Here is a 55,981-nt window from a genome sequence, read left to right on the forward strand (position 1 = left end):
GGGTCTCGCCGAGCACGCGCCCGGCGTGTTCTCGATCGCGGAACGGTTCCATGACGTTCTCCGTCGTGCCATCCTCGCACGATCCCCTATGCTGTTCTCGTTCTCTTCCCCCTCGAACGGGGGAGCCCGTTCGAGGGGCGGCGGCGAAGCGGCCGACGCTCACCTGGAGTGCACGTGGGACGACACAGCGACCCGGTACCCGAACCGGGAACCCGATCGCGCCGTGACGCGAGACGCGCCGAGCGCCGCAGCGCCGGCACGCCTCGCCGTCGGCGCGCCCTGATCACCGGCGGCGTCGCCGTGCTGCTCATCGCCACGGGCGGCGCGCTGTGGGCGGGCGGGGTGATCGCACCGCCCGCCTCGCCCGCCGCCGCCGAGGGGTGCCCGACCCCGCGCGCGATCGTCATCGTGGCCGATCCGTCGATCGCCGGCGCCGCACGCGAGACGGCGAAGCGCCTCGGTGCCGACGCGGACGCGTGCCTCGCCGCCGAGGTCGTCTCGCAGGACTCCGCCGACACGGCCGCGGCGCTCGCCGCGGGCACCTTCACGGGCGACGCATGGATCCCCGACTCGAGCGTCTGGGTGGCCCGGCTCGGCGCACTCGCCCAAGCGTTCGGACGGCAGGCGCCGGTGCTCGACTCGCAGGGCTCCGTCGCCGTGTCGCCCATCGTGCTCGCGACCCCGAGCGCCGCGGCGGACGCGCTCCCCGTCGAACCGAGTTGGTCGGCGATCCGCGACCGGACGCTCACCGCGCTGCTGCCCGACCCGGAGGCGAGCGCGGCCAGTCTCGCCGCGCTCTCCGCGGTGCAGGCGGTCTCCGCTCCCGAGGAACCCCGGCAGCTCGCCGCGGCGATGCTCGCGCTCGGCCGGGTCATCCCCGCCTCGGCGGACGCGGCGATCTCCTCGGCGGCGGCCGGCTCGGTCGTCGTGATGAGCGAGTCCGAGGTCGCCCGCCACAATCGCGACCGCCCCGCGCAGTTGCTGATCGCGAGCTATCCGGCCGACGGCACCGTGGTGCTCGACTACCCCTTCGTGCGGGTGCCGGCGCCGGTCGGCTCCGGCTCGGCCGACGCCATCGAAGCCGCCCACGCGGACACCGCGACCGGCATCGTCGACTTCGAGGCGGCGCTCAGGGCCGAGGCCGGTCCGCTGCTGCACGCCGGGCTCCGTCGCCCGGACGGCTCCGGCACGATCACGACCTCGGGCGTCAGCGCGGAGCTGCCGTTCCCCGGCACCGTGCTCGAGACCGCGCTCGCCGCGGATTCGCTCGGTGCGGGCCAACTGGAGCTGCTGCGGCAGTGGGGCGTCATGACGCTCCGCTCCCGCATGCTCGCCGTCATCGACGTCTCGGGGTCGATGGCCGACCCGGCGGGCGACGGCTTGCGCCGGATCGACCTGTTCCAGCGGGCCGCCGGCGGTGCCCTCGCCCAGTTCTCCGGCGAGGTGCAGCTCGGCGTCTGGGTCTTCTCGACGGCGCGCGACGGCGAGCGCGACTGGGAGGAGCTCGCCCCCATCGCCCCGCTCGCGGACGAGGGGCACACGGCGCAGGTGATGGGGGTGGTGGCCTCCTTGCCGGAACGACTGGGCGGCGCGACCGGCCTGTACGACACGACGCTGGCCGCGGTCGATCGCGTTCGCGAGGGCTACGACCCGAAGAAGATGAACTCGGTGCTGCTCATCACCGACGGGCGCAACGAGGACGAGGGCGGCCTCGAGCTCGACCAACTGCTCTCGCAGCTCGCCGCACGGCAGGACCCCGAGCGACCGGTCCCCGTCATCATGGTCGGCTTCGGGCCCGACACCGACCTCGAGGCGATGCAGCGCATCGCCGAGGTGACCGGCGGCGCGGCGTACTCGGCGACGAGGCCGGAGGATCTCGGCATCGTGCTCGTCGATGCGCTCTCGCAGCGCGCCTGCCGCCCCGACTGCGGCTGAGCCCGGCCTGGCCGCACCGCCCGCGACCGGACGGTGGAGCGCGCACGGCGACGGCCTCGGCACCCTGCGGTGCCGAGGCCGTCGCGGTTCGTGCGGCGCTCGTGAGCGCGCGACTCAGTGGCCGATCGGCGCGCCCTCGCCCATGTCGGCGGGCTTGCGGACGAAGAAGGTGCCCACGACGGCCGCGACGGAGATGATCGCGCCGACGAGGAACGCGGCGCGGATGCCGGCCGCCTCCGAGGTCTCGAGGGCGGCGCCGGTCGCGGCGACCGCGGCCGACTGCGCCGTCATCACCGTGATGAACAGGGCCGTGCCCGCGGCGCCCGCCACCTGCTGCACCGTGCCCACGATCGCCGAGCCGTGCGAGTAGAACCGCGGCTCGATCGAGCCGAGCGCCGAGGTGAACAGCGGCGTGAACATGAAGGCCAGGGCGGCGGAGAGCACGACGTGCGCGACGAGCATCAGCCACCACGGGGTCTGCTCGCTGACCATCGTGAGCGACCACAGCACGCCGCTGACGACGATGCTGCCCGGCACGAGGAGCGGGGTCGGGCCCACGCGGTCGTAGAGACGCCCGACCGTCGGCCCGAGCAGGCCCATGACGAGTCCGCCGGGCAGGAGCAGCAGCCCGGTGGCGAGCGGCTCGAGGTGCAGCACGTTCTGCAGGTAGATCGGCAGCAGGATGATCGTGCCGAACAGCGCCGCCATCATGACGACCATGAGCGCGATCGACACCGCGAAGTTGCGCGAGTGGAAGGTGCGGAGGTCGAGGAGCGCCCGGTCGCGGCGCTGCAGGCGCAGCTGACGCCAGATGAACGCCCCGAGCGCGACGGCGCCGACGCCGAGCGCGACCCACAGCGGCACGGTGTCGCCGGGCGTCTTGCCGGTGACGACGCCGCCGAGGATGCTCAGGCCGTAGACGAGGCCGCCGAAGCCGAAGGCCGAGAGCACCACGGAGAACACGTCGAGCGGGAGCACCCGGGTCTCGCTGACGTTCTCGACCTTGCGGAAGCCGATCACGAGCATGACGAGGGCGATCGGCAGCACGAACCAGAACATGAACCGCCAGGAGAGGAAGTTCAGCACCAGACCGGAGATGGTCGGCCCGATGGCGGGCGCGACCGACATCACGATCGAGACGCGGCCCATGAAGCGGCCGCGGTCGCTCGGCGCGACGACGGTCATGAGCGTCGTCATGAGCAGCGGCATCATGATCGCGGTGCCGGTGGCCTGCACGATCCGGCCGCCGAGGAGCACCTCGAAGCCGGGCGCCGTCGCGGCGATGAGCGTGCCCGCCGAGAACAACGACATGGCCGTGATGAACATCGAGCGGGTCGGGAAGCGCTGCAGCAGGAAGCCCGTGATCGGAATGACGACGGCCATCGTGAGCATGAACGCCGTGGTCAGCCACTGCGCGGCCGACAGCGAGATGTGCAGGTCGTCGACGAGGTGCGGGATGGCGACGCCCATGATCGTCTCGTTGAGGAAGACGACGAAGGTGGCGCCGAGCAGCAGCCAGATGACCTTGGTGTCGCGGGCGCCGTGCTCGGGCTGGGCGGCGCGGATGGCCGCGTCCTCCGCGGCGGCGGCGGGCGAGTCGGCGAGGGCCGCGTCGGCGGCGGCAGCGGTCGAGGCGGAGTCCGCCCGGCCGGCGGACGGGGCGGGCTGAACGGAGTCGAGGTCGGAAACGGCGCGTTCGGTGAAGGAGGTTCCCATCGAGAAGGGCGGCGCGGACGAGCGCCTGAGAGTGGTGCGTCGGTGCAGAGTGCAACCCGCCCTGGTTCAGGCGCTATTCCCAGATCGACCGATCGATAGGAACGAATACGAAACGCGGGGAATCGCGGCGGATTACGGAGCGGGTGCGGGCCCGTCGGTCGGGCTCGGCTCGGGGAGCCAGCCCTTCAGCAGCTGCTCTTCGGGAGCGAGCTCGTCTTCGATGCGGCGCTCGCGCTCGTCATCGGAAGGGGTGGGAGTTGCATCGCTCATGACTCCAAGATAGCGCGGGCCACCGACATCCGCATCGGTGCTCCGCCCCGGCGCCGGATCGCGAGGCGTCGCTCGTCGCTCAGTCGCGGCGCCCGAGCCGGCGCACCGCGGCGACCGCACGGCTCGCCGCGAGGACCGTCGTCTCGATCTCCTCCGCGGTGGTCGCCGCGCCGAGGGTGAAGCGCACCGCCGTGCCCGCAAGCTCCGCCGGCACCCCCATCGCCGTGAGCACGTGCGAGGGCTCCGTGCGGCCGACCGCGCACGCGGATCCGCTCGAGGAGATCACGCCGTCGCGCTCGAGTTCGAGCAGCACCGCTTCGCCGCTCGCTCCGGGGAAGAGGAACGACGCGGTCGAGGCGAGCCGCTCGGTGGGGTGGCCAGTGAGGCGCGACTCGGGGATCTCGGCGAGGACGCGGGCGACGAGCCGCCGACCGAGTTCGTCCGTGCGAGCGGCGCGCTCCTCGCGCTCCCGTTCGGCGAGTTCGAGCGCCGTCGCGAGGGCCACGGCGCCGGCCACGTTCTCGGTGCCGGAGCGGCGGCCGCGCTCCTGACCGCCGCCGTGCAGCACCGGCTCGAGCGGCACCCGCCCGCGCACGACGAGCGCCCCGACGCCCTTCGGCGCCCCGACCTTGTGCCCCGCGAGGCTGAGCGCGTCCGCGCCGAGGGCGTCGAGATCGAGCGGCAGTCGGCCGGCGGCCTGCACGGCGTCGCTGTGCACGACGGCCCCGCGCTCGCGGGCGAGGGCGGCGAGCGCGGCCAGCGGCTGCACGGTGCCGACCTCGTTGTTCGCGAGCTGGATCGAGACGAGCGTCGTGTCCGGCCGCAGCACCGCGGCGAGCGCCTCCGGATGCACGAGGCCCGAGGCATCCACCGGCACGAGGTCGAGGGTGAAGCCGTGCGCGCGCTCCAAGAACCGGGCGGACTCGAGCACCGCCTCGTGCTCGATGGCCGAGACGACGAGGTGCCGCCCGCGCGGCGCGGCGAGCGCCGGCCCTTTCACCGCGAGGTTGTCGGCCTCGGTGCCGCCGCTCGTGAAGACGACCTCGCCCGGTCGGGCGCCGGTCGCGGCCGCCACCCGCTCCCGCGCCCACTCGAGCGCCGCGGCCGCCTGCTCACCGAGCCCGTGGCTGCTGGAGGGGTTCCCGAAGGCGCCCGTCAGGTACGGCCACATCGCCTCGAGCGCCTCGCGGCGCACCGGCCCTGTGGCGGCATGGTCGAGGTAGATCACGTGGCCGGTCCGCCCTCCGCGCGCACGTCGAGGTCGAGCCCGAGATCGAGGGAGCGGACCGAGTGGGTGAGGGCGCCGACCGAGATCACGTCGACCCCGGTCGCGGCGATCGCGGCGACGGTGTCGAGGGTCACCCCGCCCGAGGCCTCGACGATCGCGCGGCCGGCGATCCGCTCGACGCCCGCCGCGAGCTCGTCGAGCGAGAAGTTGTCGAGCATGATCGTGTCGGCGCCGCCGTCGAGCATGGCGTCGAGCTGGTCGAGGCGGTCCACCTCGACCTCGAAGTGCACGGTGTGGCCGAGCCGCTCGCGCGCCCCGCGCAGCGCCGTGGCGAGGTCGAGCCCGCCCGCCGTGAGGACCGCGAGGTGGTTGTCCTTCGCCATCACGGCATCGGACAGCGAGCGGCGGTGGTTGCGTCCGCCGCCGTCGCGCACCGCCCGTCGTTCGAGGCTGCGCAGCCCGGGCGTGGTCTTCCGGGTGTCGACGATGCGGGCGCGCGTGCCGGCGACCGCGGCGACGTACTCCGCGGTCAGGGTGGCGATCCCGCTCATCCGCTGCAGCAGGTTGAGGCCCACGCGCTCGGCGGTGAGCACTCCGCGCGCGGTGCCGCGCACGGTGGCGAGCGTCTGCCCGGCCTCGAAGCGCTCGCCGTCGTGCACGAGGAACTCGACGTCGATCGCCGGGTCGACGAGCCGGAACGCGGCCCGGAACGCGTCGGATCCGCTGAGCACGCCCGGCTCGCGGGCGACGAGCGCGGCGTCGGCGACGGCGTCCACCGGGATGAGGGTCTCCGAGGTCAGGTCGCCCCAGGGGGCGTCCTCGTCGAGGGCGGCGGAGACGAGCCGGTCGAGCTCGCGGTCGGTGGTCATCAGGCGGCCTCCTCGTACGGGGCGGGCGGGATCTGGGCGGCTGGGTCGTCGGTGCGGCAATGCGCGCCGACGCTCTCGCGCCGGTCGAGCGCCGCGGCGACGGTGCGGCGCGCGAGCTCGAGCAGGTTGCGGTCCTCGGCGCTCGCTCGGTCGCGCACCTCGGACGCGCGCCAGCTCGCGAGGACGGATGCCGCCGCCTCGAGTCCGGCGGCCGAGCGCTCGAGTCCGGCGGCGTCCCACATGAGCGTGCGGAGCGCCTCCCGGTCCACCGCCCGCCCCGCACCTCGACGTGCCCGACTTTTATGAAAGTCGGGCAACTCGGTACTGGGGCTCCGACTTGCCCGACTTTCATGAAAGTCGGGCAAGTCGGAGTCGGAGACGGAGTCGGAGACGGAGTCGGGGGCGGGGGAGGAGGGGGTGGCGACGAGGGCGCGCGCGGCGCGCTCGGCGAACACGGCGGCCTCGAGCAGCGAGTTCGAGGCGAGCCGGTTGGCGCCGTGCACGCCGGTGCGGGCGCACTCGCCCACGGCGAAGAGGTTCGGCAGAGTGGTGCGGGCGTCGAGGTCCACGACGATCCCGCCCATCGCGTAGTGCGCGGCGGGCGTCACCGGGATCGGCTCGCGCGACCAGTCGAAGCCGGCGTCGCGGACGATGCGGTCGAGCCCCGGGAAGCGGCGGGCGAGCGCGTCCTCGCCGAGCGCCGTCGCGTCGAGCAGCGCGGGAGCCCCGCCCTGCTCGGCCATCGTGCGCCACACGGCGCGGGCGACGACATCGCGCGGGGCGAGCTCGGCGAGCGGGTGCGCCTCGGCGAGGAAACGTCGCCCCGAGGCGTCCCGCAGCACCGCGCCCTCGCCGCGCACCGCCTCGGAGATGAGCGGGGTGCCCGGAACCGCGAGCGCGGTGGGATGGAACTGCACGAACTCCAGGTCGGCCACCTCGGCCCCGGCGCGGGCGGCCGCGGCGACCCCGTCGCCCGTCGCGACGGCGGGGTTCGTGGTGTGCAGGTAGAGCTGCCCCGCCCCGCCTGTGGCGAGCACGACGCGATCGGCCCGGCGTTCGACGATGGCCCCGTCGGCGTCGAGCAGGACGGCCCCGACGACGACCCCGCCCTCCACGAGGAGGTCGAGCAGCATCGTGCGCTCGTGCACCGCGACCGCGCGCCGTCGCACGGTCGCGACCAGGGCGGCCTCGATCGCCGCGCCGGTCGCGTCGCCGCCGGCGTGCACGATGCGCGCACGGGAGTGCGCCGCCTCGAGCCCGCGCTCCAGCCCGGACTCGTCGCGGTCGAAGCCCACGCCGAAGCGGATGAGGTCGCGCACCCGGGCCGGCCCCTCCTCGCAGAGCACGCGCACCACCTCGGGGTCGGCGAGCCCGGCGCCCGCGGCGATCGTGTCGGCGTAGTGCCGCTCGGCGGAGTCGTCGGGGAAGAGGGCCGCCGCGATGCCGCCCTGCGCGTACCGGGTGCTGCCCTCGGCGAGCTCGGTCTTCGTCACCAGCTCGACGGCGCAGCCGGCCTCGGCTGCACGCACCGCGGTCCACAGGCCCGCGATGCCGCCGCCGACGACGAGCACGCTCGGCACGGTCAGCTCCGAGCCGCGGCGGGAGGCGCGCTCGGCGCCGCCGACGGCGCCGCGCCGCTCACGGGCGCCCCGCTCGGCAGGGCTCGCAGCATCCGCTCGAGCGCGACCTTCGCGTCGGTGGCGACGGCGTCGGGCACCTGGATGCGGTTCACGACGCGGCCCTCGACGAGCTCCTCGAGCACCCAGGCGAGGTAGCCGGGGTGGATGCGGTACATCGTCGAGCACGGGCAGACCACCGGGTCGAGACAGAAGATGGTGTGCTCGGGGTGCTCGGCGGCGAGCCGCTGCACGAGGTTGATCTCGGTGCCGATCGCGAAGGTGGTGCCCGCCGGGGCGGCCTGGATCGCCTTCACGATGAAGTCCGTCGAGCCCGCCGCATCGGCGGCGTCGACGACGGGCATCGGCGACTCGGGGTGCACGATGACCCGCACGCCGGGGTGCTCGCGACGCGCCTGCTCCACCTGCTCGACGGTGAAGCGGCGGTGCACCGAGCAGAAGCCGTGCCAGAGGATCACGCGGGCGTCGCCGAGCGCCGCCGCGTCGTTGCCGCCCAGCGGCTGCCGCGGGTTCCACATCGGCATCGCGTCGAGCGGCACGCCCATCGCCTTCGCGGTGTTGCGGCCGAGGTGCTGGTCGGGGAAGAAGAGCACCCGCCGGCCGCGCTCGAAGGCCTGCTCGAGCACGGTGCGGGCGTTCGAGGAGGTGCAGACGATGCCGCCGTGGCGTCCGACGAAGCCCTTGAGCGCGGCCGAGGAGTTCATGTAGGTCACCGGCACCACGGGCAGGAGCCCGTCGGCGTCGGGGGTGTCGAGATCGCCGTAGACGGTGGCGAGCTGCTCCCAGCACGCCTCGACGCTCGCCTCGTCGGCCATGTCGGCCATCGAGCAGCCGGCCGCGAGGTTCGGCAGGATGACCGCCTGCTCGGGGCGCGACAGGAGGTCGGCGGTCTCGGCCATGAAGTGCACGCCGCAGAAGACGATCGCCTCGGCATCGGGCCGGGTCAGCGCGGCGTTCGCGAGCTGGAAGGAGTCGCCGACGAAGTCCGCGTGCTGCACCACCTCGTCGCGCTGATAGAAGTGGCCGAGGACGACGACGCGCTCGCCGAGGGTCTGCTTGGCGCGGCGGATGCGCTCGTGCAGCTCCTCGTCGCTCGCGAGCCGGTACGCCTCCGGCAGCGCGCCCTGCCGGGGCGAGCCGGTGGGGATGACGTCGCCCATCGATGCGCCGGGCCCGTAGGAGGCGGGGCCGGCGTCGAAGGTCCAGGGGCCGTCGGCGAGTTCGGGTGCGCAGCTCTCGCCGCCGCTCGCGCCGCTCGCGATGAGGCGGATGCTGCGGTCGACGGATGCCGCGCGGCGGGTGTCGAGGGAGGTGGGGCTCATGACGCGGTCCTCTCGGCGTCTCGGAACGGTTCCCGGATGCCCGGCGCGGGGCCGGCCGGGTCGTAGCGGTACAGCTTCGGCGGGCGGTGCGGAGTGCCGGCGCGGTGCTCGCCGGTCTCCTGCAGGCCGCCCGAGGCGAGCATGGTGCGGCGGAAGTTCGCCGGGTCGAGCGGGCGGCGCAGCACCGCCTCGTACACCTCGCGCAATTCGGCGAGCGTGAAGGTACGGCCGAGCAGCGCGTGCGCGATCTCCGAGTACTCGACCTTCGTGCGCAGTCGCCAGAGCGCGTAGGCGATGATCTCGGCGTGGTCGAAGGCGAGCGCGGGCAGCGTGTCGGCCGGCACCCAGCGCACGTTCGGGCCGATGGTGGCGCGGGCGGCCTCGTCGCTCGGCAGCAGCGCCCAGTAGACGACGGAGACAACGCGCTCGCCGGGGGAGCGGTCGACGCCGCCGAAGGTGTAGAGCTGCTCGAGGTAGCTCGGCGCGAGGCCGGTCGTGGCCCGCAGGGTGCGGGCGGCGGCGGTCTCGAGCTCCTCGTTCGGCGGCAGCCAGCCGCCCGGCAGGGCCCAATGGCCGCGCTGGGGCTCGCGGGTGCGGCGCACGAGCGGGGTCCAGAGCGCGGGCGGGCCGCCGGCGCGGTCGGCGCGGAGCGCGAAGATGACGGTGGAGACGGCGAGGCGCGCGGTGCTCGGCGGAGTCGTGGGCATCGCGGCTCCCTCCGGCGATTCCGTCTTCGAGTCAGGATGACTCGAAGGCCATTGACCGCAGCTTACAGTCAGGATGACTCGAAGGCGAATCCGTGTGCGCCGAGTCCCGCCCCCGGGAGCCGGGGCCTGTGCGGTAGGATCGGGCGCACAACCGCATACCGGGCCATCGACGCGTCGCGGGAGAGCCACCGGCAGTCATCGTCGGGGGCACCGAAGGAGCAAGCCTCCCCGCCAATCTCTCAGGTACACGACACCGCGATGACGAGGCCGCTCTGAAAAGTGCCCGTTTCGGGCCGCCCACGGTGAAAGCGCATATCCCGCGCGAAACTCTCAGGCTCATGACAGAGGGGGAGTTCTCACGCGGCATCCGCCGCGCGTCTCGACGATCGAGGAGAACTCGTGTCCGATTCCGGAACCACCCCCGAAGAGCGCCGCAGCCCGCTCGACGCCGTGCACCGCGCCGCGGGCGCCTCCTTCACGGACTTCGCCGGCTGGCAGATGCCGGTGCGGTACTCCAGCGACCTCGCCGAGCACCACGCGGTGCGCGAGCACGCGGGCCTCTTCGACCTCTCGCACATGGCCGAGATCTCCCTGATCGGGCCGGGCTCCGCCGAGGCGCTCGACCACGCCCTCGCCGGCAATCTCTCGGCGATCGCCGTGGGCCAGGCGAAGTACTCGCTGCTGCTCGCCGAGGACGGCGGCATCATCGACGACCTCGTCGTCTACCGCACGGGGGAGGACCGCTTCCTCGTCGTCGCCAACGCCGCGAACCGCGACGTCGTCGCCGCCGAGCTGATCGCCCGCGCCGAGGGCTTCGAGACCTTCGTCTCCGACGAGAGCGACGACATCGCCCTCATCGCCCTGCAGGGCCCCGACGCGCTCGCCGTGCTCCTCGAGACGCCCGGACTCGGCGTCGAAGGGCCCGGCAACGACCAGGAGGACTTCGACCGGGCCATCACCGAGCTGAAGTACTACCGCTCCTTCCCGGCCACGTTCGAGGGTGAGCCCGTGCTCGTCGCCCGCACCGGTTACACCGGCGAGGACGGCTTCGAGCTCTACCTCGCGCCCGAGCTGGCGCCGAAGCTGTGGGAGGCGCTCGCCGAGACCGGCGGGCCCCGCGTCGTGCCGTGCGGCCTCGCGAGCCGCGACACGCTGCGCCTCGAGGCGGGCATGCCGCTCTACGGGCACGAGCTCGGCCGAGGCATCCTGCCCGCCCAGGCCGGTCTCGGTCGCGTCGTCTCCTTCGCCAAGGAGGCCGAGTTCATCGGCCGGGCGGCGGCCGAGCGCGGCCCGGCCGAGGACGCTGCCGTGCTCGTCGGCCTCACCGCCGACGGCCGGCGAGCCCCCCGCGCCGGCTACGAGGTCTACGACGGCGAGTCCGCCGAGGCCCGACGCGTCGGCGAGATCACGAGCGGGGCGCTCTCGCCCACCCTGGGCCACCCCGTCGCGATGGCCTTCGTGGCGCCCGAGCTCGCCGAGCCCGGCACCGCCCTCTTCGTCGACGTCCGCGGCACCCGCATCCCGGCGACCGTCGTCGCCCTCCCCTTCTACCGACGCGCCTCCTGAGCCGGCCTCCCGCCCGAGCACGGGCGAGCCGGCCGCAGGCGACACGACGAGCCATCCACCGACCCCACCACCGAGGAGCCCCATCATGACCGACGTCACCGCACTGCAGTACACCGAAGAGCACGAGTGGGTGAAGGTCGACGGCGACACCGTCGTCATCGGCATCACCGACTACGCCGCCGAGAAGCTCGGCGACGTCGTCTACGTCGACCTGCCCGCGGCGGGCACCGCCGTCAGCGCGGGCACCGTCGTCGGCGAGATCGAGTCGACCAAGTCGGTCGGCGAGCTCTTCGCCCCGATCGACGGCGAGGTCGTGGAGGCGAACCAGGCCGTCATCGACTCCCCGGAGCTCGTCAACAGCGACCCGTTCGGCGAGGGCTGGCTCATCAAGCTCTCCGCGCCCGAGCTGCCGACGCTCATGACCCACGCCGAGTACCGCGCCTTCGTCGGCGAGTAAGGACCCCAGCGCCCGATGAGCACCACCTCGACGTTCGACCTCGACGCCTTCGGGCGCCGCCACATCGGCACCACCGCCGACGACCAGCAGCGTATGCTCGCCGAGCTCGGCTACGACTCGCTCGACGAGCTGATGTCGGCCGCCGTGCCGGCCTCGATCCGCATGGGCGAGGTGCTGAACTCCGCCATCCCGGCCGCGGCGACCGAGCGCGAGGCGCTCGCCGAGCTCGCGGCGCTCGCCGCGCAGAACACGGTGCGCACCTCGATGATCGGGCTCGGCTACTCGGGCACGATCACGCCGGCCGTGATCCAGCGCAACGTGCTCGAGAACCCGAGCTGGTACACGGCGTACACGCCGTACCAGCCCGAGATCAGCCAAGGCCGGCTCGAGGCGCTCATCAACTTCCAGACGATGGTCGAAGACCTGACCGGGCTCGACATCGCCAACGCCTCCATGCTCGACGAGGGCACCGCGGTCGTCGAGGCCATGCTCCTCGCCCGGCGCGCATCGAAGTCGCCGTCGAACCGCTTCGTCGTCGACGCCGACGCCCTCCCGCAGACCAAGGCGCTGCTCGCCTCGCGATCGACGGTGCTCGGCATCGAGCTCGTCGAAGTCCCGCTGGCCGAAACGAGCGACGTCGCCGCGCTCGGCGAGCACTTCGGCGTCTTCGTGCAGTACCCCGGCGCCTCGGGCCGGGTCTGGGACCCGTCGGCCGTGCTCGCCGCCACGAAGGCGCAGGGCGGCCTTGCCGTCGCCGCCGCAGATCTGCTCGCCCTCGCCGTGCTCACGAGCCCCGGCGAGCTCGGCGCCGACGTCGCCGTCGGCACCTCGCAGCGCTTCGGCGTCCCGATGGGCTTCGGCGGACCGCACGCCGGCTACATGGCCGTCCGCAAGGGCCTCGAGCGCCAGATGCCGGGCCGGCTCGTCGGGGTCTCCGTGGATGCCTCGGGCGCGCCCGCCTACCGGCTCAGCCTGCAGGCGCGCGAGCAGCACATCCGCCGCGAGAAGGCGACGTCGAACATCTGCACCGCCCAGGTGCTGCTCGCCGTGATGGCGTCGATGTACGCGGTCTACCACGGCCCCGCCGGTATCCGGCACATCGCGGTCTCGACCGCGCAGAAGGCGGCCGCGCTCGCCGAGGTGCTGACCGGCTACGGGCTCACGCTCGCGAGCGACGCCTACTTCGACGCGATCGAGGTGCACGTGCCCGGCCTCGCCAAGAACGTCGTCGCCCGCGCCCGCGAGCTCGGCGTGCACCTCTGGGAGACCGACGAGGCGACCGTGCACGTCGCGGTCGACGAGACGACTACGGAGGCGGAGCTCGCGCTCGCAGCCCGGGCCTTCGGCCTCCCCGAGGAGACCGTCGTGCCGGTCGACGTGCGCGCCCTGCCGGCCGGGCTCCCGGCGGGCCTCGCCCGCACGAGCGGCTACCTCACGCACCCGGTCTTCAACACGCACCAGTCCGAGACGCAGATGATGCGCTACCTGAAGACCCTCGCCGACCGCGACTACGCGCTCGACCGCGGCATGATCCCGCTCGGCTCGTGCACGATGAAGCTGAACGCCGCGACCGAGATGCAGGCCGTCACCTGGCCGGCCTTCGCGAACCTGCACCCCTTCGCGCCGGAGGCCGACGTCGTCGGCAGCCTCGGGCTCATCGAGCAGCTCGAGAGCTGGCTCGCCGAGGTCACGGGCTACGACACCGTCTCGCTGCAGCCGAACGCCGGCAGCCAGGGCGAGCTCGCCGGCCTCCTCGCGATCCGCGGCTACCACGACGCGAACGGCGAGCACGAGCGCGACGTCTGCCTCATCCCCTCGAGCGCGCACGGCACGAACGCCGCGTCCGCGGTGCTCGCGGGCATGCGCGTCGTCGTCGTCGCGACCGACGAGCTCGGCAACGTCGACCTCGACGACCTGCGGGCGAAGATCGCCGAGCACGCGGCGTCCATCGCGGCGCTCATGATCACCTACCCCTCGACGCACGGCGTGTACGAGCACGAGGTGAAGGAGATCACCCAGGCGGTGCACGACGCCGGCGGTCAGGTCTACGTCGACGGCGCGAACCTCAACGCGCTGCTCGGCTACGCGCGCTTCGGCGACTTCGGTGGCGACGTCTCGCACCTGAACCTGCACAAGACCTTCTGCATCCCGCACGGCGGCGGCGGCCCCGGCGTCGGGCCCGTCGCGGCCAAGGCGCACCTCGCGCCGTACCTGCCCGGGCACCCGCTCGCCCAGCGCCCCGACCACGCCGGCGGCTTCGTGCACCAAGGCGGCCCGGTGTCGGCGGCGCCGTACGGCAGCCCGTCGATTCTGCCGATCTCGTGGGCGTACGTGCGGATGATGGGCGCGCAGGGGCTGCAGGACGCCACGGCGGCCGCGGTGCTCGCCGCGAACTACGTCGCCGCGCGGCTCCGCGAGCACTTCCCGGTGCTCTACACGGGCGAGCACGGGCTCGTGGCGCACGAGTGCATCCTCGATCTGCGGCCCCTCACGGCCGAGACGGGCGTGACGGTCGACGACGTCGCGAAGCGGCTGATCGACTACGGCTTCCACGCCCCGACGATGTCGTTCCCGGTCGCAGGCACGCTCATGGTCGAGCCGACGGAGTCGGAGGACCTCGCGGAGCTCGAGCGCTTCGTGGAGGCGATGGTGAGCATCAAGGCGGAGGCGGACGCCGTCGGACGGGGCGAGTGGCCCGCCGACGACAACCCGCTGCGGAACGCGCCGCACACGGCCGAGTCCGTCATCGCGGGGGAGTGGGCGCACCCCTACTCCCGCGAGCAGGCGGTCTACCCGGTGCGCTCGCTCGTGCGCAGCAAGTACTGGGCGCCGGTGCGCCGCATCGACCAGGCGTTCGGCGACCGCAACCTGGTCTGCGCGTGCCCGCCGGTGGAGGCGTTCGCCTGACGCGGAGCTGAGCTGCGGGGCGGATGTCCCGGGCGCGACGCGTCCGGGGCATCCGCCCCTGCCATTCGGCGCTGCGCGGGTCTAAACTGAGGAACATTCACACGCGGAGGTGTCGGATGCTCCCCATGGACGCCCTGCTCGGGGTCGGGTTCATCCTCGTCGTCGTGGGCCTCGCGGTCGCGACGAGCGAGCGCTTCGGGCTGGACACCCGCGCCGGCCTCCTCGAGCGCCGCGACCCGGCGACGGCGAACGCGATGCGACGCGCGCAAGCGGTCCTCGAACTGCGGGGCGGGGGCTACGGCGACGAGTGCGTCGGCGCGGTCTGCACGCCGAGCCGACGGAGCTGGATCGACGGGGCCCGCGTGCGCGGCGCCGACACCGATCCCCGGGTCGAGGTCGCGGAGGAGCAACTCCCGCCGATGCCGGCGACGGTCGTCGCCCTCGCATCGGCGACGCACGTCCCCGGGGTCAGGCGGCCGGCGCCGCGAAGAGCCCCGGCCACCACGCGAGCGCCAGCGGATACCCGATGAAGGCCGCCATGTCGAGCACCCAGTGCGCGATCACGAGCGGCATCGTGCGCCCCCAGCGCACGTAGCACCAGCCGAACACGAGGCCCATCGCGACGTTGCCCGCGAACGAGCCGAAGCCCTGGTAGAGGTGGTACGTCCCTCGCAGCAGCGCGCTCGAGACGATCGTCGCCCACGGTCCCACGCCGAGCTCCCGGAGCCGCGTGAAGAGGTAGCCGACGACGATGATCTCCTCGGTGAGCGCCGCCTTCATCGCCGCGAGCACGAGGATCGGCACCGTCCACCAGTGGGTGTCGAGCGGGGCCGGCACCACGGCCACGGTGATCCCCATCGCGCGGCCCACGGCGTAGAGCGCGAGGCCGGGGATGCCGATGGCCGCGACCAGCGCGAGCCCGGAGGCCGCATCGCGCCCCGGTCGTGTGAAGTCGAAGCCGATGCGGCGGAACGGGCTGCGGCCGGGCCGCCACAGCAGATAGAGCGCGAGTGCGACGACGAACAGCCCGAAGAAGACGTCGAGGAACTGGTACGTGAAGTCGAGCCACTCGCGGCTCGAGCGGGACTGATTGATCGCCGCCGACTGCTCGGAGAGCGGCGTCGTGTCGGTCACCCGCGCGACGATCGAGACGATCGAGTAGACGGCGGACGCGCCGAGCGAGAGGCCGAGCACGATGGCGAGCTCGACTCGCATGCGACGGGCGGCTGGCATGCGATCATCTTCGCACGGCGTCACAGAACGCAAGATTCCTGCGCATACGCGTCGGAATGCGGCGCGTCGAGGGTCGCCAGGTTTCGCGTCGGTAACGGTTTGGCCGCGGAGTTTGCTTCGAGTGAGAGGACTCCTTAGCCTCGATTTACCAGCGCTCGGGCGCGGCCAGAAGCCGTGCCTGCATGCGCACATCTCACAGGAGGAACATTGAAGATCAAGAGAATCGGCGTTGCCGCCATTGCTCTTGCTGCGGCCGGGGCGCTCACGCTCACCGGTTGCACGAGCGGTTCGCCGTCGTCGAGCGGTGCTGCCGGCGACTCGTCGGCCATCATCACGACCAACGGTTCCGAGCCCCAGAACCCGCTGATCCCGACCAACACCAACGAGGTCGGCGGCGGCAAGATCCTCGACGCGATCTTCGCCGGTCTGGTGTACTACGACGCCAAGGGCGCCGTGCACAACGACGTCGCGGAGTCCATCGAGTCCGACGACGCCCAGAACTACACCATCAAGATCAAGCCCGACCTGAAGTTCACGAACGGCGACCCGGTGAACGCCGAGTCGTTCGTCAAGGCGTGGAACTACGGCGCGGCGCTCGACAACGCGCAGCTCTCGAGCTACTTCTTCGGCGACATCGAGGGCTTCTCGCTCGACGAGAACCGCCCCGAGCTCTCGGGCCTCAAGGTCGTCGACGACCTGACCTTCACGGTCGCGCTCGTGCAGCCCGAGTCGGACTTCCCGCTCAGCCTCGGCTACTCGGCGTTCTACCCGCTCCCCGAGTCGGCGTGGGAAGACCTCGACGCGTTCGGTGAGAACCCGGTCGGCAACGGTCCGTACATGCTCGACGGCGAGGGCGCCTGGAAGCACAACGAGGAGATCAGCCTCGTCACGAACCCCGACTACGACGGTCCGCGCAAGGCGCAGAACGGCGGGCTCGACATCATCTTCTACGCCTCGCAGGACGCCTCGTACGCCGACCTGCAGGGCGGCAACGTCGACGTCGTCGACCAGATCCCGGAGGCGGCGCTCGCCAGCTACGCCGACGAGTTCCCGGACCGCTCGGTCAACCAGGCCGCGGCGATCTTCCAGTCCTTCACCATCCCCGCGCGCCTGCCGCACTTCTCGGGTGAGGAAGGCCAGCTCCGTCGCGCCGCCATCTCGATGGCGATCAACCGCGAGGAGATCACCGACGTGATCTTCGAGGGCACCCGCACCCCCGCGCACGACTTCACCTCGCCCGTCATCGACGGCTACTCGGAGGACGTGCCCGGCTCGGAGGTCCTCGAGTTCAACCCGGAGAAGGCGAAGGAGCTGTGGGCCCAGGCCGACGCCATCGCCCCGTGGAGCGGCACCTTCCAGATCGCCTACAACGCCGACGGCGGCCACCAGGGCTGGGTCGACGCCGTGTCGAACCAGCTGAAGAACAACCTCGGCATCGACGCGTCGGGCAACCCGTACCCGACCTTCGCCGAGGCGCGCACCGAGATCACCAACCGCACCATCCAGACCGCGTTCCGCAGCGGTTGGCAGGCTGACTACCCGGCGCTGTTCAACTTCCTCGGGCCGCTGTACGGCACCGGTGCCGGTTCGAACGACGGTGACTACTCGAACCCCGAGGTCGACGCCCTCCTGAAGGAAGGCCGTGCGGAGACCGACATCGACGCCGCGAACGAGAAGTTCCAGCAGGTCCAGGAGATCCTGTTCAAGGACCTCCCCGCGGTCCCGCTGTGGTACTCGAACGTCAACGGCGCGTGGAACGACACCGTGGACAACGTGGAGTTCGGCTGGAACTCGGTTCCGCTGTACTACCAGATCACCAAGGCTGCGGAGTAGTTCCCAGCCTGCGACGACTCAGGGTTAGACTCTGAGGCGCCCGTGGGGCGGCGGTCATCAGACCGCCGCCCCACACCCACGTATCCTGCGGTGTCGCGATCGGCGTAGCATCGTAGGGCGACTCCACAACGGTGAGGTTTCTTCCAATAATGTCCACAACCGCAGAAGCCGAGGCCTGATCCATGGCCGGCTACATCCTGCGCCGACTGCTGCAGGCGATCCCTGTCTTGCTCGGCACCACCTTCCTGATCTACTTCATGGTCTTCGCCATGCCGGGCGACCCCGTCGTCGCCCTGTTCGGTGACAAGACCCCGCCCCCACAGGTCCTCGAGGCGGTGCGCGAGCGCTACAACCTCGACAAGCCGTTCATCGTCCAGTACCTGCTGTTCCTCGGCGGCATCTTCCGCGGCGACTTCGGCATCTCCTTCTCGGGCGAGCCCGTCTCCGACATCCTGGCCCGCACCTTCCCGGTGACGCTCCAGCTCGCCGCGATCGCCACGGTGTTCCTCGCCGTCGGCGGCATCCTCATCGGGCTCATCTCGGGCCTGCGCAAGGGCGGCATCTTCGACGCGAGCGCGCTCGTGGTGAGCCTCATCCTCATCTCGCTGCCGATCTTCGTCGTCGCCTTCACCGCGCAGTACATCTTCGGCGTCCAGCTCGGCTGGTTCAGGACGACCGTGGGCTCCGGAGCGCCGATCCAAGACCTGATATTGCCGGCGATGGTGCTGGCGACGGGAAGCTTCGCGCAGATCGTCCGACTGACGAGGGCGTCGGTCATCGAGACGGACGGCCAGGACTTCGTTCGCACCGCCGCGAGCAAGGGCCTGTCCCGGCGACGCATCGTCCCCGTGCATATCCTGCGCAACTCGCTCATCCCGGTCGTGACCTACATCGCCGTGGACTTCGGCGTGCTCATGGTGGGCGCCACCGTGACCGAGGGCATCTTCAACGTGCCCGGCGTCGGTCGCACCCTCTACCAGGCGATCATCCGCGGGGAGGGACCGACCGTCGTCTCCTTCGTGACCGTCATGGTGCTGATCTACCTCATCGTGAACCTCCTGGTGGATCTGCTGTACGCCGTTCTCGACCCGAGGATCCGCTATGTCAAGTAACACCCGATCCACCCAGCAGCATTACGTCGCCCCGGTCGAGGAGACCCCGCTCGTCGCCATCGACGCCGTCAAGGCCGAGGGCAAGCCCTCGAACCTCTGGCGCGACGCCTGGGCCGACGTCCGCCGCCGCCCCATGTTCTGGATCTCCGCGGCGATCATCCTGCTCGTCGTCGTGGTCGCCCTGTTCCCGGGCCTGTTCACCCAGGTGCCGCCGAACAACGACTGCCAGCTCTCGAACAGCAACGCCGGCCCCGCGCCCGGGCACCCGCTCGGCTTCACCAAGCAGGGCTGCGACATCTACTCGCGCATCATCCACGGCACCTCGACCTCGCTGTCGGTCGGCCTCATCGTGACGGTGCTCGTGGCGGTGCTCGGCATCCTGTTCGGCGCCTTCGCCGGCTTCTACGGCGGCTGGGTCGACTCGGTGCTCTCGCGTCTCGGCGACATCTTCTTCTCGATCCCCTACATCCTCGCGGCCGTCGTCGTCATGTCGGTGCTCTCGAAGTACGCGAGCATCTGGACGATCGCGTTGGCGATCGGCATCTTCGCGTGGCCGGCCACGGCGCGTGTGCTGAGAGCCGAGATCCTGAGGGTGAAGAACTCCGACTTCGTCATGGCGGCCACCGCCCTCGGCGTCTCCCGGTTCCGCATCCTGCTCCGGCACGTGCTGCCGAACTCGATCGCCCCGGTCATCGTGATCACCACCATCTCGCTCGCCTCGGCGATCGTCGCGGAGGCGACCCTGTCGTTCCTCGGCGTCGGCCTGCCGTCGAGCATCATGTCGTGGGGCAACGACATCAGCCAGGCGCAGCGCGACCTCCGCACCGCGCCGCAGACGCTGATCCTCCCGTCGATCGCGCTGAGCGTGACCGTGCTGAGCTTCATCATGCTCGGCGAGGTCGTCCGCGACGCGCTCGACCCGAAGGCGAGGGCACGTCGATGACCGAGATCGAGACCCAGAAGACGATCGGAAGCTCCGTGCCCGAACCCCGTACCGACGACGAGCGACCCCTGCTCGAGATCAAGGATCTGAAGGTCGGCTTCAAGACGCAGACCGGCATGGTCACCGCGGTCGACGGCGTCGACATCACCCTCTACCGCGGGCAGAGCCTCGCGATCGTGGGGGAGTCCGGCTCCGGCAAGTCGACGACCGCGCACGCGATCATCAACCTGCTGCCGGGCTCCGGCGAGATCACCGGCGGCCAGATCCTCCTCGACGGGCAGGACCTGACCAAGGCGACGAAGCACGAGATGGAGTCCATCCGCGGCCGCAAGGTCGGCTTCGTCCCGCAGGACCCGATGTCGAACCTGAACCCGGTCTGGTCGATCGGGTTCCAGGTCGAGGAGGCGATCCGCGCGAACGGCATCGCGAGCGAGCGCAAGGCCGTCAAGGCGCGCGCGATCGAGGTGCTGAAGGAGGCCGGCCTCCAGGACGCCGACCGCCGTCTGAAGCAGTTCCCGCACCAGTTCTCGGGCGGTATGCGCCAGCGCGTGCTCATCGGCATGGGCCTTGCGGCGAACCCGCAGCTGCTCATCGCAGACGAGCCCACCTCGGCGCTCGACGTGACGGTGCAGCGGGTCATCCTCGACCACCTCGAGTCGCTCACCCGCGAGCTCGGCACCACGCTGCTGTTCATCACGCACGACCTTGGCCTCGCCGCCGAGCGCGCCGAGCAGCTCGTCGTGATGTACAAGGGCCGCGTGGTGGAGTCGGGCCCGTCGCTGCAGATCCTGCAGAACCCGCAGCACCCGTACACGCAGCGCCTCGTCGCCGCGGCGCCGAGCCTCGCTTCGCGCCGCATCCAGGCCACCGGCAGCATCAAGGCCGCCGAGGACTCGATGGGCGAGGACGCCGCGTCCGCGGCCGGTGAGGCGATCGACCTGATCGCCACGGCGGAGGCCCGGGCGGAGGCGCTCGAGACCGCCGCCGCGCAGCCGCCGGCGATCGTCGTGGAGGACCTGACCAAGGTCTACAAGATCCGCGGCACGGGCGACTTCACGGCCGTCGACAGCGTCTCGTTCCAGATCGCGAAGGGCACCACCACGGCGCTCGTCGGCGAATCGGGTTCGGGCAAGTCGACCGTCGCGAAGATGCTGCTGAAGCTCGAGGACTCGACCTCCGGTCGCATCCTCGTCGGCGGCGCCGATCTCGCGAACGTGCGCGGCAAGGAGCTCTTCGCGCTCCGCAGCCGCATGCAGCCGGTCTTCCAGGACCCGTACGGTTCGCTGAACCCGCTCCGCAACATCGGCAACACGATCGGCGAGCCGCTGATGACGCACAAGGTGGGCACCAAGGCGTCGCGCCGCGAGCGCGTGTTCGAGCTGCTCGACCAGGTCTCGCTGCCGCGGACCCTCGTCGGCCGCTACCCGAACGAGCTCTCCGGCGGTCAGCGCCAACGCATCGCCATCGCGCGTGCGCTCGCGCTGAAGCCCGAGATCGTCGTGCTCGACGAGGCCGTCTCGGCCCTCGACGTGCTCGTGCAGGCCCAGATCCTGCGCCTCCTCGCCGATCTCCAGGCCGAGCTCGGGCTCACCTACCTCTTCATCACGCACGACCTCGCGGTCGTGCGGGTCATCGCGGACAACGTCTGCGTGATGCAGAAGGGGCGCATCGTCGAGGCCGCGACCACCGACGAGGTGTTCGAGAACCCGCAGCAGCAGTACACCAAGGACCTGCTCGCCGCGATCCCGGGGGCGAACATCCCGCTCGGCGTCTGATCCGATCCGTTCGAGGGCCCGGCCGGTGTCAACCGGCCGGGCCCTTCGGCGTCCCGGCGTGGAGTCTGGGAACCGCGTGCCGAGGCGTTCTCCAGCGTGCGATACGATGTCAGGCGGCCGAGTCCGGCCGATCATCCACCGACAGGAGCTTTCCTTCATGGCGCTCGCCCACCGCACCGATCTGCGCAACGTCGCGATCGTCGCCCACGTCGACCACGGCAAGACGACGCTCGTCGACGCCATGCTCAAGCAGACGAACTCCTTCGCGGAGCACGCGCACGTCGACGATCGCGCCATGGACTCGAACGAGCTCGAGCGCGAGAAGGGCATCACGATCCTCGCCAAGAACACGGCGGTGGAGTACAACGGCGTGCACGCGACGGACGGCCCGGTCACGATCAACGTCATCGACACCCCCGGCCACGCCGACTTCGGCGGCGAGGTCGAGCGCGGGCTGTCGATGGTCGACGGCGTCGTGCTGCTCGTCGACTCCTCCGAGGGGCCGCTGCCGCAGACCCGCTTCGTGCTCCGCAAGGCGCTCGAGGCCCGCCTGCCGGTCATCCTCCTCGTGAACAAGACCGACCGCCCCGACGCCCGCATCGCCGAGGTCGAGGAGGAGAGCCACGATCTGCTGCTCGGCCTCGCCAGCGACCTCTCCGACGACGTGCCCGACCTCGACGTCGACGCGCTGCTCGACGTGCCCGTCGTGTACGCCTCCGGCAAGGCCGGCCGCGCCTCGCGCAACCGTCCTGCGAACGGCGAACTGCCCGACAACGGCGACCTCGAGCCGCTCTTCGAGGCGATCCTCGAGCACGTCCCGGCGCCGAGCTACGACGACGAGGCTCCGCTGCAGGCCTGGGTCACCAACCTCGACTCCTCGCCGTTCCTCGGCCGTCTCGCGCTGCTGCGCGTCTTCAACGGCCGCATCAAGAAGGGGCAGACGGTCGCCTGGGTACGCCACGACGGCAGCCACTCGAACGTGCGCATCACCGAGCTGCTGAAGACGAAGGCGCTCGAGCGCTTCCCCGCTGAGGACGCCGGTCCCGGCGACATCATCGCCGTCGCGGGCATCGAGGACATCACCATCGGCGAGACGCTCGCCGACCCGGAGGACGTGCGCCCGCTGCCCGCGATCCACGTCGACGACCCCGCGATCTCGATGACGATCGGCACCAACACCTCGCCGATCGTCGGCAAGGTGAAGGGGCACAAGCTCACGGCCCGCATGGTCAAGGACCGGCTCGACCGCGAGCTCATCGGCAACGTCTCGCTCAAGGTGGTCGACATCGGCCGTCCGGACGCCTGGGAGGTGCAGGGCCGCGGCGAGCTCGCCCTGGCGATCCTCGTCGAGCAGATGCGCCGCGAGGGCTTCGAGCTCACGGTCGGCAAGCCGCAGGTGGTCACCAAGCAGATCGACGGCAAGGTGCACGAGCCCTTCGAGCACCTCACGATCGACGCCCCCGAGGAGTACCTCGGCGCGATCACGCAGCTCCTGGCCGCTCGCAAGGGCCGCATGGACAACATGTCGAACCATGGCACCGGCTGGGTCCGCATGGAGTTCATCGTCCCGAGCCGCGGCCTCATCGGCTTCCGCACCGAGTTCCTCACGATCACCCGCGGCACGGGCATCGCGAACGCGATCTCGCACGGCTACGAGCCGTGGGCCGGCACCATCACGACGCGCAACAACGGCTCCATCGTCGCCGACCGCGCCGGGGTCGTCACCCCGTTCGCGATCATCGCGCTGCAGGAGCGCATGTCGTTCTTCGTGAACCCGACCGAGGAGGTCTACGAGGGCATGGTCATCGGCGAGAACTCGCGCGCCGACGACATGGACGTGAACATCACGAAGGAGAAGAAGCTGACGAACATGCGTTCATCGACGGCCGACACCTTCGAATCGATGACGCCGTCGCGCCAGCTCACCCTGGAGGAGTGCCTGGAGTTCGCCCGCGAGGACGAATGCGTCGAGGTCACGCCCGAGAAGGTGCGCATCCGCAAGGTCGAGCTCGACGCGACCGCTCGTGCGCGCGCCGCCTCGCGTCTCAAGAAGCAGGCCTGATCCGGGATTCCAGGGGCGCAGCACCGGATGCCGCGGGCTTCGGCCCGCGGCATCCGTCGTCTCCGGGCGGGGCGCTTCGACGGGCTCAGCGGAGCAGGGAGTCGGGATGCCTCGCTGGGACTTCTCCACAGGGTCCATGCATTCGGATGAAGCTTTCAGGGAACCCCGCGTACGGTAGCCGAGGCCCCCTGATAAAGATTCGATAACGAACGCACGAACCCGATACGAAACGCATGACGACTCCCCCTGCATCCCGCGGCCGCCGCGCGGCCGCTCGGCCGGCTCGACGCCGCCGCACCAGCCCCCCGCCCGCCAAGCGCCTCCTCGCGACGCTCGGCATGACCTTCGCCGGCGGCATGATGGTCGCGACCAGCCTGCCGGCGCTCGCGGTCACCGCGACCTCCACCGAGCCGACCGCCTCGGTCTACGCGCCCGTCGTCGACGTGCTCGCGCCGAAGGTCCAGGAGCTCGAGGTCGGCGACGGCGTCATCGCCGCCGACGTGGCCGTCGACGAGTTCACCGCCGTGGCGGCGCCGCCGCCCATCGCCTCCTCGGTCGCCGGCTTCGGCACCGTCGAGATCCAGCGCACCGACGCCATCGTCTGGCCGGTCACCAACCCCGGTCGGATCAGCGACGGCTTCGGCCCGCGATCCGCCCCGTGCGCGGGCTGCTCGACGTTCCACAAGGGCGTCGACTTCATCCCCGGGGTCGGCACGCCCGTCATGTCGATCGCCGACGGCGTGGTCGTCACGGCGACGGAGAACGGCGGCGGCCTCGGCGTGAACGTCGAGGTGCAGCACAACATCGACGGCGAACTGCTGACGAGCTCCTACTCGCACATGCAGTTCGGTTCGCTCGAGGTGGCGACCGGCGACCGCGTGACCGCCGGCCAGCAGCTCGGCAAGATCGGCTCCACCGGCCAGTCGACCGGCCCGCACCTGCACCTCGAGATGTACGGGTCAGACGGTGCGCGCTTCGACGGCATGGCCTGGCTGAGCGCTCGGCTCGGCTGAGCCCTCGGCGGGACGGGGCGCTGTTCAGCGCCCGGTGAAGTCCGGCTCGCGCTTCTCGAGGAAGGCGGCGACGCCCTCCCGCATGTCGTCCGTGCGGAACGCGTCGCGGAAGCCCTCGATCTCGAGCAGCGTCGCGGTCGCGGTCGGCGTGCCCGCCGCGCCCACGAGCACCCGCTTGGCGAGGCCCACCGCCGTGCTCGAGTTCCGGCCGATGAGCTGCACGGTCTCGCGCGCGCCGGCGAGCAGCGCCTCGCGGTCGTCGAAGCGTCGCGTCACGAGCCCGACCCGCGCAGCCTCCTCGACGTCGAGCTGCCGTCCGGTGTAGATGAGCTCCTTCGCGAGGGCGGGACCGACGGCGCGGGGGAGCCGCACGGTGCCGCCGAAGCCCGGGATGAGCCCGAGGTGCACCTCCGGCTGGCCGAAGCGCGAGGCCTCGGTCGCATAGATGAAGTCGCAGGCGAGCGCCAGCTCGAGCCCGCCGCCGAGGGCGTAGCCGTCGACGCAGGCGATCACGGGCAGCGGCAGCGCCTCGATGGCCGCGGCCACGGCGTGCCCGTGCTCGGCGGTCTGCGCGCCCTCATCAGGCGTGAGCCCGGCCATCGCCGAGATGTCGGCACCCGCCACGAACGCCCGGCCGCCGGCGCCGACGAGGAGCACGCCGGCGAGGTCGCCGGGGTCGGCGGCCAGCTCGGCGATCACCTCGGCGAGCGCATCGAGGACCTCGGGGGAGAGCGCGTTGAGCGCCTTCGGTCGATCGATGGTGACGATCGCGGTCCGTCCGTCCCGTTCGAGCCGCACCACCGGTGCGGTGCCGCCCTCGCCCGTCGCTGCGCCGTCGTCGCTCGTCATGCCGCCTCCCACTCGCCCCGGCCGGGGCCTCCCGCCACACGCTACGCCATGTCCGAGGCGCAGGGTCGGCGGTAGACTCGGCGCATGTCCGCCGCGTATCCTCGTCTCCGTCTCGGCCTGCTCGCCGCCACCGCCCTCGTCGCGGCGACCGCGCTCACCGGCTGTTTCGCGAATCCGGTCGAAGACCTCGTGAACCAGGGTATCGAGGGCGCGGTCGAGGAGGCCACGGGCGGCGACGTCTCGCTCGGCGGCGAGCTGCCGGCGGACTTCCCGGCCGAGGTGCCGCTGCCCGAGGGCGAGATCGTCTTCGCCGCGGGCACCGCGGGCGAGGGCTGGATCGTCACGATGACGTCCGCGGCCGCCGACCCGGTCGCCGAGGCGGCCGCCGCCCTCGAGGGCGCCGGCTTCACCGTCGACACGACGCTGTCGGGTACCGACGCCGGCGCCTCGGTCTACACGAACGAGAAGTACCTCGTGGTCGTCGCGGGCGACGGCGAGAACGTGGCGTTCACGGTGACGGCGAAGCCGCAGTGACCGAGCACGCGGCACCGGCGTCGACCTGGAGCCGGGTCGGCGGGCTCCTCCTCGCGGCGCTGATCGGGCTCGTCTACGGCGCCGTCGCCACGATCGGGCACCGCCAGAGCCTCGAACTCGGCGGCGTCGTCGTCCCCTGGGGGCTTGTCGCCGGTCTGCTCGGGGTGGCCGCGCTGCTCCTCGGCATCCGACTCGTGGCCGGCGGCCGCTGGGCCGCCGCGGCGGCGGGCGTCGGCATCATCGCGATCGTCGCGCTGCTCTCCCTGCCGGGCCCCGGGGGGTCCGTGCTCATCGCGAGCGGCCTCGTCGGCACCGTCTGGTCGGTGGGACCTGCGCTCATCGCCGTCCTCATCATCGCCTGGCCCTCGCTGCCGCAGCGTCGTCGGCCGCAGCTCGCCGCCGTCCCCGCGTCCTCCGGTGACGCCGCGACCGCGCTGTGACCCTCGGGCCCGCTCTAGACTGAATCGACCGTTTCGAAGGGACGAGCCGTGACGTATGTGATCGCGCTGCCGTGCGTGGACGTGAAAGACCGCGCCTGCATCGACGAATGCCCCGTGGACTGCATCTACGAGGGCGAGCGGTCGCTGTACATCCATCCCGACGAGTGCGTCGATTGCGGCGCCTGCGAGCCCGTCTGCCCCGTCGAGGCGATCTACTACGAGGACGACCTGCCCGACGAGTGGGCCGACTACTACAAGGCGAACGTCGAGTTCTTCGACGAGATCGGCTCACCCGGCGGCGCCGCCAAGGTCGGCGTCATCGCGTACGACCACCCGATCGTCGCGGCGCTGCCGCCGCAGGCGCACTGAGCATGGCGCGGGGCGAGCTTCCCGACTACCCGTGGGACCTGATGGCCCCCTACCGCGAGACCGCGGCGGCCCATCCCGGCGGCATCGTCGACCTCTCGATCGGATCGCCGGTCGACGAGACCCCCGCCGTCGTGCGCGAGGCGCTCGCGGCCGCGACCGACGCGCACGCCTACCCGACCACGGTCGGCACCGATGAGCTGCGCGCCGAGATCGTGCGCTGGTTCGCACGCCGACGCGGCGTCACCGGCCTCAGCGAGGCGAACGTGCTGCCGACGATCGGCTCGAAGGAGCTCGTCGCGTTGCTGCCGTTCCTCCTCGGGCTCGGCGAGGGCGACGTCGTCGTCCACCCGAAGGCGGCCTACCCGAGCTACGAGATGGGGGCGGTGCTCGTCGGGGCGACGGCGATGGCCGCCGACGACCCCGCGGAGTGGCCGGCCGAGACGAAGCTCATCTGGCTGAACAGCCCGGGCAACCCCGACGGCCGCGTGCTCGGCCTCGACGAGCTGCGGGCCGCCCGTGCCCGCGCCCATGAGCTCGGGGCGGTCATCGTAAGCGACGAGTGCTACGCCGAGCTGGGCTGGGAGGGGGAGTGGGCCGAGACCCCCGTGCCCTCGCTGCTGGATCCGCGGGTGATCGGCGACGACCGCCGCAACACCCTCGCGATCTACTCGCTGTCCAAGCAGTCGAACATGGCCGGGTACCGCGCGGCGTTCGTCGCGGGCTGCCGCGGCGTCGTCTCGCGCATCACGACCGTCCGCAAGCACGCCGGTCTCATGGTGCCCTTCCCGCTCCAGCAGGCGATGGTCGCGGCACTGCGCGACGAACGGCACGTCGTCGAGCAGAAGGAGCGGTACCGGGCGCGCCGGGAGCAGTTGAAGCCGGCGCTCGAGGCGGCCGGCTTCCGCATCGACCACAGCGAGGCCGGGCTCTACCTCTGGGCCACCGAGGGGCGCGACGCCTGGGAGAGCATCGAGCGGCTCGCCGGCCTCGGCATCCTCGGTGGACCGGGGCATTTCTACGGCGTGCACTTCCCGCAGCACGTCCGGCTGTCGCTCACCGCGAGCGACGAGCGCATCGCGGCGGCGGCCGCTCGTCTGCGCGGCTGACGCGCTGATCCACAGTCGATTGTCGGCATTCTCCAAGGATCCGGCGATGCTTTGGCGGGTGCGACAGTGTGCTCCGAGCGCGTCTAGGCTGTACTCGGGCAGCGGCCGCCAACCGGGCTGCACCCTTGAAGGCAGGTGACCGCACCATGACGATCACAGGAGGCGCCGTGACCGACGTCGTGAACTCCGCGGCCGGGCAGAACCCCGCGACCGCGACGCTGAACTACCCGGGCGGCACCGCCGAGTTCCCGATCACCCCTGCGGTGCAGGGCAGCGCCAGCATCGACCTCTCGACGCTCACGCGGCAGACCGGGCTCACCGGGCTCGACTACGGCTTCGTGAACACCGCGTCGACCCGCTCCGAGATCACCTACATCGACGGCGAGCAGGGCATCCTCCGCTACCGCGGATATCCGATCGAGCAGCTCGCCGAGCACTCGACCTACCTCGAGGTCGCCTGGCTGCTGATCTACGGCGAGCTGCCGACGGCCGATCAGCTGGCCGACTTCGACGACAAGGTCCGCCGGCACACGCTGCTGCACGAGGACCTGAAGCGCTTCTTCTCTGCGCTGCCGCACACGGCGCACCCGATGTCCGTGCTGTCGAGCGCCGTCGCCGCGCTGTCCACGTACTACGAGGGCTCCTCCGACCCGCACGACCCCGACCATGTCGAGGTCACGACGCTGCGACTCCTCGCGAAGCTCCCGGTCATCGCCGCCTACGCGCACAAGAAGAGCGTCGGCCAGGCGTTCCTCTACCCCGACAACTCGCTGAACTTCGTCGAGAACTTCCTGCGGCTCAACTTCGGCAACATGGCTGAGCCCTACGTGCTCGAGCCCACGCTCGTTCGCGCGCTCGACCGCCTCCTCATCCTGCACGAGGACCACGAGCAGAACGCCTCGACCTCCACAGTGCGGCTCGTCGGCTCGACCGGCGCGAACCTGTACTCGTCGATCTCGGCCGGCATCCAGGCGCTCTCGGGCCCGCTGCACGGCGGCGCGAACGAGGCGGTGCTGCAGATGCTCGCCCGCATCCAGGACTCCGGCGAGGGCGTCGCGAAGTTCGTCGAGCGCGTGAAGCGCAAGGAGGACGGGGTGAAGCTCATGGGCTTCGGGCACCGCGTCTACAAGAACTACGACCCGCGCGCGAAGATCGTCAAGGAGTCGGCCGACGCCGTGCTCGAGAGCCTCGGCGTGAACGACCCTCTCCTCGACATCGCGAAGGAGCTTGAGCAGTTCGCGCTGCAGGACGACTACTTCAAGGAGCGCCGGCTCTATCCGAACGTCGACTTCTACACCGGCGTCATCTACAAGGCGATGGGCTTCCCGACGCGCATGTTCACGGTGCTCTTCGCGATCGGCCGGCTGCCCGGCTGGATCGCGCACTGGCGCGAGATGAACCTCGACCCGCAGACGAAGATCGGCCGTCCGCAGCAGCTGTACACGGGGGCGCCCGAGCGTCGCTACCCGGGCGCCTGAGGCTCCGTCGCTCGAACGCCGGCCGCGTGTGACGCGGCCGGCGTTCCGCGTTTCCGCCGCGGCTCAGCCGACCGGACGGAGGGTCAGGGCGTCGACGGATGCCGCAGCCACCGCCTCCGGCGAGTACGTCCACGGGCGCTGCTCGCCCCGCTGCCAGAGCGGGGCCTGATCGTCGTAGTTCCGGTGGAAGGCGTGCCCGGACGCCCCGGTGAGGTTCACCCAGGTGGAGCCGTCGAAGTCGGCGAGGTCGACCACCATGCGCATCGAGGGCACCCAGTCGACGCCGTAGCCGAGCGAGGCATCCCAGCCGATCGCGTTGACGATCGCCGAGCCGCCGCCGAGCCGGAACGGGCCGCGGTTGAAGAGCCACTCGATCGGCGCGATGCCGGACTCGCCGAAGCTCTGGTTCGTGAGCGTCAGGGTGTGCAGCTCGCCCCAGCTCCACCGCTCGGGGTTCGAGCCGAGCAGGCTTCGCACCTCGGACCAGGCAGTGCCGAGGGCGTCCGCGATCATCGCGTCGCGGCCGTTCACCCCGCGCTGCTCGTCACTCCACCAAGGCGACTCCGGGTCGCTGAGGAGTGTGGCGACGACGCTGAACCAGCGGTCGCCGCCGACCGGGCGCGTGCCCTCGGGGAGCTCGCCGAACATGTCGTCGAGCAGGGTGCGCCAGAACACCGCGAAGTAGGCGGCCTGACCGCTGTCCGCGTCGGCATGCGCATCCCAGCCGGCGAGGTAGTCGGCGCCGGCCTTCGCGTCCCCCGTCAGCTGCAGCTCCGCGATGAGCGGGAGGAACGCCTCGGCGTTCGCGTCTCGGGTGTCGAGCTGGATCGCGGCGAGGTCCTCGGCGCCGAGCTTCGCGCCGCCGTCGAGCGCTTCGGCCAAGCGGCGTTCGATGCCGTCGGCGCGGTAGCCGAGATCCCAGTCCGCGGTGAGGAAGGGGCCGTCGGCGGTGACGGCGTTGTTCGCGGTGACGATGACGCCGCGCTCGGGGTTGAGGAGCGAGGGGAGCTCCTCGAAGGGGACGGCGCCGGCCCAGCGGTTCGCACTCGTCCAGCCCGGCAGGGGCACCGTGCCGTCGCCCGCGGTGCGGATCGGGATGTCGCCGGGGGCCTGGTAGCCGATGTTCCCATCGACGTCCGCGTAGACGAGGTTCTGACTCGGCACGTCGAAGAGGGCGGCGGCCTGCCGGAATCCCGCCCAGTCCTGTGCGCGATTCAGGGCGAAGATCGCCTGCGCCGTGCGGCCCGGGGTGAGCGCCGTCCACTCGAGCGAGAGCTCGATGGACCCCGTGCCCGCATCCGCCGCATCGGCTGACTCGGCGATCCGCGCGAAGCTCTCGCCGATCCCGGTGACGAGGGGGCCGCGGCCGGTCGAGCGCACGGTCACGACGACGGGGTCGCCGCCGGCGACCTCGATCGTCTCCTCGCGGAGTTCGAGCGGATGCCGGACCCCGTCGAGCTCGTACTCGTCGCCCTCGACGCGTTCGAGGAACAGGTCGGCGACGTCCGGGCCGAGGTTCGTGAACCCCCAGGCGATGCGGTCGTTGTGCCCGATGACGACACCGGGCAGCCCGGAGAAGGTGTATCCGGCCACGTCGTATCCGCAGCGATCCGAGCGTTCGGCGCAGCGCAGCCCCATCTGGTACCAGATCGACGGCATCGCGGGCCCGAGGTGCGGGTCGTTCGCGAGGAGCGGGAGCCCCGACTCGGTGTGCACGCCCGAGACGACCCAGGAGTTGGACCCGATCTCTCCGCCCGCCGGACCGAGCAGCTCGGGGAGGCCGTCGAGCGCGCCGCGGAGTTGGCGCAGGGCGGCGGCGGCCTCGTCGGTACGCCCGTCCGAGGCATCCGCCGGGCTTGCGCCGATGGGCAATGGCTCGCCGCTGGACGCGGGAGCGGCCGATGCGGCCGGCCCGCCGACGATGGTGGGCATCGACCCGAAGGGGAACCCCGGGTGGAGCCGGGCGACCTCTTCGGGCGGCAGCTCCGTCGCGAGCAGCGCCCGATCGATCTCGTCCTCGAGGTTGCTGCGGAGGTCCCAGGCCATCGCCTTGAGCCACGCGATGGAGTCGACGGCCGTCCACGGCTCGGGGGAGTAGCCCGGGTTCTGCAGGCCGAGCACCGCGTACTCGAGCGAGAGCTCGGCGCCGCTGCGCTCCGCGAGGTAGGCGTTCACGCCGTCCGCGTAGGCGTCGTAGATCGCACGGGTGCCCTCGTCGAGGAGCGCGTACTCCTGCTCGGCGACGCCTCGCCAGTTCAGGGTGCGGATGAAGGTGTCGGTCGGCACCTGCGAGGCGCCGAAGAGCTCGGCGAGCCGGCCGGCGGTGACGTGGCGGCGGAAGTCCATCTCCCAGAAGCGGTCCTGCGCGTGCACGTAGCCCTGGGCGAGGAAGAGGTCGTGGTCGCTCGTCGCGACGATCGTCGGCACGCCGGCGTCATCGCGCTCGACGGTGACCTCGGCCTCGAGCCCGGGCACGTCGACGGTGCCGCTCGTCTGCGGGAAGGAGCGCTGCACCGTCCACCAGCCGACGCCCCAGCCGGCGCCCGCGAGGACGAGCACGGTCACGAGCAGCCCGATGAGGAACTTCAGCAGACCCGAACGACGGGTCCGCGGTGCATCCGTGCCCAATGCCACTCCCTCGTGACGCGCATGACGGCGGCCGCCACACGGCGGCCTGGGCACTCACTGTACCGGAAGCCCGCTTTCCGGTAGCGGCCGGGCCGTCAGGCGTGCAGCGCCTCGTTCAGCACGACCCCGCTGCCCGAGCGGGACAGCACCTCGACCCGGCCGTTCAGCGAGTTGCGCCGGAAGAGCAGCCCGGGCTGCCCGGAGAGCTCCAGCGCCTTCACGGTGCGCTCCTCGCCGTCGCCCACGATCGCGACCTTCGTGCCGGCCGTCACGTAGAGGCCGGCCTCCACGACGGAGTCGTCGCCGATCGAGATGCCGATGCCCGAGTTCGCGCCGAGCAGGGCGCGCTCGCCGATCTCGACGCGTTGGGTGCCGCCGCCCGAGAGGGTGCCCATGATCGAGGCGCCGCCGCCGATGTCGCTGCCGTCGCCGACGACGACGCCCTGCGAGATGCGCCCCTCGACCATCGAGGAGCCGAGCGTGCCGGCGTTGAAGTTCACGAAGCCCTCGTGCATCACCGTCGTGCCCGGCGCGAGGTGCGCGCCGAGGCGCACGCGGGAGGCGTCGGCGATGCGCACCCGCTCGGGGGTGACGTAGTCGAGCAGCCGCGGGAACTTGTCGAGGCCGGTGGCGTGGATGCCGTGCCGCTGGAGGGCCGGGCGAAGCCGGTCGAAGTCGCTCGGGTGCACGGGGCCGGCATTCGTCCAGACGACGGCAGGCAGGTGCCCGAAGATCCCGTCGAGGTTCAGCCCGTTCGGCCGGACCAGGAGGTGCGAGAGCAGGTGCAGCCGGAGGTAGGCGTCGGCGGTGCCGGCGGGCGCCGCATCGAGCTCGATCTCGACGGTGACCGCCTCGATGGTGACGGCTCGGCGCTCGTCGGCGCCGGTGAGCGCTTCGATCTCGGCGGGCAGGATCCAGCGCTCACGGCCGGCGGGCAGGCCGCCGAGGGCGGGGGACGGGAACCAGGCGTCGAGCACCGTGCCGTCGGCGGCGATCGTGGCGAGGCCGTCGGCCCAGGCGCGGCGGTCGGAGGCGGGGGCGGCGTTCGCGGACATGCCTTCCAGCGTATCGAGCGCGGCAGGGGTGTGACGCCCGCGGTCCACCCGATGCCCCTGAGATGCCCGACCGGACCGGAGACGCCCGACCGGACCGGAGCCGCCCGCATAGACTCGGGGGATGCCGGACGCACACGCCACCCACGCCCTCGACCTCGCCGCGGACGTCGTGACGATCACGCGGGCGATCTGCGACGTCCCGAGCGTCTCGGGAGAGGAGCGGGCGCTGGCCGACCTCGTCGTGCAGGCGCTCGCCGGGGCATCCCACCTGGAGGTCATCCGCGACGGCGACGCCGTCGTCGCGCGCACGAATCTCGGCCGTGACCGGCGCGTCGTCATCGCCGGCCACCTCGACACCGTGCCGATCAACGGCAACGTGCCGAGCCGCTTCGAGACCGACCCCGACGGCGCCGAGTTCCTCTGGGGTCGCGGCACCGTCGACATGAAGGCCGGCGTCGCGGTGCAGCTGAAACTGGCCGCAGAACTCGCCGAGCCCGCCGTCGACGTCACCTGGGTCTGGTACGACCACGAAGAGGTCTCCGCGGCGCTCAACGGCCTCGGGCGCATCGCCCGCACGCGGCCGGAGCTGCTCGCCGGGGACTTCGCGATCCTCGGCGAACCGTCGAACGGGCAGGTCGAGGGCGGCTGCAACGGCACCCTCCGCGCCGAGGTGCGCACGCACGGCGTCCGCGCCCACTCCGCCCGGAGCTGGGTCGGCGACAACGCCATCCACAAGCTCGCTCCCGCGCTCACGAAACTCGCCGCCTACGAGGCCGAGACGGTCGAGGTCGACGGTCTGGCGTACCGCGAGGGGCTGAACGCGGTCGTCGTGAACGGGGGCGTGGCCGGCAACGTCATCCCCGACGAGGCGGTGCTCGCGGTGAACTACCGCTTCGCGCCGTCGAAGTCCGCCGCCGACGCTGCGGCGTTCGTCACGGCCTTCTTCGAGGGCTACGACGTCGTCGTCGTGGATGCCGCGGACGGTGCGCGCCCCGGGCTCGACGACCCGCTCGCGCAGGAGTTCGTGCGCGCCGTCGGTGCGGAGGCGCGGCCGAAGTACGGCTGGACGGATGTCGCCAGGTTCAGCGCGATGGGGGTGCCCGCCGTGAACTTCGGCCCCGGCGACCCGCTGAAGGCGCACGCCGACGACGAGCGCGTCGCGGTGCACCAGATCATCGACTGCGAGCGCGCCCTGCGCGCCTGGCTCAGCGGCGCTGCCTGAGGCATCCGATGCCGGTGTCCGCCGCGCCGTCGCCAGAGACGGTCAGGGTGTCGCGGTGGTCGCCGCGCGTGCGCTGGCGGCTCCTGCCGTGGTGGGGGCGCATCGCCCTCATCTGGGTCGCCGCGCGCGCCGTCACGACCGTGTTCGTGCTGATCTTCGCCGACGGCCAGCTCGCGAACGCGTGGACCGGTGGGAAGCCCGACCTCTTCGCCTTCTCGAACCTCTGGGATGCCCGCTGGTACCAGATCATCGCGACGAGCGGCTACCCGAGCGAGCTGCCGCTCGACGACGGCGGACACGTCGCCGAGAACGCCTGGGCGTTCCTACCGGTGTTCCCGGCGCTCGTACGGGGCGTGACCTTCCTCGGCGTCGGCTGGAACGTCGCCTCGGTGCTCGTCGCGTTCGCCGCGGGCCTCGGCGCCGCCCTCGTGCTGCACCGGCTGCTGTCCCGCTTCCTCGAGCCCGACCGTGCGATGTTCGCGATCGTGCTGTTCGCGGTCGCGCCCGTCTCGCCGATCATGCAGTTCGGCTACGCGGAGTCGCTCGGCGCCCTGCTGCTCGCCGTCGCCCTGCTCCTCCTCGTCGAGCGGCGATACGGATGGCTCGTGCCGGTGCTCGCGGTGTGGGCGTTCACCCGGCCGGGGGCGCTCGCCTTCGCGCTCACCCTCGGGCTGCACTTCATCGTGCGCTGGTGGCGGCGGCGCGACGACCCGTTCCCGCTGCGCGAGCAGCTCGTCGTCATCGGCGTCGGGCTCTTCGCCGCCGCGGTCGGCTTCGCCTGGCCGGGCATCGTGTGGGCGGTGACCGGCGACCCGGCCGGCTACACGGAGACGGAGCTGGCCTGGCGCGCCGGCTACATCGGGCACCAGGAGCTCGTCCCGTTCACCGCGTGGTTCCAGGGCGGGGCCTGGTGGGCGCACTTCGTCGGGCTCCCGGCGTGGGTCGGCATCGTCGGCGTCGTCGCGGTGATCGGCGCGTTCGCCGTCGTGCTGCTGCTGCCCGCCGTGCGACGGCTCGGCACCGACATCCGCCTCTGGCTCGTCTCCTACGCCCTCTACCTGCTCGCGGTGTTCTTCCCGCAGTCGAGCACGTTCCGCATCGTGATGCCGATGTTCCCGCTCGTCGGTGCGCTCGCCGCGCCACGCGCGCGGTGGTACCGCTGGAGCATCGTCGTCGTGTTCCTGGCCCTGCAGTGGGTGTGGCTGCACGTGTGCTGGGCGGTGTCCGCGTACGACTGGAGTCCGCCCTGACGCGCGAGTGAATTCTTCACACAACTCGCCCGGGATTTCCGAAGGACTCCTGACATGGCAGATAATGGAAGCTCAGCCACGAAAGGGGTAACTCAATGGCGGCTATGAAGCCACGCACCGGAGACGGGCCGATGGAGGCTGTGAAAGAGGGGCGACTCATCATCGTGCGTGTGCCGCTCGAGGGCGGGGGACGTCTCGTGGTGTCGGTCAACGACGCCGAGGCGAAAGAGCTGTACGACGTGCTCGGGGGCGTAGTCAACGTCTGAGACGCGTCGAGCCGGGTGCCGATGACGCACCCGCGGCTCAGCGCCACGAGAGAGGCCCGAGCGCAGCAGCGCTCGGGCCTCTCGGCGTCTCGGGCTCAGGCGCCCTTTGACTTAGGAGCCGAGCCGCACGATCTGCAGCAGGCCGTCGCCGACCGGCGAGATGGCCGTCGCGACCGCGGGGGATGCCTCGAGCTCCGAGATGAGCGAGCGGAAGGCGGTCGCCGTCTCGTCCCGCTTCGCGGGGTCGGCCACGCGGCCGCGCCAGAGCGCGTGCGCGACGACGACGCTGCCGCCTGGCCGGGCGAGCCGGAGGCCGTGCTCGACGTACTCGATCACCGAGGCCGCGTCGGCGTCGACGAACACGAGGTCGTACGAGCTCTCGTTCATGCGGGGGAGCACCTCGCCGGCGCGGCCGGTGATGAGCCGGATGCGGGCCGCCTGCACACCGGCGTCGGCGAAGTGCTGCCGGGCGTGCTGCTGGTACTCGGTCTCGGTGTCGATCGACGTGAGCATGGCGCCGCGGGCGTGCCGCAGCATCCACAGCCCCGAGACACCCACGCCGGTGCCGAGCTCGATGATCGACTCGGCGCGGCTGGCGGCGGCGAGCAGGGCCAGCTGCGCGCCGACCGCGGGCGAGACCGGGTCGATGCCGAGCTCGAGGGACTGCTGTCGGGCGCGGACGATCGCGTCGCTCTCGACGACGGCGTCATCGGCGTACTTCCAGTTCAGGTCGTGTTCGGACACTTCCGGTCTCCCGCTCTCTCAACCCCCAAGGATAGGGGTGGCCGCGGGGTGTGCTCGTGCGCCTCGCCGCCGACTATCCTGTATGAGTGTTCGGTCTGACGTTCGAGAAACTCCTCATCATCGGGGTGATCGCCGTCTTCCTGCTCGGCCCGGAGCGACTGCCGCACTACGCGGCGCAGCTCGGCCGGCTCGTGCGCTCGCTCCGCGACCTCGCGAGCGGTGCGAAGGACCGCATGCGCGAGGAGATGGGTCCGGACTTCGACGACGTCGACTGGAAGAAGCTCGACCCGCGGCAGTACGATCCGCGACGGATCATCCGCGAGGCCCTCTCCGACGTCGACCCCTTCGCCGAGGAAGCGCCGAAGCCGGTCGTCGCCCGCGCCTCGGTGAACGAGAACTCCGCCTACCTGCAGCGCAAGCGCAAGCGCGAGGCCCTCGGCGCCGACGAGGCGGCGCCGTTCGACTCCGAAGCGACCTGAGCCGGGCCTCGGCCGTGCGAGGGCTGCCGGCGCCGAGTGTGGCGCCGAGGCATCCGTCCCTCAGCGGCGGCGCAGCGCCGCCAGCCCCCGGGCGAGCAGGAGCAGCAGCGGAGCCTGCTCGCGGTACTCGCCCGCCCAGCGGGGGAGCTGCAGCAGACCCGTCGTCGCCGAGATCGTGACCGGCTCGACGAAGCGCAGCAGGCCCTCCGGACCGTTGCGCCGGCCGACGCCGGACTGCTTCTGCCCGCCCATCGGCGCAGCGACCGAGGCGAACGTGCCGCGGTAGCCCTCGTTGATGTTCACGCTGCCGGCCTCGAGCCGCTCGGCAACACGCTGACCCCGAGCGACGGATCCGGTGAAGATCGCCGCGTTCAGCCCGTACTCGCTCGCGTTGGCGGCCTGGATCGCCTCCTCCTCGCTGTCGACGAGGTAGAGCGAGGCGATGGCGCCGAAGGTCTCCTCGGCGTACACACGCATCTCGGGCGTGACGCCCGTCAGCACGGTCGGCGAGAAGAACCAGGGGCCGACGTCGGGGCGCGGCGTGCCGCCGACGAGAACGGTGGCGCCCTTCGCGACCGCGTCGTCGAGGTGGCCGGTGACGCGCTCGAGCTGGGCGGCGGAGGCGAGCGAGCCGAAGTCGGCGTCGAAGTCCAGCGCCGACCCGAGCTTCGCCGCCGCCAGTTCGGCGACGAGCGCCTTCTGGAATGGGCCGGCGACCGCGCGGTGCACGTAAATGCGCTCGATCGACACGCACAGCTGGCCCATCGCCGAGAAGCAGGCGTGGGCCGCGTTGGCCGCCGCCCGCTCGGGGTCGACGTCGTCGAGCACGATGAGCGGGTTCTTGCCGCCGAGCTCGAGCGAGGCCCCGACGAGGCGACGCCCGGCCTTCTCGGCGATCTTGCGCCCGGTGGCGGTCGACCCGGTGAAGCAGACGTAGTCGACCTCGTCGGTCAGCGCCTCGCCGACCTCGCCGGCCGGGCCCGCGACGACCGCCCAGAGCGCCTCCGGCACGCCGGCCTCGATGAAGGCGCGGCGCAGCGCGAGGATGGAGAGCGCGCCCTGGTCGTCGGCCTTCTGCACCACGGCGCAGCCGGCGGCGAGGGCCGGCACGACGTCCATGGCGGCGAGGCTCAGCGCGTAGTTCCACGGCGTGATGACACCGACGACGCCCTTCGAGCGGTAGCGCACCCGGGTCGTCGCGACGGTCGGGATGCCGCTGCGCCGGCGTCGTCCGCGCAGCACCCGCTTCGCGGCGAGGGCGTTGTAGCGGGTCACGGACGCCGCCTGGAAGATCTCCTCGAAGCCCTGCCCGCGGGTCTTGCCGCTCTCGAGCTGGATGAGGTCGAGGAGCAGCTCCCGCCGCTCGAGCAGCAGCTCGTGCGCGCGGAGGAGGACCCGACGGCGGTGCGCGAAGCCGGCACGGGCCCAGGCGAGCTGCGCGAGCCGCGCGCGCGAGATCGCGTCGCGCACGTCGTCGGCGCTCGACTGCGGCAGCTCGTGGAGCGTCTCGCCGGTGGACGGAGTGGGCACGGGGCGGGTGACGGAGCCCGAGGCGACCACATCGTCGTCGAGGCTCGCGTACAGGGCGTCGAAGGCCGTCTGCGCTGGCATGCGCACAGTCTAGGTCAACTGTCCCACTTCGAGCCCTGATGCCCTAGGCTGCCTCCATGCCCGCACCGGAGCGCACGCTGTCGCGCGGTGTCGTCACCCGCTACGCGATCGGCTCGATCGGCACCGGCGGCTTCGCGACGCTGCCAGGACTCGTCCTCGTCTACTACCTGACCGACACCCTTGGCGTGGCCGCGCTCGCGGCCGGCGCGGTCGTCACCGCCGCCAAGGTGTGGGACGTCCTCATCGACCCCTGGATCGGCGGACGCAGCGACCGTGCGCTCGCCACGAGCGGCAGCCGCCGGCGCGGCATGCTGATCGGGGCGATCGGGCTGCCGATCGGCTTCGCGCTGACCTTCGCGGTCGTGCCCGGCCTCGGCCCCGTGGCATCCGGGATCTGGGTGTTCCTCGCGTTCCTCGCGACCGCGACCTTTTTCAGCCTCTTCCAGGTGCCCTACATCGCCCTGCCCGCCGAGCTCACCCGCGGCTACGACGAGCGCACGAGGCTGCTCACCTGGCGCGTCGTCGTCCTCACCGTCGCCATCCTGCTCTTCGGCGCCGGCGGCCCCGAGCTGCGCGGCGCCTTCGCGGACGAGCACGTCGGCTACCTCGTCATGGCGGTCGTCGCCGGGCTCGCGATCGGCGCCGGCATGCTCGTGGCGACGACGATCGCCCCGCGCCGGAGCGGCGCGCCCCCCGCGAGCGCTCCCGTGCCCGACCGTGCCGCGACGACCGCCGCGGGCGCGCTCGCGGGCTACCGGGAGGGCTTCGCCGCCCTCCGTCGCAGCGCCCCGTTCCGCGCGCTGCTCGGCACCTTCGTGCTGCAGGGCCTCGCCACCGGCCTCATGCTGGCCGGCGCCCAGTTCGTCGCGACCTGGGTGCTCCGCGACGAACAGGCCGTCACGCTCCTGTTCGTCTCCCTCATCGCCCCCGCCGTGCTCGTGACGCCGCTCTGGCAGCTCGTCGCGCGGCGCATCGGCAAGGAGCGCGGCTTCGTCGTCGCGAGCGCGCTCTTCGCGCTCGCCGCGACGAGCATGGTCGCGCTCGTCTGGACACCCGGTGCGTGGGTGTACGCGCCCGTCGCGATCGCCGGGGCTGCGTACGCCGGCATGCAGTCGCTGCCCATGGCGATGCTGCCCGACGTCATCTCGCACGACGCGCGCCGGAGCGGCCTCGATCGGGCCGGCAGCTTCGGGGGCGTGTGGACCGCGGGGGAGACCGCGGGCATGGCGCTCGGCGCGACCGTGCTCACGATCGTGCTCGCGCTCACCGGCTACCTGGAATCGACCGCCGGCGTCACCGTGCAGCAGCCGGACTCCGCCGTCGCCGGCATCGCGATCGCCTTCAGCGTCGTTCCCGCCGTGCTCGTCGCCGCGAGCCTCGTCTCGCTGCGCGGCTACCGGCTCCGGCGCGAGGACATCGACGACGACGCCGGCGCCGCGCTCGCCGGAGAGGAGAGGACGACCGCATGAGCTTCCAGCAGGACCCGGCCGAGGTGCTCGCACGCCTCGGCGCGCTCCGCGAGGGCGACGCGCCGACCCACGGCGGACGGGTGCTCTCCTACGTCTACGACTCCGGCCGGGCCGAACTCGACGAGCTCGCCGCAGGTGCCGCCCGACTCGTGCAGCCGGTGAACGGACTCGACCCCACCACGTTCACCTCGGTCGCGGTCATGGAGCGCGAGCTCCTCGCCTTCGCCCGCGAGGCCTTCCACGGCGACGCCGACGTCGTCGGCTCGGCCACCTCCGGCGGAACCGAGAGCTGTCTGCTCGCCGTGAAGACCGCCCGCGACGTCTGGCGGGCGGCAGGCGGCACCGGACGCCCCCGCCTCGTCGCCCCGTCGACCGTGCACGCCGCCTTCCACAAGGCCGCCGAGCTCTTCGACCTCGAGCTCGAACTCGTCCCCGTGAGCGGCTACGACGGACGCCCCGACCCTGCGGCCTTCGCCGAGCGGCTCGGGCCCGACGTGGCGCTCGCGGTCGTGAGCGCCCCCTCGTACCCCTTCGCCTCGCTCGACCCCGTCGCCGAGATCGCGGCGCTCGCCGAGGCTGCGGGCGTCCCGCTCCACGTCGACGCCTGCATCGGCGGCTTCGCGCTCGCGTTCTGGCCCGAGCCGCTCCCCGCCTGGGACTTCCGCGTCCCGGGCGTCACGAGCCTCTCCGCCGACCTGCACAAGTACGGCTACGCGCCCAAGGGCGTCTCGGTGCTGCTCACCCGCGGTCGCGACCGCCAGCGGCACCAGTACTTCGCGACGACGGGATGGCCCGGCTACCCGGTCGTGAACCCCACCCTCGCCGGCTCGAAGCCCGCCGGTCCGCTCGCCGCGGCCTGGGCGATCACGCAGGCCCTCGGGCGTCCGGGCTTCGCCGAGCTGACCGCCGAGGCGGCCAGAGCGACGGCCGCGATCATCGACGCCGTGCGCGGCATCGCCGGCTTGCGCCTCGTCGGCGAGCCGACCGGACCGCTGCTCGCGGTCGAATCCGATCTCGACGTCGAGCCCGAGCAGCGGGTCGACCCGCACCGCTGGGCCGACGCCGCGCTCGCCGCGGGCTGGCAACTGCAGCTGCAGCCCGGCTTCGCCCAGCCTGGGGGAGCGGCGCTTCCGCGCACCGCGCATCTCACCGTCACGCCCGTGACCGAGCGGGTGCTGCCCGAACTGCTGCCGGCGCTCGTCGGCGCGGCCGACGCGGTGCGCGGCCTGCCGCCGATCGACGGCGCCGCGGTGCTCGGCGAGTTCCTCGCCGCCCGGCCGGAGCTCGCCGCGGCGCTCCTGCCGAGCGCCGACAGCGGCGCGGGCGCAGCCGGACCGCTCGAGCTGGGCTCGGACCAGGCGGCCGGGCTGCTCGGCTCGCTGGGACTGCTCGGCGGCGAGGAGCCGCTCGCGACGCGGCTCGCGCCGGTGCTCGCCCTCGTCGAGGTCCTGCCGCGGCCGCTCACCGAGCGGCTGCTCGTCGAGCTCCTGGCGTGTGCCGTGGAGCCCGTCGAGGCATCCTGACCCCAGCTTCTCGACGTGCCCGACTTTCATGAAAGTCGGGCAACTCGAGGATTTTCGACTTGCCCGACTTTCATGAAAGTCGGGCAAGTCTGGGGTGGGCCGCGTCAGCGGAGCGAGACGTCGAGACGCCGGCCGGCGAGATTGCGCGGACGGGCCGCGAGCTCGCCCGCCAGCTGTTCGATCGCGCGTGCGGCCGGATCGTCGGGTGCGGCGTGCACGACCGGATCGCCGGCGTCGCCGCCCTCCCGGAGCGCGACCGACAACGGCACGCTCGCGAGCAGGGGCACCGGGGCGTCCTGCCCCTCTGAGAGCCGCCGGGCGACCTCGGCGCCGCCGCCAGAGCCGAACAGCTCGAGCACCGTGCCGTCCGGTCCGGCGAGGCCGGCCATGTTCTCGACGACGCCGATGAGCCGCTGACCGGTCTGTCGGGCGACGACCCCCGAGCGCTCGGCGACGTCGGCCGCCGCCGGCTGCGGGGTCGTCACGACGACCACCTCGGCGTTCGGCAGCAGCTGGCCGAGCGAGATGGCGATGTCGCCCGTCCCCGGTGGAAGATCCACGAGGAGCACGTCGAGGTCACCGAAGTAGACGTCGGTGAGGAACTGCGAGAGCGTGCGGTGCAGCATCGGTCCGCGCCAGGCCACGGCGACCGAGGACGCGCGCTGGCCGGGCTCCGTCGGCTCGATGAACATGCCGATCGAGATGGTCTTCACCCCGTGCGCCACGGGCGGCAGGATCATCTCGTCGACCCGCGTCGGCTTGGCCGGGGTGCCCTCCGCGTCGACGAGGCCCAGGAGGGCGGGGATCGAGAAGCCGTGCACATCGGCGTCGACGAGGCCCACCGCGAGACCGCGCGCGGCGAGCGCGACGGCGAGGTTCACCGTGATCGTCGACTTGCCGACGCCGCCCTTGCCGCTCGTGATCGCGATCACCCGGGTCAGGGTGCCCGGCCCGAAGGGGTTGCCGCGCGGGCGGCCGGCGCGCAGTCGCTCGGTGAGGGCGTTCCGCTGGGCGGGCGTCATCACGGTGAGTTCGACGTCGGCGTTGCCGGCGCCGGCCACGGACTCGGCGGCCGTGCGGACGTCGCGCTCGATGCGGTCGGATGCCGGGCAGCCGACGATGGTGAGCCGGACGACCACCCGGACACGGCCCGACTCGTCGGCCGTCACCGACTCGATCATGTCCAGCTCGGGCAGCGGCCGACGGATCTCCGGATCGGTCACGCCGCCGAGCGCTGCGGAGACGCGACGCTCGAGCTCGGCGGGGGACATCCCGCTTCCGCCCGTGGGCACTGCGGCGCCCGCGTCGGCGTCAGGATGCGGCATGCTCCGCCTCCTCCTCGTCGCGGCGGTCGAGCTCGTCGAGGATCTGGCGCAGCTCCTGACGGATGAACTCCTTCGAGGCGAGCTCCTTCACGGCGAGGCGGAGCGCGACGACCTCGCGGGCGAGGTACTCGGTGTCGGCGAGGTTGCGCTCGGCGCGCTGACGGTCCTGCTGGATCTGCACGCGGTCGCGGTCATCCTGGCGGTTCTGCGCGAGCAGGATGAGCGGCGCGGCGTAGCTCGCCTGCAGGGAGAGGATCAGCGTCAGCACCGTGAAGCCGAACGCCTGCGAGTCGAAGCGCCACTCCTCGGGGGCGTAGCTGTTCCACATCAACCAGGCGACGCAGAACACCGTCAGGCCGAGCAGGAACCAGGGCGTGCCCATCGCCCGCGCCACCCACTCGGTGAAGCGGCCGAATCGGTCGCGGTCGCCCGAGAGGCGGAAGGGCGACGATCGCAGCATGCCCTTCGGGGTGTCGAATCGCCGGTCGTCGTCAGCGCGTGCCATCGCCTGCCCTCCTTCCCTGCGGGATGGGGATGCTCCCCGTGGTCAGCTGCGCGCGGGCGGTCGCCCGGCGAGTGAGTTCGTCCTCCTCGGGGTGACTTCGCCAGTCGTCCGGAAGCAGGTAGTCGAGCACGTCATCGATGGTCACCACCCCGACGAGTCGATGCTTCTCGTCGACGACCGGCACCGAGACGAGGTCGTAGCTCGCGAGGATGCGGCTGACCTCCGCGGCCGAGGTGTCGGCGCGTACCGGCTCGAGGCCCTGGTCGATGAGCGAGCCCAGCCGCTCGTGCGGCGGGTAGCGGAGCATCCGCTGGAAGTGCACGATGCCGAGGAAGCGCCCGGTCGGCGCCTCGTACGGCGGCAGGGTGACGCAGACCGCGGCGCCGAGCGCGGGCGGCAGGTCGTGCCGGCGGATGAGCGCGAGCCCCTCCGCGACGGTCGCGTCGGCCGAGACGATGATGGGCTCCGTGGTCATCAGACCGCCGGCCGTGTCGGGGCCGTAGGAGAGCAGGAGACGCACGTCCTCCGCCTCCTCGGGCTCCATGAGTTCGAGCAGGTGCTCGCCGCGCTCCTCGGGCAGCTGGGCGATGAGGTCGGCGGCGTCATCGGGCTGCATGCGGTCGAGCACGTCGGCGGCGCGGTCGTCGCCGAGGCCTGCGAGGATCGTGACCTGCTCCGACTCGGGCATCTCCTCGAGCACGTCGGCGAGGCGCTCGTCGGGGAGCTCCTCGGCGACCTCCTGGCGGCGCTGGGGCGGCAGGTCGAGCAGGGTGTTGGCGAGGTCGGCGGGCTTCAGCTCGGAGTACGTCGCGATGAGCTGCTCGGCGGACTGCGCCTCTCCCGGCGCGTTCGCCTCGCGGACCTCGCGCCAGGTGACGTACGCGGACTGCCCCTTCGCGAACGGCGAGGCGCTCGCCTTCGGCCGGCGCACGAAGAGCTGGTCGACCTCCCACTCGCCGGGCTCGCGCTCCTCGATCGCGACGTCCTCGATGGTGGCCTGCCCGCTGCCGTCGTTGAAGGCGACCTTGCGGCCCAGCATCTCGGCGATGACGCGCACCTCACCGCCGCGCTGCTCGAAGCGGCGGAGGTTGATGAGCCCGGTTGTGATGACCTGGCCGCCGCCGATGGAGGTGACACGGCCGATGGAGAGGAAGACGCGGCGCTTGCCCGGCACCTCGACGATGAGCCCGACGACCCGGGGCGGGTCCGATTTGCGGTAGACGACGAGGACATCGCGCACGCGGCCGACCCGATCGCCGGCGGGGTCGAAGACGGCGCACCCGGCAAGTCGGGCGACGAAGACTCTCGTGGCGCTCACGGATACCAACCTAGTCCCCGGTCCTGAACGCGGAGCCCGTCGGGGCCCCGGCGCTCCGAGCTCGTCGAGGGGTGGGGTGGTTCCCCGAGCTCGTCGAGGGGTGGGGTGGTTCCCCGAGCTCGTCGAGGGGGTGCTTCCGCTTCGACGGGCTCAGCGGACCAGGTGGGCGCTTCGACGGGCTCAGCGGACCAGCCAGTCGTGTTCGCTCCTGGCGCGTCCGTTCCGGGCACGATTCTCCGGCTCAGCCGAGGTGCGCGTGGGACAATGGCGCCATGAGCAGCTCTTCGCCGTTCGGCGGCCGCCTGGCCCAAGCGTTCCCGACCCTGCCCAAGGGTGAGACGGTCGCGAGCTACGAGACCTACGCCGAGGCGCAGGCCGCCGTCGACCGGCTCGCGAAGGCCGAGTTCCCGGTGAAGGAGCTCGCCATCGTCGGCACCGACCTCACGAGCGTCGAGCGCATCACCGGCAAGCTCACCTGGGGGCGCGTCGCGGGCGGCGGTGCGCTGTCCGGCGCGTGGTTCGGGCTCTTCCTGGGCCTGCTGTTCTTCATCTTCGCGCCGAGCGGGCCGACGCTCGGCATCCTGGGCGCCGCGGTGCTCATCGGAGCCGGCTTCGGCATGGTCTTCGGACTCGTCTCCTACTCGATCAACCGCCGACGGCGGGACTTCACCTCGGTCATGCAGGTGCTCGCCACCAGGTACGCGATCATCGCCGAACCGCAGCACGTCGACCGCGCACGCAATGTGCTCGGCGTCGACGCGCCGCCCGCTGCGACGCAGACCGGCGGCGGGTGGTCCACCGGCTGGTCGTCGCGCGACGACGCCGCCCGATCGAGTGCGAGCGCCACGCCCGTCGTGGATGCGCCGACGGCGACTGCCGGACCGGCGGCCCCGGCCGAGGGCTCTGGTGAGGAGGGGCGCCCGCTGACCTACGGCGAAGCGCTGGACGCCGAGCGCCGCGCGAAGGCCCGCGAGGCGGCGGCCCGGGCGGCGGAGCAGCGTGCCGCAGCTGAGCAGGCTGCGCGCGAGGCCGCGGCGGCCGAGGCATCCGCGCCCGCCGAGAGCACGGCGGATCCGGCGCCCGAAGCGCCGAGCTCCGACGCCAAGCGCCCGCGCGACTGACCGACTCGAGTCGGGTCGCCCGAGAGCCGGTCCGCCCCGAAGATCCCCGCGTCGCGTCATCCTCGGCGCGGAGTTCGCCTCACCAGGCTTCGATGCTCGCTGCCGACAACGTGAAACCGTGCCCGGACTTGCTGTTGCCGCACCGCACTCCGGCACCGTCGCGCTCGCAGGAGACCGAGTCGACGACGATGCGCTCAGTCGAGGCGAGTTCGACGTCGGGGTGGTACCCACCGAAGTCCGCATCCGTGTTCAGCCGCGGCTCGGGCGACGCCGATCCGCGCACGACGAGCCCGTTCCGGCACCCGAACTCCGTTCGCGCGGCGCACTCGTCGGCGAACTCGGTGTCCGCCCACGCCCATTGCTGGCCGGCGCCGATCGCGCAGCCGAACGACGGTTCGGTTCCGGAGCCTCCCGGCTGAATCTGGCAGTCGGCGTCGCCCGCGCTGAACACGTAGCCGGCGACCACCTCGCTCGTGAAACCCGCCGGATCCACGTCAATGGGGCCGGCGATCGTCGGCGGTGCGGATTCCGCTGCCGGCGGGGGAGGCGCACCGCGGTCGGCCACGTCGACGGCTGCAGTCGGCGGAGCGGACGCTGCGCCTCGCGCTTCGGCGACGCACCCGCTGAACACGAGCACGGCGAGGGCGGCGGTCGCGAGCGTGGTGAGCGGCCGCAGGGGCGAAAGCGTCATGGCCGGAATCTAGCAGCGGATCGCGAGATCAGACCTCGGTGCCCGCCCCGAGTCGCGCGAGCGCCCGGGACGTGCAGAGGCCGGGACGTTTACCGCCCCGGCCTCACCGCCTCAGCCGCGCGCGCCCCGGACCCAGGCCTCGACCTCGGCGGCCGTGCGGGGGATCGCGGCGGAGAGGTTCACCGCGCCGTCGGCGGTGACGACGATGTCGTCCTCGATGCGAACGCCGATGCCGCGGAACTCCTCGGGCACCGTCAGGTCGTCGGGCTGGAAGTAGAGGCCGGGCTCGATGGTGAACACCATGCCCTCCTGCAGCTCGCCATCGAGGTAGAGCTCGCGTCGTGCCTGAGCGCAGTCGTGCACGTCGAGTCCGAGGTGGTGGCTCGTGCCGTGCACCATGTAGCGGCGGTGGAACTGGTTGTCGGGCTGCAGCGACTCCTCGGCCGACACGGGCAGGAAGCCCCACTCGGCGGTCTTGCGGGCGATGACGGCCATGGCGGCCGCGTGCACCTCGCGGAAGACGATGCCGGGGCGCACGATCGCGAAGGCGGCGTCGGCGGCCTCGAGCACCGCCTCGTAGACCTGGCGCTGCACAGCGCTGAACTCGCCGTTCACCGGGAAGGTGCGGGTGATGTCGGCGGTGTAGTAGCTGTCCATCTCGACGCCGGCGTCGAGCAGCACGAGGTCGCCGGGGACGACGGGGCCGTCGTTGCGGGTCCAGTGCAGAATCGTCGCGTGCGGACCGGCCGCGGCGATCGAGCCGTAGCCGACGTCGTTGCCCTCGAGGCGGGCGCGGGTGGCGAAGACGCCCTCGATGACGCGCTCGCCGCGCACCTCGCTCGTGATGCGGGGGAGTTCCTGCAGCACCTCGGTGAAGCCGCGCTGGGTGGCGTCGACGGCGGCGCGGAGCTCCGCGAGCTCGTACTCGTCCTTCGTGAGCCGCAGCTCGCTCAGGGCGCGCGCGAAGTCGGCGTCGGGCTCGTGCTCGCCGCCGACCTCGAGCGAGAAGGGCGCGTCCTGCGCGTTCTCGCTGAGCGCGCGCTCGGCGGCGAAGCGGATGCGTGCGTGGTCGATGCGCTCGGTGACCGCGGGGTCGGCCTCGCGGACGATCAGGGTGGCCGTGTCGGTGGCGTCGACGACCGCGTCGAAGCCGGAGAGGTCGGCGGCCGCGAGCGCGAGCTCGGCGGCGACGTGCGCGACCGAGGGACGGGCGCCGATCCAGAACTCGCCGATCGCCGGGTTCGCGTAGAACTCCTCGGAGTCGCGGCCGGCGCGCTCGCGGAAGTAGACGGTGGCGTCGTGCCCGCCGGCGCTGTTCGGCTCGAGCACGAGCACGGCGCCGGGCTCGCTGTCGGAGCCCCAGCCGGTGAGGTGCGCGAACGCCGAATGGGCGCGGAACGGGTAGTCGGTGTCGTTCGCCCGCTGCTTCATGTCGCCCGCGGGCACCACCAGGCGCTGACCCGGGAACTGCGCCGAGATCGCTGCGCGGCGCTCGGCCGCGTACGGCGCCTGGCGGCGTGCAGCGGGGAGCGCCTCGTCGCGCTCGGCCCAGCCGCTGCCGATGAAGTCCTTGAAACCCTCGGAACCGGGGGTCGTCGAACGGTTCGCGTTGCGTCCGCTCTGCTCGTCGCTGTGCTCGCTCGCGCCCTCGGGCGCGGTCGTCGTCGAAGTATCGCTCGTGGCCATGCCCCCCATTCTCGCACCCGGAAGGTGGATGGCGGCCGGGAGCAGCCCTGCCCGAGGAGGGCCGCGCTGAGGACGGCGGGCTCAGTCGCCGGCGCGGACGAGGGAGGCCACGACGGGCCGGTGGTCGCTGCCGGAGGCGTCGAGCGAGTCGACGACCTGGAAGGACTCGACCGTCCAGTCCGGCGTCGCCAGCACGTGGTCGATGGGACTGCCGAGCAGCGCGGGCACGTCGGTCGGCCAGGTGCCGACTCCGGCGGCCCCCGCGGCGTTCGCGGCGTCGGCGCAGCGGCCGAGGTCGCCGCCCTCGCTGCCGAGCCCCGCGAAGTGGTCGACCGTGGCGTTGAAGTCGCCCGCCATGATCACGTTGTCGCCGGCGCACTGCTCGGCGATCCAGCCGAGGTCGCTGCGCCAGTTGCGCAGCTCCCAGCGCACCGGGGCGACGGCGTGCACGGCGACGATCCGCGGGCCGTCGCCGTCGACCGGCACTGCGACGAGCGAGGGCACCGTGTTGGTGTTGTCGGGCGGCCCGGGCCAGTCGGGACTGACGACCGTGTACTCGCCGAGCTCGCTCGAGACGAGCAGCGTCGTCGATCGGGCCTTCGCGATGTCGTCGAAGGCCTGCCAATGCACCCACATCGGGCTGCCGCCGTCGCGCATCGCGAGCGCGACCTCTTCGCCGAACGGCTCGGTGGTCTCGGGCAGCACGACGATGTCGGCGCCGCGCTCGAGCGCGAGCTCGGCGACGACCGCGGCGTCGGGCTCCTCGCCGAGCGTGTTCCACGCCAGCACCGTGACCGCGTCGGCCGACGAGGCATCCGAACCGCCGATCCCGCGCACCGCGAGCACCGCCGCGTTGCCGCCCGCGAAGAGCAGACTCACCGTCAGCATGGCGGCGGCGAAGGGGCGGACGCGGCGGCCGAGGGCGAGGAGCGCGAATACGACGGCCGCGACGACGCCGACGAGGACGCCCGCGCCCCGCAGGGCGACCACGTGCGCGGCGACCCACTGGTCCTGCAGGCCGACGCCCTGCGGCCAGACGAGCACGGCGCCGATGACGGCGGAGGCGAGCACGACGAGCCAGCCGAGCAGACGGAGCAGCATCCCTCCAACCTAGGCGGCGGCCCGCGGCGACGCCGGGGCATCCGCCGTGCGATCGCTGGGAGTCGGCTGAGGCGGAGCTGTGGAGGAGGAGGGATGCCTCGCCGGCCCCCAACTCGGCCAGGAGCCGCGTCCCGCGGGCATAGCATGGAGGGATGGCCGAAGCCCCCGCCGTCGCCCTCGAAGCCGATCTGCACGTGCACTCGACGGTGTCCGACGGCACCGGCGCGCCCGCGCAGCTCCTCTTCGAGGCGGCCGAGGCCGGGCTGCAGGCCATCGCCCTCACCGACCACGACTCGACCGCGGGGTGGGCCGAGGCCGCGGCCGCCGTTCCCGCGAGCGGGGTCGCGCTCATCCCCGGCATGGAGCTCTCCACGCGCGAGGGCTACCACAGCGTGCACATGCTCGGCTATCTGTTCGACCCCGAGCACCCGGCCCTCGTGGCGGAGACCAGCCGCATCCGCGAGTCGCGGCTGAGCCGCGCCGAGCAGATCGTGCGCCGCATCTCCCGCGACTACTCGCTCACCTGGGACGACGTGCTCGCGCACTCCGCGGAGGGCGCGACCATCGGCCGGCCGCACATCGCCGACGCCCTCGTCGCCCGGGGGCACGCGCCCGACCGCTCGGCGGCGTTCGCCGGCATCCTGCACCCGCGCTCGGGCTACGCCGAACCGCACTACGCGCCCGACCCGATCACCGGGATCCGGCTCATCCGCGAGGCCGGGGGAGTCCCGGTGCTCGCGCACCCCGGCACGCGCGGCTCCGACGCGGTGGTCGCGCCCGGGCGGCTCGCGCAGCTCGTCGAGGCCGGGCTCTTCGGCCTCGAGGTCGACCATCCCGAGAACGAGCCCTCCGCGCTGCCGCGGCTGCGCGAGCTCGCGGCGCAGTTCGGCCTCGCGATCACCGGATCGAGCGACTACCACGGCGATGGCAAGCCGAACCGGCTCGGCGAGCAGCGCACCGCACCGGAGGTCGTCGCCCGCCTGATCGCGGAGGGTCGAGGCAGCGCCCCGGTCCTGCCCTAGGCGCGCCCGCCCGGCGGGCAGCCCGGAACGGCGGAACGCCGGCCGCCCGAGGGCGACCGGCGTTCCGGATGCAGCGGGCGTCAGGCCTGCGGAGCCGCCTGGCTCGCGCCGGCAGAGCCGCTGCTCGAGCTGCCGCCGCGACGACGACGGCGTCGGCGCGGGGCCGCGTTGCCGTCGTGGTGCTCCTTGCCCTTGCCGTCGTGCGTGCCGGCGCCGACCTCGCGCTCGGCGCCGTCGCCGGCGGGCGATTCCGCCGAGCCGGAGTTCGCGCCATCGGCGACCGGTGCGCCGCCGCGGGTGCGACGGCGGTTGCGGCTGCGGGGCGCACGCTCGGCGTCGCCCTCGGAGCGGCCGGCGGTCGCCGAGCGGGTCGCCTGCGCCGCGGGGGCGGCCGGCTTCAGGCGGCCCTTCGTGCCGGCGGGGATGTCGAGGTCCGTGTAGAGGTGCGGGCTGGATGAGTAGGTCTCGGTCGGCTCCGGCTGGCCGAACTCGAGCGCCCGGTTGATGAGCGCCCACTTGTGCAGGTCGTCCCAGTCGACGAAGGTGACCGCGATGCCGGTCTTGCCCGCACGGCCCGTGCGGCCCGCACGGTGCAGGTACGTCTTGTCGTCGTCGGGGATGGTGTGGTTGATCACGTGGGTCACGTCGTCGACGTCGATGCCGCGGGCGGCGACGTCGGTCGCGATCAGCACGTCCTTCTTGCCCGCCTTGAACGCGGCCATCGCGCGCTCGCGCTGGTCCTGGTTCAGGTCGCCGTGCACGGCCGCCGCGTTGAAGCCGCGGTCGTTCAGCTCTTCGACGAGCTTGGCTGCCGCGCGCTTGGTGCGCGTGAAGATCACGGTCTTGCCGCGGCCCTCGGCCTGCAGGATGCGCGAGATCACCTCGTCCTTGTCGAGCGAGTGCGCCCGGTAGACGAGGTGCTTGATGTTCGCCTGCGTGAGGCCCTCGTCGGGGTCGTTCGCGCGGATGTGGATCGGCTTCGACATGAACCGGCGCGCGAGGGCGACGATCGGGCCGGGCATGGTCGCGGAGAACAGCATGGTGTGCCGCACGGCCGGAACCTTCGAGAAGATCTTCTCGATGTCGGCGAGGAAGCCGAGGTCGAGCATCTTGTCGGCCTCGTCGAGCACGATCTCCTGCACCTCGCCGAGGTTCAGGAGGCGCTGGCTGGCCAGGTCGAGGAGACGGCCGGGGGTGCCGACGACGATCTGCGCGCCGGCCTTGATCTGCTCGATCTGCCCCTCGTAGGCCTTGCCGCCGTAGATCGAGACGATCTTCGTCGGGCGCTTGGAGGTGGCGAGCTCGAGGTCCTCGGTCACCTGCACCGCGAGCTCGCGGGTCGGCACGACGACGAGCGCCTTGACGCCGGGCTCGGGGTCGTCGCCGAGGCGCTGGATGAGCGGGAGGCCGAAGCCGAAGGTCTTGCCCGTGCCGGTCTTCGCCTGGCCGATGATGTCCTGGCCGGAGAGGGCGAGGGGGATGGTCTGCTCCTGGATGGGGAAGGCATCGACGATGCCCTTCCCGGCGAGGGCGTCGACGATGTCCGACGCGATGCCGAGCTCGGTGAAAGTAGTCAAGAGGTTCTGCCTTGTCGTGTGCGTTCGCGGTGCGAATGATGGGGTGCGCCCTGCATTCGTCCACAGGCGCACGGCCGCGGGTCCGATGCCCGCGAGCCCGTTAAGACTAACGGAGGCTCGCCGTGAGGCCGTGCAGGCTGCCGATAAGCTGTCGCACGTGGTCTTCTGGTTGAAGCGGCGCAGGCCGCGCGCTGAGGCGCCCCGGCTGCGTCCGAGGGTCGCCGCGACCGAGCTCGCCCGGGTCGACTTCACGGAGCTGGTGCCCGACCCTCTGCCGTTCCTCGGGCAGGCGGCGTCGCTGCAGCTCGCATTCTTCGAGTCCCTGGCGAAGGCCGTGGCCACCTCGCCCGACCTCGTGTCGAAGGAGGGGCTGTCGGTCGCGTCCGGTGAGGCCCTCGCGAAGCACCACGCGCTCATCGAGGAGCTGCGCCGCGCCGACGCCGAACCCGCCGAGTACCTGGCGATGTTCGCGGCGGCGACCGATCACTTCCGGCAGCTCACGAGCAGTGCCGACTGGCACGAGCTGCTGCTCGGCATCCACCTCACCTCGGGCATGCTCGACGACTTCTTCCTGCGCCTGTCCGACGGGCTCCCGGTGGAGCTCGGGCGCCGCGTGCGCGGCATCCTCGGCGATCGTCAGGGCGCCCCCGTGCTCGAGCAGCTGTTGACGCAGGCGATCGCGAACGAGCCGGGGCTCGCCGACCGCCTCGCGCTGTGGGGGCGCAGCCTCGTCGGTGACACGCTGCTCGTCGCCAGGAAAGCGCTCGAGGCCGCGGAGCCGGAGGCGCGCCACGGCGAGGACGTCGAGCCGGTCTTCACCGAGCTCATCGCCGAGCACACCCGACGCATGGATGCGCTCGGCCTGACGGCCTGACGCTGCCTGACCGCTGGGCGGTCCGGGCGCGGGCGACGCGCAGCGAGCGAATGCCTCGGCTCAGGCCTTGGCGCCGGCGCCCGGCCGGGCGAGCCGCTCGAACAGCTCGACGTCGTGGCGCTCGCGGCTCGGCCCGATCAGGAGGGCGGCGAGCGCCGAGACCACACCGGACGCGGCGAGCGAGACCACCCAGATCCACCCGCCGTCCCACGGCCAGCCGAGCCAGGTGAGGCCGACCCACACGACCGCCGCGACGGCGGTGCCGATCGCGGGGATCAGCGCGACGCCGTGCGTCGCCCGCCCGGGCAGCGAATACCGGGCCGCGAGGCCGAGGATCGCGCCGCCCAGGGCGACGAACAGGAGTTCCATGTCAGGCGACGAAGCCGACGCGACGCGACTCCTCGGAGCCGATCTCGACGTAGGCGAGCGCCGCGCCGGGGATCACGTAGACCGTGCCCTTCTCGTCGCTCAGGCGCAGCGAAGGCGACTGCCCGGAGAGGGCCGCGGTGACGGCCTGCTCGACCTCTGCCGCGGTCTGCGCGGCCTCGAAACCGAGTTCACGGGGGGAGTTCTGGATGCCGATGCGAACGTCCACTGTGCGCCTTTCTCGTCGTGCTCTCACCCTATGTCACCCGGCCTCGGCGGTGCTTCGCGTTCACTGTCGGCGGAACGGGTTAGCGTGGCCGCATGCCCCGCCCCGAAGCCCTCGTCGAGCAGCCCGCGCTCTTCACCGACGACACCTTCGCGGGGCTCGAGCTCGAGCACCTCGGCACCGAGCGGTCGGCCGCGGTGTTCGGCGCTCCCGGCTCGGGAAAGACGAGCCTCGCGATCGAGCTCGTGGCCCGCCGCATCGAGCGCGGCTACGGCGCCGACGAGGTGCTCGCGCTCGCCGCGACGCGCACCACGGCGAGCCGCATGCGCGACCGCATCGCGGTCCGCCTCGGAGCGACCACGCGCGGCCCGCTCGCCCGCACCGCCAACTCCCTCGCCTTCCAGCTCGTGCGCGCCTACACCGGCGAGCCGGTGACGCTGCTCACCGGGGCCGAGCAGGACCAGATCATCGCCGAGCTGCTCGAGGCCGCCGAGGCCGACGGCGGCGGCCCGGAGTGGCCGTTCGAGACGCGGGTGCGCGCGCTCCGCGGCTTCCGCACCGAGCTCCGCGACCTCCTGATGCGTGCGGTCGAGGAGCACGTCGACGGGGCGGCGCTCACCCGCCTCGGGCGTGCCAGCGGCCGGCCCGAGTGGGTCGCGGCCGGCCAGTTCCTCGACGAGTACACCGAGGTCAAGGAGCAGCTGCGCGGCGGCCAGTTCGACTCGGCGGAGCTCGCGGCCTTCGCCGCCGCGATCGTGCAGCGCAGCGTGCACGACGAGCGGGCGGCCGCGGCGCTCGGCACGCTGTCGCGACTGCGGCTCATCGTGGTCGACGACGCGCAGGAGGCGACGGCGGCGACCGCTGCGCTCCTCGCTGCCTTCGCAGCGCGCGGTGTGCACGTCGTCGCGCTCGGCGACCCCGACGTCGCCAGCAACGGCTTCCGCGGCGGCCGTCCCGAGCTGCTCGGCACGCTCTCCACGCTGCTCGGTACCCCCGCCGATCGGCTCGAGCTGCCGATGGTGCACCGCGGCCGGCCGGAGCTGCGCCGGCTCGTCGCCTCGGTCACCGGGCACATCGGCGCGGCGCTCGGCGGCGGGCACCGGGCCGCGAGCCTGCCGGGCGACGCGCCGACCACCCACGATCCGCTCTCTCCGGTGCTCGGCATCGAAGCGGCCTCGCACGCGGGGGAGTGCCAGCAGATCGCGGCTCTGCTGCGCGAACGCCACCTGCTCGACGGGGTGCCGTGGTCGCAGATGGCGGTGGTGCTGCGCTCCGGCGCCGACGCGCCCTCGTTCGAACGCGGACTCGCCCTCGCCGATGTGCCGACCGCCGGGGCGCTCGTCCGCACCGCGCTGCGCGACGCTCCGGCCGCCGCGGCACTGCTGCGCGCCGCCTCGCTCGTGCTCGAGCGCGAGCCGTTGACCCCCGAGCTCGCGGTCGAGCTGCTCACCGGGCCCCTCGGCCGGCTCGACCCGGTCGGGCTCCGTCGGCTGCGCCTGGCGCTCCGGCACGAGGAGCTCGCCGCGGGCGGCGACCGCACCGGCGACGAGCTGCTCGTCGACGCGCTCTCCGCCCCGGGCGGGTTCGAGACGGTCGACGCCGCTGCGGGTCGTCGGGCCGCCCGACTGGCGAGGCTGCTCGCGGCGGCGCGCACCCGCGTCGGCACCGGCTCGACGATCGAGGAGATCCTCTGGTCGCTCTGGGACCGCAGCGGCCTGGCCGAGGAGTGGGGCGCGCAGGCCGCCGGCACCGGCGTGCTCGCCGAAGAGGCGAACCGCGCGCTCGACGCCGTCGTCGCACTGTTCTCCGCCGCGCAGCGCTTCGTCGAACGCACGCCGGGCGCCCCCGCGGTGCGCTTCGTCGAGGAGCAGTTCTCGAGCGAGCTGCCCGAGGACTCCCTCGCGCCCCAGCGCGCCGCCGAGTCGGTGTTCGTCGGCACAGCGCCGGCGCTCATCGGCCGTGACTTCGAGGTCGTCGTGATCGCCGGCCTCCAAGAGGGGGTGTGGCCGAACCTCCGGCCGCGCGGCACCCTGCTGCACGCGGCCCTGCTGCCCGCCGTGGCGGCGGCCTCCCGCGCCGGGGCGCCGCTCCCCGCCCCCGACTCGACCGCCGACGCCCGGGCGGCGGTCCGCAGTGACGAGCTGCGCCTCTTCGCGCTCGCCGCGAGCCGGGCCACCCGGCAGCTCGTGCTCAGCTGCACGGCCAACGACGACGAGCAGCCCTCGATGCTGCTCGGCTACGCGGAGGAGCGGCTGACGCCGCGCCGTCGCCCGCTGCACCTCCGAGGGCTCGTCGGCGCGCTCCGCCGCGAGGCGGTCGCCGATCCGGGCGGTGAGGCCGCACCGGCACTCGCCCTGCTCGCCGAGGCCGGCGTGCCCGGGGCGCACCCCGAGGAATGGTACGGGCTGCGCGCCCCGTCGAGCACGGCGCCGATCGTCGACCTCGAGGCCGACCCCGAGGCCCGGGTGCCGGTGTCGCCGTCGCAGATCGACCGTGCCGAGGAGTCCCCGCTCGGCTGGTTCATCGACCGGGTCGCCTCGCCGCCCTCGGGACTCGCCGCC

General features: G+C 72.4%; 49 protein-coding genes and 1 riboswitch (2 of these 50 only partly in view). Of the genes, 26 read left to right on the forward strand and 23 right to left on the reverse strand.

Going from position 1 to position 55,981, the window contains the following annotated elements:
- On the reverse strand, positions 1 to 52 hold the start of the coding sequence (locus QSJ60_RS08650) for a phosphoribosyltransferase (RefSeq protein ID WP_285463327.1). Its footprint begins 617 nt before the window's first position; the window shows 52 of its 669 coding nt (coding positions 1-52); it begins with the start codon at positions 50 to 52; the stop codon falls past the left edge of the window.
- 122 nt (positions 53 to 174) lie between these two features.
- On the opposite strand from QSJ60_RS08650, the gene QSJ60_RS08655 reads away from it, so the two are divergent.
- On the forward strand, positions 175 to 1,935 hold the full coding sequence (locus QSJ60_RS08655; RefSeq protein WP_285463328.1) for a VWA domain-containing protein: 1,761 nt from the start codon (positions 175 to 177) through the stop codon (positions 1,933 to 1,935).
- 114 nt (positions 1,936 to 2,049) lie between these two features.
- Here QSJ60_RS08655 and QSJ60_RS08660 read toward each other — a convergent pair whose 3' ends face one another.
- The 7 genes from QSJ60_RS08660 to QSJ60_RS08690 form a co-directional block, all read right to left on the reverse strand.
- Positions 2,050 to 3,651 (reverse strand): DHA2 family efflux MFS transporter permease subunit, encoded by a 1,602-nt coding sequence (locus tag QSJ60_RS08660; protein ID WP_285463329.1) that lies wholly within the window; start codon positions 3,649 to 3,651, stop codon positions 2,050 to 2,052.
- Positions 3,652 to 3,783: 132 nt separating this feature from the next.
- Positions 3,784 to 3,921, reverse strand: coding sequence for a hypothetical protein (locus QSJ60_RS08665; protein WP_189084548.1), 138 nt, complete (start codon positions 3,919 to 3,921; stop codon positions 3,784 to 3,786).
- A gap of 79 nt (positions 3,922 to 4,000) precedes the next feature.
- Entirely contained in the window at positions 4,001 to 5,149 is a 1,149-nt protein-coding gene (locus QSJ60_RS08670; RefSeq protein WP_285463330.1) for a cysteine desulfurase family protein, read from the reverse strand.
- Positions 5,146 to 6,018, reverse strand: coding sequence for a carboxylating nicotinate-nucleotide diphosphorylase (gene nadC / locus QSJ60_RS08675; RefSeq protein ID WP_285463331.1), 873 nt, complete (start codon positions 6,016 to 6,018; stop codon positions 5,146 to 5,148). Before nadC ends, QSJ60_RS08670 begins: the two co-directional genes overlap by 4 nt.
- Entirely contained in the window at positions 6,018 to 7,598 is a 1,581-nt protein-coding gene (nadB, locus tag QSJ60_RS08680) for an L-aspartate oxidase (RefSeq protein WP_285463332.1), read from the reverse strand. Before nadB ends, nadC begins: the two co-directional genes overlap by 1 nt.
- 2 nt (positions 7,599 to 7,600) lie before the next feature.
- The gene (gene nadA / locus QSJ60_RS08685; RefSeq protein WP_285463333.1) at positions 7,601 to 8,977 is read right to left on the reverse strand and encodes a quinolinate synthase NadA; all 1,377 of its coding nucleotides are present in this window, start codon (positions 8,975 to 8,977) and stop codon (positions 7,601 to 7,603) included.
- The gene (locus tag QSJ60_RS08690) at positions 8,974 to 9,684 is read right to left on the reverse strand and encodes an NUDIX hydrolase (RefSeq protein WP_285463334.1); all 711 of its coding nucleotides are present in this window, start codon (positions 9,682 to 9,684) and stop codon (positions 8,974 to 8,976) included. The genes nadA and QSJ60_RS08690 overlap by 4 nt, the downstream gene beginning before the upstream one ends.
- A 167-nt stretch (positions 9,685 to 9,851) precedes the next feature.
- Positions 9,852 to 9,950, forward strand: a riboswitch (glycine riboswitch).
- 133 nt (positions 9,951 to 10,083) lie between these two features.
- On the opposite strand from QSJ60_RS08690, the gene gcvT reads away from it, so the two are divergent.
- From gcvT to QSJ60_RS08710, 4 genes are all read left to right on the forward strand, one after another.
- A complete protein-coding gene (gcvT, locus tag QSJ60_RS08695) occupies positions 10,084 to 11,250 on the forward strand; it encodes a glycine cleavage system aminomethyltransferase GcvT (protein WP_285463335.1) in 1,167 nt (388 codons plus the stop codon).
- A gap of 85 nt (positions 11,251 to 11,335) precedes the next feature.
- The gene (gene gcvH, locus QSJ60_RS08700; RefSeq protein ID WP_189084555.1) at positions 11,336 to 11,707 is read left to right on the forward strand and encodes a glycine cleavage system protein GcvH; all 372 of its coding nucleotides are present in this window, start codon (positions 11,336 to 11,338) and stop codon (positions 11,705 to 11,707) included.
- A gap of 15 nt (positions 11,708 to 11,722) precedes the next feature.
- Complete coding sequence (gene gcvP, locus QSJ60_RS08705) at positions 11,723 to 14,614, forward strand: aminomethyl-transferring glycine dehydrogenase (RefSeq protein WP_285463336.1); 2,892 nt, start codon at positions 11,723 to 11,725, stop codon at positions 14,612 to 14,614.
- Between the two features lie 125 nt (positions 14,615 to 14,739).
- Positions 14,740 to 15,144: a hypothetical protein gene (locus QSJ60_RS08710; RefSeq protein WP_230766220.1), complete on the forward strand. Its 405-nt coding sequence runs from the start codon at positions 14,740 to 14,742 to the stop codon at positions 15,142 to 15,144.
- Here QSJ60_RS08710 and QSJ60_RS08715 read toward each other — a convergent pair.
- The gene (locus tag QSJ60_RS08715) at positions 15,083 to 15,847 is read right to left on the reverse strand and encodes a CPBP family intramembrane glutamic endopeptidase (protein ID WP_285463337.1); all 765 of its coding nucleotides are present in this window, start codon (positions 15,845 to 15,847) and stop codon (positions 15,083 to 15,085) included. The two genes, QSJ60_RS08710 and QSJ60_RS08715, sit on opposite strands and share 62 nt — an antisense overlap.
- A gap of 207 nt (positions 15,848 to 16,054) precedes the next feature.
- On the opposite strand from QSJ60_RS08715, the gene QSJ60_RS08720 reads away from it, so the two are divergent.
- The 6 genes from QSJ60_RS08720 to QSJ60_RS08745 all read left to right on the forward strand — a co-directional run bounded on the left by QSJ60_RS08720 (position 16,055) and on the right by QSJ60_RS08745 (position 24,585).
- Positions 16,055 to 17,680: a peptide ABC transporter substrate-binding protein gene (locus QSJ60_RS08720; RefSeq protein WP_189084559.1), complete on the forward strand. Its 1,626-nt coding sequence runs from the start codon at positions 16,055 to 16,057 to the stop codon at positions 17,678 to 17,680.
- 182 nt (positions 17,681 to 17,862) lie between these two features.
- Entirely contained in the window at positions 17,863 to 18,792 is a 930-nt protein-coding gene (locus QSJ60_RS08725) for an ABC transporter permease (protein WP_189084560.1), read from the forward strand.
- Positions 18,782 to 19,735: an ABC transporter permease gene (locus QSJ60_RS08730; RefSeq protein WP_230766214.1), complete on the forward strand. Its 954-nt coding sequence runs from the start codon at positions 18,782 to 18,784 to the stop codon at positions 19,733 to 19,735. Before QSJ60_RS08725 ends, QSJ60_RS08730 begins: the two co-directional genes overlap by 11 nt.
- Positions 19,732 to 21,510 carry a dipeptide ABC transporter ATP-binding protein gene (locus tag QSJ60_RS08735; protein ID WP_189084562.1) on the forward strand — a complete coding sequence of 593 codons (1,779 nt, stop codon included), beginning with the start codon at positions 19,732 to 19,734 and terminating at the stop codon, positions 21,508 to 21,510. Before QSJ60_RS08730 ends, QSJ60_RS08735 begins: the two co-directional genes overlap by 4 nt.
- 157 nt (positions 21,511 to 21,667) lie before the next feature.
- Positions 21,668 to 23,572 (forward strand): translational GTPase TypA, encoded by a 1,905-nt coding sequence (typA, locus tag QSJ60_RS08740; protein WP_230766212.1) that lies wholly within the window; start codon positions 21,668 to 21,670, stop codon positions 23,570 to 23,572.
- A 233-nt stretch (positions 23,573 to 23,805) separates the two neighbouring features.
- Entirely contained in the window at positions 23,806 to 24,585 is a 780-nt protein-coding gene (locus QSJ60_RS08745; RefSeq protein ID WP_230766209.1) for a M23 family metallopeptidase, read from the forward strand.
- 24 nt (positions 24,586 to 24,609) lie between these two features.
- Here the strand turns inward: QSJ60_RS08745 and QSJ60_RS08750 are convergent, their stop codons facing one another.
- The gene (locus QSJ60_RS08750; protein ID WP_285463339.1) at positions 24,610 to 25,434 is read right to left on the reverse strand and encodes an enoyl-CoA hydratase/isomerase family protein; all 825 of its coding nucleotides are present in this window, start codon (positions 25,432 to 25,434) and stop codon (positions 24,610 to 24,612) included.
- Positions 25,435 to 25,518: 84 nt separating this feature from the next.
- Here QSJ60_RS08750 and QSJ60_RS08755 point away from each other — a divergent pair, with 84 nt between their 5' ends.
- From QSJ60_RS08755 to QSJ60_RS08775, 5 genes are all read left to right on the forward strand, one after another.
- Entirely contained in the window at positions 25,519 to 25,968 is a 450-nt protein-coding gene (locus QSJ60_RS08755; protein ID WP_230766205.1) for a hypothetical protein, read from the forward strand.
- On the forward strand, positions 25,965 to 26,408 hold the full coding sequence (locus QSJ60_RS08760) for a hypothetical protein (protein WP_285463340.1): 444 nt from the start codon (positions 25,965 to 25,967) through the stop codon (positions 26,406 to 26,408). The genes QSJ60_RS08755 and QSJ60_RS08760 overlap by 4 nt, the downstream gene beginning before the upstream one ends.
- Positions 26,409 to 26,456: 48 nt before the next feature.
- Positions 26,457 to 26,777 (forward strand): ferredoxin, encoded by a 321-nt coding sequence (fdxA, locus tag QSJ60_RS08765; protein ID WP_189084568.1) that lies wholly within the window; start codon positions 26,457 to 26,459, stop codon positions 26,775 to 26,777.
- A 2-nt stretch (positions 26,778 to 26,779) separates the two neighbouring features.
- Positions 26,780 to 27,883, forward strand: a complete 1,104-nt coding sequence (dapC, locus tag QSJ60_RS08770; RefSeq protein WP_230766202.1) for a succinyldiaminopimelate transaminase — start codon at positions 26,780 to 26,782, stop codon at positions 27,881 to 27,883.
- A gap of 146 nt (positions 27,884 to 28,029) precedes the next feature.
- Positions 28,030 to 29,361 (forward strand): citrate synthase, encoded by a 1,332-nt coding sequence (locus QSJ60_RS08775; protein ID WP_189084570.1) that lies wholly within the window; start codon positions 28,030 to 28,032, stop codon positions 29,359 to 29,361.
- Between the two features lie 63 nt (positions 29,362 to 29,424).
- Here QSJ60_RS08775 and QSJ60_RS08780 read toward each other — a convergent pair whose 3' ends face one another.
- Together QSJ60_RS08780 and dapD are read right to left on the reverse strand one after the other, a co-directional pair.
- Positions 29,425 to 31,995 (reverse strand): penicillin acylase family protein, encoded by a 2,571-nt coding sequence (locus tag QSJ60_RS08780; protein WP_502871381.1) that lies wholly within the window; start codon positions 31,993 to 31,995, stop codon positions 29,425 to 29,427.
- Between the two features lie 89 nt (positions 31,996 to 32,084).
- Entirely contained in the window at positions 32,085 to 33,044 is a 960-nt protein-coding gene (gene dapD, locus QSJ60_RS08785; protein WP_285463342.1) for a 2,3,4,5-tetrahydropyridine-2,6-dicarboxylate N-succinyltransferase, read from the reverse strand.
- 121 nt (positions 33,045 to 33,165) lie between these two features.
- Between dapD and dapE the strand changes: the two genes are divergently transcribed.
- The 3 genes from dapE to QSJ60_RS08800 all read left to right on the forward strand — a co-directional run bounded on the left by dapE (position 33,166) and on the right by QSJ60_RS08800 (position 35,782).
- The gene (gene dapE / locus QSJ60_RS08790) at positions 33,166 to 34,266 is read left to right on the forward strand and encodes a succinyl-diaminopimelate desuccinylase (RefSeq protein WP_285463343.1); all 1,101 of its coding nucleotides are present in this window, start codon (positions 33,166 to 33,168) and stop codon (positions 34,264 to 34,266) included.
- A 47-nt stretch (positions 34,267 to 34,313) separates the two neighbouring features.
- Positions 34,314 to 35,516, forward strand: a complete 1,203-nt coding sequence (locus QSJ60_RS08795; RefSeq protein ID WP_285463344.1) for a putative hexosyltransferase — start codon at positions 34,314 to 34,316, stop codon at positions 35,514 to 35,516.
- A gap of 95 nt (positions 35,517 to 35,611) precedes the next feature.
- Positions 35,612 to 35,782 (forward strand): DUF3117 domain-containing protein, encoded by a 171-nt coding sequence (locus QSJ60_RS08800; protein ID WP_189084574.1) that lies wholly within the window; start codon positions 35,612 to 35,614, stop codon positions 35,780 to 35,782.
- A gap of 111 nt (positions 35,783 to 35,893) precedes the next feature.
- Here the strand turns inward: QSJ60_RS08800 and QSJ60_RS08805 are convergent, their stop codons facing one another.
- Positions 35,894 to 36,526, reverse strand: a complete 633-nt coding sequence (locus QSJ60_RS08805; protein WP_230766196.1) for an O-methyltransferase — start codon at positions 36,524 to 36,526, stop codon at positions 35,894 to 35,896.
- A gap of 86 nt (positions 36,527 to 36,612) precedes the next feature.
- Here QSJ60_RS08805 and QSJ60_RS08810 point away from each other — a divergent pair, with 86 nt between their 5' ends.
- Entirely contained in the window at positions 36,613 to 37,005 is a 393-nt protein-coding gene (locus QSJ60_RS08810; protein WP_230766195.1) for a sec-independent translocase, read from the forward strand.
- A gap of 60 nt (positions 37,006 to 37,065) precedes the next feature.
- Here QSJ60_RS08810 and QSJ60_RS08815 read toward each other — a convergent pair whose 3' ends face one another.
- Positions 37,066 to 38,616, reverse strand: a complete 1,551-nt coding sequence (locus QSJ60_RS08815; protein ID WP_285463346.1) for a succinic semialdehyde dehydrogenase — start codon at positions 38,614 to 38,616, stop codon at positions 37,066 to 37,068.
- A gap of 56 nt (positions 38,617 to 38,672) precedes the next feature.
- Between QSJ60_RS08815 and QSJ60_RS08820 the strand changes: the two genes are divergently transcribed.
- Both QSJ60_RS08820 and QSJ60_RS08825 read left to right on the forward strand, forming a co-directional pair.
- Positions 38,673 to 40,085, forward strand: coding sequence for an MFS transporter (locus tag QSJ60_RS08820; protein WP_285463347.1), 1,413 nt, complete (start codon positions 38,673 to 38,675; stop codon positions 40,083 to 40,085).
- Positions 40,082 to 41,608 (forward strand): pyridoxal phosphate-dependent decarboxylase family protein, encoded by a 1,527-nt coding sequence (locus tag QSJ60_RS08825; RefSeq protein WP_285463349.1) that lies wholly within the window; start codon positions 40,082 to 40,084, stop codon positions 41,606 to 41,608. Before QSJ60_RS08820 ends, QSJ60_RS08825 begins: the two co-directional genes overlap by 4 nt.
- 104 nt (positions 41,609 to 41,712) lie before the next feature.
- Here QSJ60_RS08825 and QSJ60_RS08830 read toward each other — a convergent pair whose 3' ends face one another.
- The 3 genes from QSJ60_RS08830 to QSJ60_RS08840 are packed head-to-tail and all read right to left on the reverse strand — an operon-like array spanning position 41,713 to position 44,756.
- The gene (locus tag QSJ60_RS08830) at positions 41,713 to 42,933 is read right to left on the reverse strand and encodes an Mrp/NBP35 family ATP-binding protein (protein ID WP_502871382.1); all 1,221 of its coding nucleotides are present in this window, start codon (positions 42,931 to 42,933) and stop codon (positions 41,713 to 41,715) included.
- Positions 42,920 to 43,438, reverse strand: a complete 519-nt coding sequence (locus QSJ60_RS08835) for a DUF1003 domain-containing protein (RefSeq protein WP_189084581.1) — start codon at positions 43,436 to 43,438, stop codon at positions 42,920 to 42,922. Before QSJ60_RS08835 ends, QSJ60_RS08830 begins: the two co-directional genes overlap by 14 nt.
- Positions 43,425 to 44,756 (reverse strand): magnesium transporter MgtE N-terminal domain-containing protein, encoded by a 1,332-nt coding sequence (locus QSJ60_RS08840; RefSeq protein ID WP_189084582.1) that lies wholly within the window; start codon positions 44,754 to 44,756, stop codon positions 43,425 to 43,427. Before QSJ60_RS08840 ends, QSJ60_RS08835 begins: the two co-directional genes overlap by 14 nt.
- A 272-nt stretch (positions 44,757 to 45,028) precedes the next feature.
- On the opposite strand from QSJ60_RS08840, the gene QSJ60_RS08845 reads away from it, so the two are divergent.
- Positions 45,029 to 45,877: a YflT domain-containing protein gene (locus QSJ60_RS08845; RefSeq protein WP_285463351.1), complete on the forward strand. Its 849-nt coding sequence runs from the start codon at positions 45,029 to 45,031 to the stop codon at positions 45,875 to 45,877.
- A gap of 79 nt (positions 45,878 to 45,956) precedes the next feature.
- Here QSJ60_RS08845 and QSJ60_RS08850 read toward each other — a convergent pair whose 3' ends face one another.
- The 3 genes from QSJ60_RS08850 to QSJ60_RS08860 all read right to left on the reverse strand — a co-directional run bounded on the left by QSJ60_RS08850 (position 45,957) and on the right by QSJ60_RS08860 (position 49,355).
- On the reverse strand, positions 45,957 to 46,568 hold the full coding sequence (locus QSJ60_RS08850) for a hypothetical protein (RefSeq protein ID WP_285463352.1): 612 nt from the start codon (positions 46,566 to 46,568) through the stop codon (positions 45,957 to 45,959).
- Positions 46,569 to 46,679: 111 nt separating this feature from the next.
- Positions 46,680 to 48,254, reverse strand: a complete 1,575-nt coding sequence (locus QSJ60_RS08855; protein WP_230766187.1) for an aminopeptidase P family protein — start codon at positions 48,252 to 48,254, stop codon at positions 46,680 to 46,682.
- 81 nt (positions 48,255 to 48,335) lie between these two features.
- Positions 48,336 to 49,355: an endonuclease/exonuclease/phosphatase family protein gene (locus tag QSJ60_RS08860; protein WP_308084982.1), complete on the reverse strand. Its 1,020-nt coding sequence runs from the start codon at positions 49,353 to 49,355 to the stop codon at positions 48,336 to 48,338.
- A 152-nt stretch (positions 49,356 to 49,507) separates the two neighbouring features.
- On the opposite strand from QSJ60_RS08860, the gene QSJ60_RS08865 reads away from it, so the two are divergent.
- Positions 49,508 to 50,377, forward strand: a complete 870-nt coding sequence (locus tag QSJ60_RS08865) for a PHP domain-containing protein (RefSeq protein WP_230766185.1) — start codon at positions 49,508 to 49,510, stop codon at positions 50,375 to 50,377.
- 80 nt (positions 50,378 to 50,457) lie between these two features.
- Here QSJ60_RS08865 and QSJ60_RS08870 read toward each other — a convergent pair whose 3' ends face one another.
- Positions 50,458 to 51,954 carry a DEAD/DEAH box helicase gene (locus QSJ60_RS08870; protein WP_230766183.1) on the reverse strand — a complete coding sequence of 499 codons (1,497 nt, stop codon included), beginning with the start codon at positions 51,952 to 51,954 and terminating at the stop codon, positions 50,458 to 50,460.
- Positions 51,955 to 52,111: 157 nt separating this feature from the next.
- Here QSJ60_RS08870 and QSJ60_RS08875 point away from each other — a divergent pair, with 157 nt between their 5' ends.
- Positions 52,112 to 52,828 (forward strand): ferritin-like fold-containing protein, encoded by a 717-nt coding sequence (locus QSJ60_RS08875; protein ID WP_285463354.1) that lies wholly within the window; start codon positions 52,112 to 52,114, stop codon positions 52,826 to 52,828.
- A gap of 60 nt (positions 52,829 to 52,888) precedes the next feature.
- Here the strand turns inward: QSJ60_RS08875 and QSJ60_RS08880 are convergent, their stop codons facing one another.
- Positions 52,889 to 53,197 carry a hypothetical protein gene (locus QSJ60_RS08880; RefSeq protein ID WP_189084588.1) on the reverse strand — a complete coding sequence of 103 codons (309 nt, stop codon included), beginning with the start codon at positions 53,195 to 53,197 and terminating at the stop codon, positions 52,889 to 52,891.
- Position 53,198: 1 nt separating this feature from the next.
- Positions 53,199 to 53,423 carry a DUF3107 domain-containing protein gene (locus QSJ60_RS08885; RefSeq protein ID WP_189084589.1) on the reverse strand — a complete coding sequence of 75 codons (225 nt, stop codon included), beginning with the start codon at positions 53,421 to 53,423 and terminating at the stop codon, positions 53,199 to 53,201.
- A 92-nt stretch (positions 53,424 to 53,515) separates the two neighbouring features.
- On the opposite strand from QSJ60_RS08885, the gene QSJ60_RS08890 reads away from it, so the two are divergent.
- Positions 53,516 to 55,981: the 5' portion of a UrvD/REP family ATP-dependent DNA helicase gene (locus tag QSJ60_RS08890; protein ID WP_285463356.1), read on the forward strand. 660 nt of this gene lie beyond the right edge of the window; 2,466 of the gene's 3,126 nt are visible here — the first part of the coding sequence; the start codon lies at positions 53,516 to 53,518; the stop codon falls past the right edge of the window.

It is taken from the genome of Agromyces sp. NBRC 114283 (genome assembly GCF_030268405.1).
Lineage (GTDB): Bacteria > Actinomycetota > Actinomycetes > Actinomycetales > Microbacteriaceae > Agromyces > Agromyces mediolanus.

What these genes read in the sequence shown, in the direction of transcription:
- QSJ60_RS08660 (WP_285463329.1), bottom strand. Translation starts at nt 3,651, where the DNA reads ATGGGAACCTCCTTCACCGAACGCGCCGTTTCCGACCTCGACTCCGTT.
- QSJ60_RS08665 (WP_189084548.1), bottom strand. Translation starts at nt 3,921, where the DNA reads ATGAGCGATGCAACTCCCACCCCTTCCGATGACGAGCGCGAGCGCCGC.
- nadC (WP_285463331.1), bottom strand. Translation starts at nt 6,018, where the DNA reads ATGACCACCGACCGCGAGCTCGACCGGCTCGTCTCCGCCGCCCTCGAC.
- nadA (WP_285463333.1), bottom strand. Translation starts at nt 8,977, where the DNA reads ATGAGCCCCACCTCCCTCGACACCCGCCGCGCGGCATCCGTCGACCGC.
- QSJ60_RS08690 (WP_285463334.1), bottom strand. Translation starts at nt 9,684, where the DNA reads ATGCCCACGACTCCGCCGAGCACCGCGCGCCTCGCCGTCTCCACCGTC.
- gcvH (WP_189084555.1), top strand. Translation starts at nt 11,336, where the DNA reads ATGACCGACGTCACCGCACTGCAGTACACCGAAGAGCACGAGTGGGTG.
- gcvP (WP_285463336.1), top strand. Translation starts at nt 11,723, where the DNA reads ATGAGCACCACCTCGACGTTCGACCTCGACGCCTTCGGGCGCCGCCAC.
- QSJ60_RS08710 (WP_230766220.1), top strand. Translation starts at nt 14,740, where the DNA reads ATGGACGCCCTGCTCGGGGTCGGGTTCATCCTCGTCGTCGTGGGCCTC.
- QSJ60_RS08715 (WP_285463337.1), bottom strand. Translation starts at nt 15,847, where the DNA reads ATGCCAGCCGCCCGTCGCATGCGAGTCGAGCTCGCCATCGTGCTCGGC.
- QSJ60_RS08725 (WP_189084560.1), top strand. Translation starts at nt 17,863, where the DNA reads ATGGCCGGCTACATCCTGCGCCGACTGCTGCAGGCGATCCCTGTCTTG.
- QSJ60_RS08730 (WP_230766214.1), top strand. Translation starts at nt 18,782, where the DNA reads ATGTCAAGTAACACCCGATCCACCCAGCAGCATTACGTCGCCCCGGTC.
- QSJ60_RS08735 (WP_189084562.1), top strand. Translation starts at nt 19,732, where the DNA reads ATGACCGAGATCGAGACCCAGAAGACGATCGGAAGCTCCGTGCCCGAA.
- typA (WP_230766212.1), top strand. Translation starts at nt 21,668, where the DNA reads ATGGCGCTCGCCCACCGCACCGATCTGCGCAACGTCGCGATCGTCGCC.
- QSJ60_RS08745 (WP_230766209.1), top strand. Translation starts at nt 23,806, where the DNA reads ATGACGACTCCCCCTGCATCCCGCGGCCGCCGCGCGGCCGCTCGGCCG.
- QSJ60_RS08750 (WP_285463339.1), bottom strand. Translation starts at nt 25,434, where the DNA reads ATGACGAGCGACGACGGCGCAGCGACGGGCGAGGGCGGCACCGCACCG.
- QSJ60_RS08755 (WP_230766205.1), top strand. Translation starts at nt 25,519, where the DNA reads ATGTCCGCCGCGTATCCTCGTCTCCGTCTCGGCCTGCTCGCCGCCACC.
- dapC (WP_230766202.1), top strand. Translation starts at nt 26,780, where the DNA reads ATGGCGCGGGGCGAGCTTCCCGACTACCCGTGGGACCTGATGGCCCCC.
- QSJ60_RS08775 (WP_189084570.1), top strand. Translation starts at nt 28,030, where the DNA reads ATGACGATCACAGGAGGCGCCGTGACCGACGTCGTGAACTCCGCGGCC.
- dapD (WP_285463342.1), bottom strand. Translation starts at nt 33,044, where the DNA reads ATGTCCGCGAACGCCGCCCCCGCCTCCGACCGCCGCGCCTGGGCCGAC.
- dapE (WP_285463343.1), top strand. Translation starts at nt 33,166, where the DNA reads ATGCCGGACGCACACGCCACCCACGCCCTCGACCTCGCCGCGGACGTC.
- QSJ60_RS08800 (WP_189084574.1), top strand. Translation starts at nt 35,612, where the DNA reads ATGGCGGCTATGAAGCCACGCACCGGAGACGGGCCGATGGAGGCTGTG.
- QSJ60_RS08815 (WP_285463346.1), bottom strand. Translation starts at nt 38,616, where the DNA reads ATGCCAGCGCAGACGGCCTTCGACGCCCTGTACGCGAGCCTCGACGAC.
- QSJ60_RS08820 (WP_285463347.1), top strand. Translation starts at nt 38,673, where the DNA reads ATGCCCGCACCGGAGCGCACGCTGTCGCGCGGTGTCGTCACCCGCTAC.
- QSJ60_RS08825 (WP_285463349.1), top strand. Translation starts at nt 40,082, where the DNA reads ATGAGCTTCCAGCAGGACCCGGCCGAGGTGCTCGCACGCCTCGGCGCG.
- QSJ60_RS08830 (WP_502871382.1), bottom strand. Translation starts at nt 42,933, where the DNA reads ATGCCGCATCCTGACGCCGACGCGGGCGCCGCAGTGCCCACGGGCGGA.
- QSJ60_RS08835 (WP_189084581.1), bottom strand. Translation starts at nt 43,438, where the DNA reads ATGGCACGCGCTGACGACGACCGGCGATTCGACACCCCGAAGGGCATG.
- QSJ60_RS08845 (WP_285463351.1), top strand. Translation starts at nt 45,029, where the DNA reads ATGAGCAGCTCTTCGCCGTTCGGCGGCCGCCTGGCCCAAGCGTTCCCG.
- QSJ60_RS08850 (WP_285463352.1), bottom strand. Translation starts at nt 46,568, where the DNA reads ATGACGCTTTCGCCCCTGCGGCCGCTCACCACGCTCGCGACCGCCGCC.
- QSJ60_RS08855 (WP_230766187.1), bottom strand. Translation starts at nt 48,254, where the DNA reads ATGGCCACGAGCGATACTTCGACGACGACCGCGCCCGAGGGCGCGAGC.
- QSJ60_RS08860 (WP_308084982.1), bottom strand. Translation starts at nt 49,355, where the DNA reads ATGCTGCTCCGTCTGCTCGGCTGGCTCGTCGTGCTCGCCTCCGCCGTC.
- QSJ60_RS08865 (WP_230766185.1), top strand. Translation starts at nt 49,508, where the DNA reads ATGGCCGAAGCCCCCGCCGTCGCCCTCGAAGCCGATCTGCACGTGCAC.
- QSJ60_RS08880 (WP_189084588.1), bottom strand. Translation starts at nt 53,197, where the DNA reads ATGGAACTCCTGTTCGTCGCCCTGGGCGGCGCGATCCTCGGCCTCGCG.